This is a genomic window from Variovorax sp. 01N429 (assembly GCF_056399425.1).
Window position 1 is genome coordinate 1 of the sequence record NZ_JBFTRG010000015.1, and the last position, 56,738, is coordinate 56,738.

52 protein-coding genes (1 of these 52 running past the window's edge) are annotated in these 56,738 nt (G+C 64.9%); 27 read left to right on the forward strand and 25 right to left on the reverse strand.

Features of this window, described 5'->3' with window-relative positions:
* Positions 1–200 precede the first annotated feature (200 nt).
* Positions 201–2,360, reverse strand: a complete 2,160-nt coding sequence (gene glgB / locus AC1DSF_RS22830; RefSeq protein WP_478128582.1) for a 1,4-alpha-glucan branching protein GlgB — start codon at positions 2,358–2,360, stop codon at positions 201–203.
* Between the two features lie 111 nt (positions 2,361–2,471).
* Here glgB and leuS point away from each other — a divergent pair, with 111 nt between their 5' ends.
* From leuS to gshB, 8 genes are all read left to right on the forward strand, one after another.
* Positions 2,472–5,120, forward strand: a complete 2,649-nt coding sequence (leuS, locus tag AC1DSF_RS22835; RefSeq protein WP_478128583.1) for a leucine--tRNA ligase — start codon at positions 2,472–2,474, stop codon at positions 5,118–5,120.
* A 5-nt stretch (positions 5,121–5,125) separates the two neighbouring features.
* The gene (locus tag AC1DSF_RS22840) at positions 5,126–5,638 is read left to right on the forward strand and encodes an LPS-assembly lipoprotein LptE (RefSeq protein WP_478128584.1); all 513 of its coding nucleotides are present in this window, start codon (positions 5,126–5,128) and stop codon (positions 5,636–5,638) included.
* Positions 5,639–5,762: 124 nt separating this feature from the next.
* Complete coding sequence (gene holA / locus AC1DSF_RS22845; protein ID WP_478128585.1) at positions 5,763–6,815, forward strand: DNA polymerase III subunit delta; 1,053 nt, start codon at positions 5,763–5,765, stop codon at positions 6,813–6,815.
* A gap of 69 nt (positions 6,816–6,884) precedes the next feature.
* Entirely contained in the window at positions 6,885–8,174 is a 1,290-nt protein-coding gene (locus AC1DSF_RS22850; RefSeq protein WP_478128586.1) for a glutamate-5-semialdehyde dehydrogenase, read from the forward strand.
* A gap of 142 nt (positions 8,175–8,316) precedes the next feature.
* Positions 8,317–9,612, forward strand: a complete 1,296-nt coding sequence (gene gshA / locus AC1DSF_RS22855; RefSeq protein WP_478128587.1) for a glutamate--cysteine ligase — start codon at positions 8,317–8,319, stop codon at positions 9,610–9,612.
* A 145-nt stretch (positions 9,613–9,757) separates the two neighbouring features.
* Entirely contained in the window at positions 9,758–11,626 is a 1,869-nt protein-coding gene (locus AC1DSF_RS22860; protein ID WP_478128588.1) for a potassium transporter Kup, read from the forward strand.
* Positions 11,627–11,762: 136 nt separating this feature from the next.
* A complete protein-coding gene (locus AC1DSF_RS22865; RefSeq protein ID WP_478183478.1) occupies positions 11,763–12,995 on the forward strand; it encodes a benzoate/H(+) symporter BenE family transporter in 1,233 nt (410 codons plus the stop codon).
* A gap of 115 nt (positions 12,996–13,110) precedes the next feature.
* Positions 13,111–14,061 carry a glutathione synthase gene (gene gshB / locus AC1DSF_RS22870; RefSeq protein WP_478183479.1) on the forward strand — a complete coding sequence of 317 codons (951 nt, stop codon included), beginning with the start codon at positions 13,111–13,113 and terminating at the stop codon, positions 14,059–14,061.
* On the opposite strand, the gene AC1DSF_RS22875 is transcribed toward gshB, so the two are convergent.
* The 4 genes from AC1DSF_RS22875 to AC1DSF_RS22890 form a co-directional block, all read right to left on the reverse strand.
* The gene (locus AC1DSF_RS22875; RefSeq protein ID WP_478145895.1) at positions 14,024–15,364 is read right to left on the reverse strand and encodes a PepSY-associated TM helix domain-containing protein; all 1,341 of its coding nucleotides are present in this window, start codon (positions 15,362–15,364) and stop codon (positions 14,024–14,026) included. The genes gshB and AC1DSF_RS22875 overlap by 38 nt on opposite strands.
* Positions 15,365–15,383: 19 nt before the next feature.
* A complete protein-coding gene (locus AC1DSF_RS22880) occupies positions 15,384–17,603 on the reverse strand; it encodes a TonB-dependent receptor (RefSeq protein WP_478183480.1) in 2,220 nt (739 codons plus the stop codon).
* 142 nt (positions 17,604–17,745) lie between these two features.
* Entirely contained in the window at positions 17,746–18,510 is a 765-nt protein-coding gene (locus AC1DSF_RS22885) for a class II glutamine amidotransferase (RefSeq protein ID WP_478128593.1), read from the reverse strand.
* Positions 18,511–18,541: 31 nt separating this feature from the next.
* Positions 18,542–20,014 carry a DHA2 family efflux MFS transporter permease subunit gene (locus AC1DSF_RS22890; RefSeq protein WP_478128594.1) on the reverse strand — a complete coding sequence of 491 codons (1,473 nt, stop codon included), beginning with the start codon at positions 20,012–20,014 and terminating at the stop codon, positions 18,542–18,544.
* 89 nt (positions 20,015–20,103) lie between these two features.
* On the opposite strand from AC1DSF_RS22890, the gene AC1DSF_RS22895 reads away from it, so the two are divergent.
* Entirely contained in the window at positions 20,104–21,375 is a 1,272-nt protein-coding gene (locus tag AC1DSF_RS22895; RefSeq protein ID WP_478128595.1) for a zinc-binding metallopeptidase family protein, read from the forward strand.
* On the opposite strand, the gene AC1DSF_RS22900 is transcribed toward AC1DSF_RS22895, so the two are convergent.
* The 6 genes from AC1DSF_RS22900 to AC1DSF_RS22925 all read right to left on the reverse strand — a co-directional run bounded on the left by AC1DSF_RS22900 (position 21,366) and on the right by AC1DSF_RS22925 (position 26,440).
* The gene (locus tag AC1DSF_RS22900) at positions 21,366–21,587 is read right to left on the reverse strand and encodes a cysteine-rich CWC family protein (protein ID WP_478128641.1); all 222 of its coding nucleotides are present in this window, start codon (positions 21,585–21,587) and stop codon (positions 21,366–21,368) included. The genes AC1DSF_RS22895 and AC1DSF_RS22900 overlap by 10 nt on opposite strands.
* A complete protein-coding gene (locus tag AC1DSF_RS22905; RefSeq protein ID WP_478183481.1) occupies positions 21,587–22,843 on the reverse strand; it encodes a 6-phosphofructokinase in 1,257 nt (418 codons plus the stop codon). The genes AC1DSF_RS22900 and AC1DSF_RS22905 overlap by 1 nt, the downstream gene beginning before the upstream one ends.
* A 43-nt stretch (positions 22,844–22,886) precedes the next feature.
* Positions 22,887–24,050 carry an acyl-CoA dehydrogenase family protein gene (locus tag AC1DSF_RS22910; RefSeq protein ID WP_478128597.1) on the reverse strand — a complete coding sequence of 388 codons (1,164 nt, stop codon included), beginning with the start codon at positions 24,048–24,050 and terminating at the stop codon, positions 22,887–22,889.
* 17 nt (positions 24,051–24,067) lie between these two features.
* Positions 24,068–24,862, reverse strand: a complete 795-nt coding sequence (locus tag AC1DSF_RS22915; RefSeq protein WP_478183482.1) for an enoyl-CoA hydratase-related protein — start codon at positions 24,860–24,862, stop codon at positions 24,068–24,070.
* Between the two features lies 1 nt (position 24,863).
* Positions 24,864–26,042, reverse strand: coding sequence for an acetyl-CoA C-acetyltransferase (locus AC1DSF_RS22920; protein WP_478128599.1), 1,179 nt, complete (start codon positions 26,040–26,042; stop codon positions 24,864–24,866).
* A gap of 86 nt (positions 26,043–26,128) precedes the next feature.
* The gene (locus AC1DSF_RS22925) at positions 26,129–26,440 is read right to left on the reverse strand and encodes a DUF2917 domain-containing protein (protein WP_478128600.1); all 312 of its coding nucleotides are present in this window, start codon (positions 26,438–26,440) and stop codon (positions 26,129–26,131) included.
* 81 nt (positions 26,441–26,521) lie between these two features.
* On the opposite strand from AC1DSF_RS22925, the gene AC1DSF_RS22930 reads away from it, so the two are divergent.
* Positions 26,522–27,454 (forward strand): LysR substrate-binding domain-containing protein, encoded by a 933-nt coding sequence (locus AC1DSF_RS22930; protein ID WP_478128601.1) that lies wholly within the window; start codon positions 26,522–26,524, stop codon positions 27,452–27,454.
* A gap of 71 nt (positions 27,455–27,525) precedes the next feature.
* Positions 27,526–28,212 (forward strand): ProQ/FINO family protein, encoded by a 687-nt coding sequence (locus AC1DSF_RS22935; RefSeq protein ID WP_478128602.1) that lies wholly within the window; start codon positions 27,526–27,528, stop codon positions 28,210–28,212.
* Here the strand turns inward: AC1DSF_RS22935 and AC1DSF_RS22940 are convergent, their stop codons facing one another.
* On the reverse strand, positions 28,213–30,390 hold the full coding sequence (locus AC1DSF_RS22940; RefSeq protein ID WP_478128603.1) for a malate synthase G: 2,178 nt from the start codon (positions 30,388–30,390) through the stop codon (positions 28,213–28,215).
* 172 nt (positions 30,391–30,562) lie between these two features.
* Here AC1DSF_RS22940 and AC1DSF_RS22945 point away from each other — a divergent pair, with 172 nt between their 5' ends.
* Positions 30,563–31,531 carry a hydroxymethylglutaryl-CoA lyase gene (locus AC1DSF_RS22945; protein WP_478183483.1) on the forward strand — a complete coding sequence of 323 codons (969 nt, stop codon included), beginning with the start codon at positions 30,563–30,565 and terminating at the stop codon, positions 31,529–31,531.
* Positions 31,524–32,714, forward strand: coding sequence for a CaiB/BaiF CoA transferase family protein (locus AC1DSF_RS22950; RefSeq protein WP_478128605.1), 1,191 nt, complete (start codon positions 31,524–31,526; stop codon positions 32,712–32,714). The genes AC1DSF_RS22945 and AC1DSF_RS22950 overlap by 8 nt, the downstream gene beginning before the upstream one ends.
* A 17-nt stretch (positions 32,715–32,731) precedes the next feature.
* Here AC1DSF_RS22950 and AC1DSF_RS22955 read toward each other — a convergent pair whose 3' ends face one another.
* Together AC1DSF_RS22955 and chrA are read right to left on the reverse strand one after the other, a co-directional pair.
* On the reverse strand, positions 32,732–33,118 hold the full coding sequence (locus tag AC1DSF_RS22955) for a VOC family protein (protein WP_478128606.1): 387 nt from the start codon (positions 33,116–33,118) through the stop codon (positions 32,732–32,734).
* 96 nt (positions 33,119–33,214) lie between these two features.
* Positions 33,215–34,573 carry a chromate efflux transporter gene (chrA, locus tag AC1DSF_RS22960; protein ID WP_478183484.1) on the reverse strand — a complete coding sequence of 453 codons (1,359 nt, stop codon included), beginning with the start codon at positions 34,571–34,573 and terminating at the stop codon, positions 33,215–33,217.
* A gap of 60 nt (positions 34,574–34,633) precedes the next feature.
* Between chrA and AC1DSF_RS22965 the strand changes: the two genes are divergently transcribed.
* Together AC1DSF_RS22965 and AC1DSF_RS22970 are read left to right on the forward strand one after the other, a co-directional pair.
* Positions 34,634–35,593 carry a LysR family transcriptional regulator gene (locus tag AC1DSF_RS22965; protein ID WP_478128608.1) on the forward strand — a complete coding sequence of 320 codons (960 nt, stop codon included), beginning with the start codon at positions 34,634–34,636 and terminating at the stop codon, positions 35,591–35,593.
* Positions 35,590–36,048 carry a DUF2214 family protein gene (locus AC1DSF_RS22970; protein ID WP_478128609.1) on the forward strand — a complete coding sequence of 153 codons (459 nt, stop codon included), beginning with the start codon at positions 35,590–35,592 and terminating at the stop codon, positions 36,046–36,048. Before AC1DSF_RS22965 ends, AC1DSF_RS22970 begins: the two co-directional genes overlap by 4 nt.
* Before the next feature lie 125 nt (positions 36,049–36,173).
* Here AC1DSF_RS22970 and AC1DSF_RS22975 read toward each other — a convergent pair whose 3' ends face one another.
* On the reverse strand, positions 36,174–36,431 hold the full coding sequence (locus AC1DSF_RS22975; RefSeq protein WP_478128610.1) for a hypothetical protein: 258 nt from the start codon (positions 36,429–36,431) through the stop codon (positions 36,174–36,176).
* Between the two features lie 141 nt (positions 36,432–36,572).
* On the opposite strand from AC1DSF_RS22975, the gene argS reads away from it, so the two are divergent.
* From argS to AC1DSF_RS23005, 6 genes are all read left to right on the forward strand, one after another.
* Positions 36,573–38,246, forward strand: coding sequence for an arginine--tRNA ligase (argS, locus tag AC1DSF_RS22980; protein WP_478128611.1), 1,674 nt, complete (start codon positions 36,573–36,575; stop codon positions 38,244–38,246).
* A gap of 13 nt (positions 38,247–38,259) precedes the next feature.
* A complete protein-coding gene (locus AC1DSF_RS22985) occupies positions 38,260–38,988 on the forward strand; it encodes an SPOR domain-containing protein (RefSeq protein ID WP_478128612.1) in 729 nt (242 codons plus the stop codon).
* Between the two features lie 79 nt (positions 38,989–39,067).
* Positions 39,068–39,715 (forward strand): thiol:disulfide interchange protein DsbA/DsbL, encoded by a 648-nt coding sequence (locus tag AC1DSF_RS22990; RefSeq protein WP_478128613.1) that lies wholly within the window; start codon positions 39,068–39,070, stop codon positions 39,713–39,715.
* Positions 39,716–39,836: 121 nt separating this feature from the next.
* On the forward strand, positions 39,837–40,529 hold the full coding sequence (gene lptA / locus AC1DSF_RS22995; protein ID WP_478128614.1) for a lipopolysaccharide transport periplasmic protein LptA: 693 nt from the start codon (positions 39,837–39,839) through the stop codon (positions 40,527–40,529).
* A complete protein-coding gene (lptB, locus tag AC1DSF_RS23000; RefSeq protein WP_478183485.1) occupies positions 40,526–41,320 on the forward strand; it encodes an LPS export ABC transporter ATP-binding protein in 795 nt (264 codons plus the stop codon). Before lptA ends, lptB begins: the two co-directional genes overlap by 4 nt.
* A gap of 64 nt (positions 41,321–41,384) precedes the next feature.
* A complete protein-coding gene (locus AC1DSF_RS23005) occupies positions 41,385–42,977 on the forward strand; it encodes an RNA polymerase factor sigma-54 (RefSeq protein ID WP_478128616.1) in 1,593 nt (530 codons plus the stop codon).
* Here AC1DSF_RS23005 and AC1DSF_RS23010 read toward each other — a convergent pair.
* Complete coding sequence (locus AC1DSF_RS23010; RefSeq protein ID WP_478128617.1) at positions 42,974–44,749, reverse strand: sensor histidine kinase; 1,776 nt, start codon at positions 44,747–44,749, stop codon at positions 42,974–42,976. The two genes, AC1DSF_RS23005 and AC1DSF_RS23010, sit on opposite strands and share 4 nt — an antisense overlap.
* A 47-nt stretch (positions 44,750–44,796) precedes the next feature.
* On the opposite strand from AC1DSF_RS23010, the gene AC1DSF_RS23015 reads away from it, so the two are divergent.
* The 4 genes from AC1DSF_RS23015 (at position 44,797) to AC1DSF_RS23030 (ending at position 47,891) form a co-directional block, all read left to right on the forward strand.
* On the forward strand, positions 44,797–46,035 hold the full coding sequence (locus AC1DSF_RS23015) for a THUMP domain-containing class I SAM-dependent RNA methyltransferase (protein ID WP_478128618.1): 1,239 nt from the start codon (positions 44,797–44,799) through the stop codon (positions 46,033–46,035).
* Positions 46,036–46,096: 61 nt separating this feature from the next.
* Positions 46,097–46,801, forward strand: a complete 705-nt coding sequence (locus tag AC1DSF_RS23020; protein ID WP_478183486.1) for a glutathione S-transferase N-terminal domain-containing protein — start codon at positions 46,097–46,099, stop codon at positions 46,799–46,801.
* Between the two features lie 8 nt (positions 46,802–46,809).
* Positions 46,810–47,232: a putative toxin-antitoxin system toxin component, PIN family gene (locus AC1DSF_RS23025; protein WP_478128620.1), complete on the forward strand. Its 423-nt coding sequence runs from the start codon at positions 46,810–46,812 to the stop codon at positions 47,230–47,232.
* 131 nt (positions 47,233–47,363) lie between these two features.
* Complete coding sequence (locus AC1DSF_RS23030) at positions 47,364–47,891, forward strand: Dps family protein (RefSeq protein ID WP_478128621.1); 528 nt, start codon at positions 47,364–47,366, stop codon at positions 47,889–47,891.
* Between the two features lies 1 nt (position 47,892).
* On the opposite strand, the gene AC1DSF_RS23035 is transcribed toward AC1DSF_RS23030, so the two are convergent.
* Both AC1DSF_RS23035 and AC1DSF_RS23040 read right to left on the reverse strand, forming a co-directional pair.
* Positions 47,893–48,768: a BUD32 family EKC/KEOPS complex subunit gene (locus tag AC1DSF_RS23035; protein WP_478128622.1), complete on the reverse strand. Its 876-nt coding sequence runs from the start codon at positions 48,766–48,768 to the stop codon at positions 47,893–47,895.
* 20 nt (positions 48,769–48,788) lie between these two features.
* Complete coding sequence (locus AC1DSF_RS23040; RefSeq protein WP_478128642.1) at positions 48,789–50,483, reverse strand: FMN-binding glutamate synthase family protein; 1,695 nt, start codon at positions 50,481–50,483, stop codon at positions 48,789–48,791.
* 24 nt (positions 50,484–50,507) lie between these two features.
* On the opposite strand from AC1DSF_RS23040, the gene AC1DSF_RS23045 reads away from it, so the two are divergent.
* A complete protein-coding gene (locus tag AC1DSF_RS23045) occupies positions 50,508–51,290 on the forward strand; it encodes a UPF0149 family protein (RefSeq protein ID WP_478128623.1) in 783 nt (260 codons plus the stop codon).
* A gap of 4 nt (positions 51,291–51,294) precedes the next feature.
* Here the strand turns inward: AC1DSF_RS23045 and AC1DSF_RS23050 are convergent, their stop codons facing one another.
* The 7 genes from AC1DSF_RS23050 to AC1DSF_RS23080 are packed head-to-tail and all read right to left on the reverse strand — an operon-like array spanning position 51,295 to position 56,581.
* Positions 51,295–51,885: an NADPH-dependent FMN reductase gene (locus tag AC1DSF_RS23050; protein ID WP_478128624.1), complete on the reverse strand. Its 591-nt coding sequence runs from the start codon at positions 51,883–51,885 to the stop codon at positions 51,295–51,297.
* Between the two features lie 12 nt (positions 51,886–51,897).
* The gene (locus tag AC1DSF_RS23055; RefSeq protein ID WP_478128643.1) at positions 51,898–52,329 is read right to left on the reverse strand and encodes a GNAT family N-acetyltransferase; all 432 of its coding nucleotides are present in this window, start codon (positions 52,327–52,329) and stop codon (positions 51,898–51,900) included.
* Entirely contained in the window at positions 52,251–52,736 is a 486-nt protein-coding gene (locus tag AC1DSF_RS23060; RefSeq protein ID WP_478128625.1) for a nuclear transport factor 2 family protein, read from the reverse strand. The genes AC1DSF_RS23055 and AC1DSF_RS23060 overlap by 79 nt, the downstream gene beginning before the upstream one ends.
* Before the next feature lie 43 nt (positions 52,737–52,779).
* Positions 52,780–53,286: a CinA family protein gene (locus AC1DSF_RS23065; RefSeq protein WP_478128626.1), complete on the reverse strand. Its 507-nt coding sequence runs from the start codon at positions 53,284–53,286 to the stop codon at positions 52,780–52,782.
* 4 nt (positions 53,287–53,290) lie between these two features.
* Positions 53,291–53,851, reverse strand: a complete 561-nt coding sequence (locus AC1DSF_RS23070) for a phosphatidylglycerophosphatase A family protein (RefSeq protein ID WP_478128627.1) — start codon at positions 53,849–53,851, stop codon at positions 53,291–53,293.
* Between the two features lie 48 nt (positions 53,852–53,899).
* Positions 53,900–55,570 (reverse strand): FAD-dependent oxidoreductase, encoded by a 1,671-nt coding sequence (locus tag AC1DSF_RS23075; protein ID WP_478128628.1) that lies wholly within the window; start codon positions 55,568–55,570, stop codon positions 53,900–53,902.
* 15 nt (positions 55,571–55,585) lie between these two features.
* Positions 55,586–56,581 (reverse strand): Bug family tripartite tricarboxylate transporter substrate binding protein, encoded by a 996-nt coding sequence (locus AC1DSF_RS23080; RefSeq protein WP_478128629.1) that lies wholly within the window; start codon positions 56,579–56,581, stop codon positions 55,586–55,588.
* A 108-nt stretch (positions 56,582–56,689) separates the two neighbouring features.
* On the opposite strand from AC1DSF_RS23080, the gene AC1DSF_RS23085 reads away from it, so the two are divergent.
* Positions 56,690–56,738: the 5' end (the start) of a LysR family transcriptional regulator gene (locus tag AC1DSF_RS23085; protein ID WP_478128630.1), read on the forward strand. Its footprint extends 857 nt past the window's final position; the window shows 49 of its 906 coding nt (coding positions 1–49); it begins with the start codon at positions 56,690–56,692; its stop codon lies beyond the right edge, outside the window.

Consider the following 56,738-nt stretch of genomic DNA (forward strand, 5'->3'; position numbering starts at 1 on the left):
TTTCGCGCGGACCCCGCCTGAAGCGAGCACCGCAGGTTGCCCGAAGCGAAGCGGAAGCGAGCACCGCAGGTTGCCCGAAGCGAAGCGCAGGGACGCGCACAGTGGGGTCGCCTTTCTTTTGCTTACTTTTCTTTGGCGACCCAAAGAAAAGTAAGTCGCCCGCCGGGGCGAGTCCCGGCCAACCCCCTCACCAAACCCCCTCACCCCAACACCCACATCACAGTCCCCAGAGGAGGCAAAGTCAGAACAACAGACTCCCCCTGCCCATGCCACCCAACAGCTTCACTACTCACAACCCCATTCCCCACCCCACTCCCCCCATAAATCAAGTTATCGGTATTAATAATCTCCCGATAAACCCCAGCCAAAGGCACCCCCACCCGATACCCATACCGAACTTCCGGCGTGAAGTTGCAAACCACCACCACGAACCCCCCTTGCGCATCCCGCCGCAAAAACGCAAACACCGACTGCTCCACGTCGTCATGACAGAGCCACTCAAACCCCCGCGCCTCGCAGTCCAGCTCATGCAGCGCACCAAAGTGCCGGTACACGTTGTTCAGGTCCTTCACCAGCCTCCGAACCCCTTGATGAGAAGCCTGCTCCAGCAGGTGCCAATCCAGCCCGCGATCGGCATTCCACTCGGCCCATTGCGCAAACTCGCCCCCCATGAAGAGCAGTTTCTTCCCCGGATAAGCCCACAGGTAGCCGTACAGATTGCGCAGCCCAGCAAACTTCTGCCAGACATCGCCCGGCATGCGGCCGATCATCGAACCCTTGCCATGCACAACTTCGTCGTGCGACAGCGGCAAGACGAAGTTCTCCGAATGCGCATACATCAGCCCGAAGGTAATGAGCCGATGGTGGAACTTACGAAAGACAGGGTCAGTCCCGGCATAGGCGAGCGTGTCGTTCATCCACCCCATATTCCACTTGTAGTGAAAACCAAGGCCGCCACTCTCGGGAGGACGCGTCACGCCCGGGAAGCTGGTCGATTCCTCGGCAATGGTCGCGGTGCCGGGCCGCTCGACGCCCACGACATGGTTCATGCGGCGCAGGAAGTCGATGGCTTCGAGGTTCTCGCGGCCGCCCTGTGCGTTGGGCACCCATTCGCCGGGTTCGCGGCTGTAGTCGCGGTAGAGCATCGAAGCCACTGCATCCACACGCAAGCCGTCCACGCCATAACGCTCCAGCCAATACAACGCGTTGCCGACAAGGTAGTTGCGCACCTCCGTTCGCGCGTAATTGAAGATGAGCGTCTGCCAATCGTTATGAAAGCCCTCGCGCGGATCGGCGTATTCGTACAGCGCGGTTCCGTCGAAGGTGCCGAGGCCGTGCGAGTCGGTCGGAAAATGCGCGGGCACCCAATCGAGGATCACGCCGAGTCCGGCCGCATGTGCCGCTTCGACGAAGGCGCGGAAATCACCGGGCGTCCCAAAGCGCGACGTCGGCGCGTACAAGCCGATCGGCTGATAGCCCCATGAACCGTCGAACGGATGCTCGCTGATCGGCAAGAGCTCGATGTGGGTAAAGCCCATGTCGTGTACGTAGGGCACCAGCGTTTCGGCCAGCTCGCGGTAGTCGAGCCATTCGTGGCCGTTCTTGCGCCGCCAGGAGCCCATGTGCACCTCGTAGATGCTGATGGGCGCGTTGCGCGCATTGGCCTGGGCGCGGACGGTCGGCACTTTGGCGGGCGGCGGCAGCGGCTGAACGACGCAGGCGGTGTCGGGGCGCAGGCGCGCGGAGAATGCAAAGGGATCGGCCTTGCGCAGCACATGGCCGTGGGCCGACAGGATTTCGAATTCGTAGCTGTCGCCCGGCGCGACATGGGGCGCGAAGATCTCCCATACGCCGCATTCGCGCCGGAACCGCATCATGTGGCGACGCCCATCCCATTGGTTGAAATCGCCCACCACCGAAACGCGGCGCGCGTTCGGCGCCCACACCGCGAAAGCGACGCCGCGCACGCCATCCATTTCGCGCAAATGGGCGCCGAGTTGCTCGAAAGGCCGCAAATGCGTGCCTTCCGCCAGCAGCCAGACGTCCGTTTCGCCCAGGACGGGCGGAAATCGATAGGGGTCTTCGAGCAGCGAGGTGTGCCCGCCCCAGTCGATGTGAAAGCGATAGCCGAGCCGGGCTTCCGATGCAGGAACGAGCCCGGCGAACAGATCGCTGCCGCCCTGCCGGACCAGTTCCGCCAGCGGCCAGCCTGAGCCCGACTGCATGACCGTCACGAACTTCGCGCCCGGCAACAGCGCGCGAATCTCGAGCCCCTCGTCCGTCTGGTGCGGACCGAGGACGGCGAAGGGGTCGCCATGCTCGGCACGCATCAACGCACCGACTTCGGCATCAGGTGTCATGGAGCGGCTCTCCGGTTCGTAAATCATTGTGGCACGCGAGAAGTGCGCCATGCCTCTAGCCGCGATAATCCGCCTTCCCCGGCCGCCTGGCGCCGGCCTTGCCCAAGCCCAATGAATCCCAGCTACAAACCCAGTGACGTCGAGTCCGCAGCCCAGGCCTACTGGACCGCTGCCGACGCCTATCGCGTGACCGAGGACGCGCGCAAAAAGAAGTACTACGCCTGCTCGATGCTGCCGTACCCCAGCGGCAAGCTGCACATGGGCCACGTGCGCAACTACACCATCAACGACATGCTCACGCGCTACCTGCGCATGAGCGGCTACAACGTCCTGATGCCGATGGGCTGGGACGCCTTCGGCCTGCCGGCCGAAAACGCTGCGCTCAAGAACGGCGTGCCGCCCGCGCAGTGGACGTACGAGAACATCGGCTACATGAAGACCCAGCTCCAGGCGATGGGCCTGGCGATCGACTGGAGCCGCGAGATCGCGACGTGCGATCCGAGCTACTACAAGTGGAACCAGTGGCTGTTCCTCAAGATGCTCGAAAAAGGCATCGCCTATCGCAAGACGCAAGTCGTCAATTGGGACCCGGTCGACCAGACGGTGCTTGCCAACGAACAGGTGATCGACGGCAAGGGCTGGCGCACCGGCGCCACGGTCGAGCGGCGCGAGATCCCGGGCTACTACCTCAAGATCAGCGACTACGCCGAGGAACTGCTGGAGCACACGCAGAACAAGCTCCCTGGCTGGCCGGAGCGCGTCAAGCTGATGCAGGAAAACTGGATCGGCAAGAGCGAAGGCGTGCGCTTCGCGTTCAAGCACAAGATCAAGGACGAGAAGGGCCAGTTGATCCAGGGCGGCCGCATGTACGTCTTCACGACGCGCGCCGACACCATCATGGGCGTCACTTTCTGCGCCGTCGCGCCGGAGCACCCGCTGGCGCTGCACGCCGCCAAGAACAATCCCGAGCTCGCCGCCTTCATCGAAGAGTGCAAGAGCGGCGGCACCACCGAGGCCGAACTCGCCACCCAGGAAAAAAAGGGCGTACCGACCGGCCTGACCGTCACGCACCCGCTCACCGATGAAGAGGTTCCGCTCTGGGTCGGCAACTATGTGCTGATCAGCTATGGCGACGGCGCGGTGATGGGCGTCCCCGCGCACGACGAGCGCGATTTCGCGTTCGCCAACAAATACGGCATCGAGATCATCCAGGTCGTCCTGGTCGACGACGAGCCGCATTTCGACTACCACCGATGGCAGGACTGGTACGCCGACAAGCAGCGCGGCGTCACCATCAATTCGGACAACTTCAGCGGCATGTCGCACATCGAGGCCGTCAAGGCCGTGGCGCACGCGCTCGAGCAGAAGGGACTGGGCGCCCTTCAAACCACCTGGCGACTGCGCGACTGGGGCGTGAGCCGCCAGCGCTACTGGGGCACGCCGATCCCGATCATCCATTGCGAAGAGCACGGCGCCGTGCCGGTGCCCGAGCAAGATCTGCCGGTGGTCTTGCCGACGGACTGCGTGCCGGACGGATCGGGCAATCCGCTCGCCAAGCACGAAGGCTTCCATGCCGGCGTCGTGTGTCCGGTCTGCGGCAAGGCCGCGCGGCGCGAAACCGACACGATGGACACCTTCGTCGACAGCTCGTGGTACTTCATGCGCTACTGCGATCCGAAGAACGACGACGCCATGGTGGCCGAGGGCGCGAAGTACTGGATGCCGATGGACCAGTACATCGGCGGCATCGAGCACGCGATCCTGCACCTGCTCTATGCGCGCTTCTGGACCAAGGTGATGCGCGACCTGGGGCTCGTCAAGGTCGACGAGCCTTTCAGCAAGCTGCTCACGCAGGGCATGGTGCTCAACCACATCTTTTATACGCGCGGCGAGAAGGGCGGCAAGGACTACTTCCCGCCTTCGGACGTGACGCCGGTGCTCGACGCGCAGGGCCGCATCACCGGCGGGACGCTGGCTGACGGCACGAAGCTGGAATACGGTGGCGTGGGCAAGATGGGCAAGACCGAGCGCAACGGCGTCGATCCTCAGGACCTGATCGAAAAATACGGCGCTGACACCGCGCGCCTGTACACGATGTTCACGGCGCCGCCCGAAGCGACGCTCGAATGGAACGACGCGGCGGTGGAGGGCAGCTATCGCTTCCTGCGGCGAGTCTGGAATTTTGGCGTGGCGCTTCAGGGCGCGGAGCCCGCCGCCGCGACCGGCAAAAAGGAAAAGGCGCCGGTCTTCGGCAAGGGTGCCAAGGAACTGCGACGCGAAGTGCACACGGTGCTGCGCCAGATCGATTACGACTACCAGCGCATGCAATACAACACGGTGGTGTCGGGCTCGATGAAGCTGCTCAACGCGCTCGAAGGGTTCAAGCCCGAGGCTGCGGACGCCGGCGACCGCGCGGCAGTGCGCGAAGGCATGGGCATCCTGTTGCGCTGCCTCTATCCGGCGACGCCGCACATCGCGCACCAGCTCTGGCACGAGCTTGGCTACGACAAGGACATGGGCGATCTTCTCGACGCGCCTTGGCCGGCGGTCGACGTCGTTGCGCTGGAGCAGGACGAAATCGAACTGATGCTGCAAATCAACGGAAAGCTCCGGGGATCGCTGCATGTTCCTGCAACGGCCACGAAGCCGGAAATCGAGAAGCTCGCGCTTGCCAGCGAGATCTTCGTCAAGCATGCGGAGGGCGCGCCTGCCAAGCGGGTCATCGTCGTGCCGGGGCGGCTCGTGAACGTGGTGATATGAGCGGCATGACCCCGCGACACGTTTTGCCGCGCCGCGGCTTCCTCGCGGCTGCTTCGGCCGTGTTCGTGCTGGCCGGATGCGGATTCGAGCTGCGCAAGGCGCCGACCTTTTCGTTCAAGACCATCGCCGTGGTGCCGAGCACCACGCCGTTTGCCAATTACGTGCGTCGCAATCTTCGAGCGACCGGAACCGTCGAGGTGCTGCCGGCCGACCAGGCAGAGAAAGCCGAGGCCGTGCTCGACATCCTGGCGGAGAACCGCGAGAACGTCGTGATCTCGACCAACTCGGCGGGCCAGGTGCGGGAGATGCAACTGGTCCTGAGGGTGCGCTTCAGGTTGCGCGGAAAGGGCGGCAAGGAATTGCTGCCACCGTCCGAGATCCAGCAGTCGCGCGACATCACCTACAACGAAACCGTGGCGCTGGCGAAAGAATCGGAAACCGAACTGCTGTACCGGGACATGCAGACGGATATTGCTCAGCAGCTTCTTCGGCGTCTCGCTGCAGCTAGACAGATATGACCCCCCAGGCTGCGCGCACTGCGTGTCGCTTCGCCTACCCCCCGCGGGGGGCAACACCAGCGGCCCGGCAAAGCCGGTTCCGCGGTGTTCTGCGGGATCGGCTCGCTTCACTTTGCTCTTGGATATGCAACTGACCAGCGCGCAGCTTTTGGGGCATCTGGCTCAGCGGGTGGCGCCGCTCTACGTCATTCATGGGGACGAGGCATTGCTGGCTCAGGAGGCTGCGGACGCCATTCGGGCGGCGGCTCGGGTGCGGGGATACACGGAGCGGAGCGCCTATACGGTGGCTGGGGCGCATTTCGATTGGAGCGCGGTGCTGGCGGCGGGAGGCTCGTTGAGCCTTTTTGCGGATCGGCAGATTGTCGAAATACGCATTCCTTCGGGGAAGCCGGGCAAGGACGGCAGTGCGGCCCTTCAGCAGATCGCGGAAGCAGCGCAAGGGAATGACAGCACTCTTACTTTGGTGATGCTGCCTCGTCTGGACAAGGCGACGCGGACGGGCGCCTGGTTCTCGGCTTTGGAGAACAACGGGGTCAGCCTGCAGATCGAGACGATCGAGCGGGCCGCTTTGCCGCAATGGATCGCGCAGCGGCTCGCGCAGCAGGGGCAGCGGGTCAAGAGCGGGGAAGAGGGTCAGCGGACGTTGCAGTTCTTTGCCGATCGGGTGGAAGGCAATCTGCTCGCGGCGCATCAGGAAATCCAGAAACTGGCGCTGCTCTACCCCGAGGGCGAATTGAGTTGGGAGCAGGTCGAAGGTGCGGTGAACAACGTCGCGCGCTATGACGTGTTCAAGCTGTCTGAAGCCGTGCTGGCCGGCAATCCGCAGCGCGTCGCGCGGATGCTCGAGGGATTGCAGGCCGAAGGCGAGGCCGAGGTGCTGGTCCACTACACGCTTGCAGAGGACATCCGCGCGCTGAAGCGGGTGAAAGACGCCATGGCCGCCGGACGGCCCTTGCCCATGGCGCTGCGCGAAAACCGGATCTGGGGTCCGCGCGAGCGAGCTTTCGAGCGCGTGTTGCCGCGGGTCGACGATCGCGCGCTGGCGCGCCTGCTGCGTGCAGCGCACGTGGTCGACGGCATCGTCAAGGGACTGAAGCAGCCTGACTGGTCCGCGGACGGCTGGCAAGCCCTCCAGCGGTTGGCGCTGATGCTTTGCCGCGCGTGCGCAAATCCATAAGCGCACAGGAATGGTGCGGACTCGCCCCTTCATGCCCATTGCTCTTCATGGGCGCGGCACAATCCGCAAATGAACATGCTGAATGTCCCCGACTACGTGCGGGCCCTGGGTGCGCAGGCCAAGCACGCCTCGACCCTGATGGCGCGCGCGGACGCCGCCACCAAGAACAAGGCTCTGAAGGCTTTGGCGCGCCGTTTGCGCGCTGCTGGCGGCGTGCTCGCCGAAGCCAATTCCAAGGATCTCTCCCGCGCCGAAGGCGCCGGCCTTTCTGCACCCATGGTTGACCGGCTCAAGCTGACGCCAAAGGTGATCGAGACCGTCGCCCTGGGCTGCGAGCAACTGGCAGCCATGCCCGACGTGATCGGCGAAGTGATCGGGATGAAGCAGCAGCCCAGCGGCATCCGCGTCGGCCAGATGCGCGTGCCGATCGGCGTGTTCGGCATGATCTACGAGAGCCGTCCGAACGTGACCATCGAGGCGGCGAGCCTGGCGATCAAGAGCGGCAACTCCGCGATCCTCCGGGGAGGTTCGGAGGCCATTGAATCGAACAAGGCGCTGGCTTTGCTCGTCGCCGATTCGCTTGCCGAGGCGGGCCTGCCTGCCGACGCCGTCCAGCTCGTGCAGACCACTGACCGCGAAGCCGTCGGCCAGTTGATCGCGATGCCCGAATTCGTCGACGTGATCATCCCGCGCGGCGGCAAGGGGCTGATCGAGCGCATCAGCCGCGATGCCAAGGTGCCGGTGATCAAGCATCTGGACGGCAATTGCCACGTCTACGTCGACGACACAGCCGAACTCGACATGGCCGTGAAGATCGTCGACAACGCCAAGACGCAGAAGTACAGCCCCTGCAATGCCGCTGAGGGCCTCCTGGTGGCCGCATCGATCGCCGACGCCTTCCTGCCCGAGATCGGCGCCATTTTCGCGGCCAAGGGCGTCGAGATGCGATGCGACCCTGCCGCCGCGCGGATCCTGCGAGAAAGCCTGGAGACGAGTGGGAAGGCCGTAGTGGATGCGGTCGAATCGGATTGGTCGGAGGAATACCTCGCCGCAGTGATCAGCATCAAGGTCGTCGAGGACGTCGACGAGGCGATTGCGCATATCAATCGCTATTCGAGCCATCACACCGACGCGATCGTCACGCGCGACCACATGAACGCACAGCGCTTCCTCCGCGAAGTGGATTCGGCCAGCGTGATGGTTAACGCCAGCACGCGATTCGCAGATGGTTTCGAGTTCGGACTCGGCGCTGAAATCGGCATCAGCACCGACAAGTTCCATGCTCGCGGGCCGGTAGGAATCGAGGGGCTGACGTCCCTCAAATACGTGGTGCTGGGCCAAGGCGAGACCAGAAGCTGACCCCCAGGCTCGCGCCCGGCAAAGCCGGTTCCGCGGTGTTTCTGGTCTGGTTCCCGGGGCGGGATGGGTTGTCATTGGGGCATTGGGCCCCAAATCTACAATTCGCTCTTAGCTCAAGCTGCAAATCAAAGAAGGCCGCCGCATGGTCCCCCATCTCGTCACCGCCCTGAACGGCCCGATCAACGAACTCGAGCAACGCATTCTCGATTCAACCCCGGCCATCGAGCGCTGGTTTCGACTCGAATGGATGGAGCACACGCCGCCGTTCTACAGCTCGGTGGACATTCGGAACGCCGGCTTCAAGCTGGCGCCGGTCGACACCAACCTGTTTCCGCGCGGCTGGAACAACCTGACGCAGGAGATGCTGCCGCTGGCCGTGCAGGCGGCGCAGGCAGCCATCGAGAAAATCTGCCCCGAAGCGCGCAACCTGCTCGTGATCCCCGAGAACCATTCGCGCAACACCTTCTACCTGGCGAATGTTGCTCAACTCGTACGCATCTTCCACATGGCTGGGCTCAATGTCCGGGTCGGCTCGATTGACCCAGCCATCAAGTCGCCCAAGAAGATCGAGCTTCCGAACGGGGAGACGGTGTGCCTGGAGCCGGTCGTTCGCAGCAAGCGCCGTCTCGGGCTCAAGCATTTCGATCCCTGCACGATCCTGCTCAACAACGACCTTATCGCCGGCACGCCGGGCATTCTCGAAGACCTGCACGAGCAGTACCTGTTGCCGCCGCTGCACGCCGGCTGGTCGGTGCGGCGCAAGAGCAATCATCTTCACAGCTATGAAGAAGTGTCCAAGCGCTTCGGCAAGTTGCTGGGCATCGATCCGTGGCTGATCAATCCGATGTTCGCCAAGGCGGGCGAAATCAATCTCTCGACCGGCCAGGGCGTTGACGTACTGACCAGCCACGCGGACGCGCTTCTGACCAAGATTCGCCGCAAGTACAAGGAATACGGCATCAACGAGAAGCCCTTCGTGATCGTCAAGTCCGACAACGGAAGAGACGGCTTGGGCGTCGTGACGGTGCGCGATGCCAAGGAAATCGAAGCGCTCGCCCGCAAGTCGCGCAGCAAGACCGGCTCGGCCAAGGAAGGGCAGGAGCCGAGCGAACTGATCGTGCAGGAAGGTGTGCTCACGAACGAACGCGTGCATGACGGCGTCGCCGAGCCGGTCGTCTACATGATGGACCGCTACGTGGTCGGCGGCTTCTACCGTGTTCATGCAGAGCGCAATCCCGACGAAAACCTCAAGCTGCCGGGCGCGAGCTTCGTGCCGCTTGCCTTTTCGGAGAGTGCGCACTTACCGCAACCGGGGGCAAAGCCCGGCGCCAGCGCACCCAACCGCTTCTACATGTACGGGGTGATCGGGCGCTTGGCGATGGTCGCGGCGAGCTACGAACTCGAGGCCACGAACCCCGACGCCGAAATATATGAATGATTTCGGAGTACATATTGCAGGCCCCTGCGGCGGCGGCAAAATAGCGACCCCATAGCAACGCAAAACGAGGGCGGAGGCGACCGGCGACCATCAACGTCGCTGGCGCGCACGGGTGCAGCACCCCAACGCCCTCTGCATCGACTTCGTGTCCGCCCCAAAATCCTCCTCCCTTGCGTTGATCCTCGCTGCGATCGGCGTCGTCTACGGCGATATCGGCACCAGCGTTCTCTATGCGGTCAAGGAGGTCTTCGGCCACGGCCACGTCCCTTTCACCATCGAGAACGTCTACGGCATCCTGTCGATGTTCTTCTGGACCCTGACCGTCATCGTCTCGATCAAGTACGTGGTCCTCGTGCTCAGGGCCGACAACGAAGGCGAAGGCGGGCTGGTCGCGATGCTGGCGCTGGCATCGCAGGCGGTGGTCGACAAACCGCGGCTGCGCAGCGTGCTGCTGGTGGTCGGCATCTTCGGCACTTCGCTCTTCTATGGCGATGGCGTCATCACCCCGGCCATCTCGGTGCTCTCGGCGGTCGAGGGCCTGGAGGTCGTGTCGCCCGAGTTCCGGCACTATGTGATCCCGATCACCCTCGTCGTGCTGTTCTGCCTGTTCGCGGTGCAGAAGCGCGGCACCGCAGGCATCGGCCGGTTTTTCGGGCCGATCACGTTGACGTGGTTCCTGGCGATCGCGCTGCTCGGCGTGTCGCAGATCGTGACCCACCCCGAGATCCTCAAGGCGATGAGCCCGCACTATGCGCTGCGCTTCATGTGGGGCAATCCGCTCACCAGCTTCATCATCCTGGGCGCCACGGTGCTCTGCGTGACCGGGGCCGAGGCGCTTTACGCCGATCTCGGGCACTTCGGCAAGCGGCCGATTCGCGTCGCATGGTTCTCGGTCGTGATGCCGGCGCTCACGCTCAATTACTTCGGACAGGGCGCCCTGCTGCTCGAGAACCCCGAAGCGGTGAAGAACCCCTTCTTCATGATGGCGCCCGAATGGGCGCTGTTGCCGCTGGTCTTTCTTGCAACGGCGGCCACGGTGATTGCATCGCAAGCGCTCATCACGGGCGCCTTCAGCGTCACTCGCCAAGTGATCCAGCTTGGCTATCTGCCGCGCCTGAACATCGAGCACACCAGCGTGCGCACCACCGGGCAGATCTACATGCCCTTCGTCAACTGGGGCCTGTTCGTCGCCATCGTGCTGGCGGTGCTGATGTTCCGCTCGTCCAGCAACCTGGCGGCTGCATACGGCATCGCCGTGACGACCGACATGCTGATCACGACGGTGCTGACCTTCTTCGTTATCCGGTATGCATGGAAGTACCCGCTGATCCTGTGCATCGGCGCGACCGGGGCCTTCTTCGTGGTCGATTTCATGTTCTTCGCGTCGAACCTGCTCAAGCTCTTCGAGGGCGGCTGGTTCCCGCTGCTGATCGGTGGGTCGATCTTCATGCTGATGTTGACCTGGAAAGAAGGCCGGCGGCTGATGGGTCAGCTGCAGTTGGCCGAAGCCATCGACCTGCGCAGCTTTCTCGACTCGGTGTTTGTCAGTCCGCCGGCGCGCGTCGATGGCACGGCGGTGTTCCTGACGGCGGAGCCGGGCGTCGTGCCGAATGCGCTGCTGCACAACCTGAAGCACAACAAGGTGATGCACGACCAGAACCTGTTCGTCACCGTGCGCAACCACGAGGTGCCCTGGATTCCCATGGACAAGCGCATCGAGATGGAACCGCTCGGGCATCACTGTTGGCAGATCATCGTCCACTATGGTTTCAAGAACGACGTCGACCTGCCGCGCGCGCTGGAACATGCGCGCTTGCGCGGATGCCAGCTGGAGGCGATGACGACCAGCTACTTCCTGTCGCGCGACGTGGTGATCCCCACGCTGGGCAGCGGCATGGCCCCATGGCGCGAGAAGCTCTTTGCGCAGATGCATCACAGCGCCAGCGGCGCTGCGGACTTCCTTGGGTTGCCTAACAACGCTGTGGTGGAGCTGGGCTCGAAAATCGAGATCTGACTCGCCCCCAGGCTACGCGCACTTCGTGTCGCTTCGCCTACCCCCTGACCGGGGGCAACACCAGCTGCTTGGCAAAGCCAGTTCCGCGGTGTTCTTGGGATGAGCGGGGTGGGGGCTGGGGCGGCACAATCCCGGCATGCGATTTTTCAAGGACCTTAGTCTTTCGGCTTTTACTGCGGGGTTTGTTGCGGTGCTCGTGGGGTTCACGAGTTCGGTGGCGATCGTGTTTCAGGCTGCGCAGGCGTTTGGGGCTACGCCGGAGATGATTTCTTCATGGATGTGGGCGCTGGGGCTTGGGATGGGGTTGGCTTCGGCGGCGCCTTCGCTTTGGTGGCGGAAGCCGGTAATGATTGCCTGGAGCACGCCAGGGGCGGCCGTGCTGGCGGTGGCAGGGGCGGGGTACTCGATGAATGAGGCGGTGGGGGCGTTCATCGTTTGTGCAGTGCTGATGACGGCTGCGGGCGCCACCGGATGGTTCGAGCGGGTGATGAACAAGATTCCGATGGCGCTGGCTTCTGCCTTGCTGGCGGGGGTGCTGGCGCGGTTTGGGCTGCAGGCCTTTGTGGCAGCGCAGACGGCTTTGCCGCTGGTGCTGCTGATGCTGGGCACTTATCTGGTGGGCAAGCGGGTGCTTCCGCGCTATGCGGTTCCTCTCACGTTGTTGGTGGCGATTGTTTTCGTTGCCGCGCGCGGCGAGCTTGCCTGGGGCGCGGTGCATTTCAGCGTGGCGATGCCGGTGTTCACGACGCCGGTGTTCAGTTGGCAGGCTGTGGTCAGCCTCGCGCTGCCGCTGTTCGTGGTGACGATGGCATCTCAGAATCTCCCGGGCGTTGCTGCCATTCGGGCGGCCGGCTACGAAATGCCAGTGTCCAAGCTCATCACGATCAGTGGACTGACGACGCTGGTTCTGGCGCCTTTCGGTGCGTTTGCGCTCAATCTCAGCGCCATCACGGCGGCGATCTGCATGGGGCGCGAGGCGCACGAAGATCCGGCACGCCGCTACACAGCGGCGGTGAGTTGCGGCGCGATCTATGTGGTGATCGGCTTTTTTGGCGCGGCGGTCACGGGGCTGCTGACGGCGTTTCCGAAAGAACTCGTCGCCGCGATCGCCGGCCTGGCGCTCCTCGGCACCATCGGCGGCGGGCTTGCTGCCGCTGTGAAGGACGAATCGCATCGCGAGGCGGCGCTGATCACCTTTCTCGTCACGCTCTCGGGTGTGACGTTGCTTGGCATCGGCTCGGCCTTCTGGGGCGTGGTAGCCGGGGCGATCGCACTGGGCATTCAGCAATTCGGGCGCAGACCTTTCGCGGGCAAGGACATCGCCGCTGCCCGCAAGATCGAGCCCGACAACGTTCGAAAGACTTCCTGAATGCCAGCACTTTCCCAGATTCGTCCACTTCGTCGGGTCGCCACCTTCTCTTCAAAGACAGCCGCTGCGGCGCGGCAAGGCCAATTCGGGCGCGTCGCGCAGTGGAGCAACTGACATGCACATTCTTTTCGTCGCCGATCCGCTCTCCCAGTTCAAGATCTACAAGGACTCGACCTTTTCGATGATGCGGGAAGCGCAGCGCCGCGGCCATGCCATCTCGGTCTGCGAACCGCGCGACTTGGGCTGGCAGCGCGGCCGGCCGGTGACTGCCAAGGCGCGTGCGATCACACTGACCGGCTCGCCGGACGACTGGTACCGCGAAGAATCCGTTGAAGAGCGCCCGCTGCACGGCTTCGACGTCGTTCTGATGCGCAAGGACCCGCCCTTCGACGCCGAATACATCTACGCGACGCACCTGCTCGAGCAGGCCGAGCGAGAGGGCGCCCTCGTCGTCAACAAGCCGCGCGCATTGCGCGATCACCCGGAAAAGCTCGCGATCATGGAGTTCGCAGAGTTCACCACGCCCACGCTGGTGACCCGCGATGCAGCCGCGGTGCGTGCATTTCATGCTGAGCACAAGGACATCATCCTGAAGCCGCTCGACGGCATGGGCGGGATGGGCATCTTCCGCGTCACGTCAGACGCGCTCAACCTCGGATCGATCATCGAGACGCTCAACAAGGACGGCGCGCAGACCATCATGGTGCAGCGCTTCGTGCCCGAAATCTCACAAGGCGACAAGCGCGTGCTGGTGATCGGCGGGCAGGCGGTACCCTACAGCCTCGCGCGCATTCCTCAGGGCACCGAAGTGCGAGGCAATCTGGCCGCGGGTGGCAAGGGTGTGGCGCAGCCGCTGACGGATCAGGACCGCCGGATCGCCGAGGCCATCGGACCGGTGCTGAGCGCGCGCGGACTGCTGCTGATCGGCCTGGACGTGATCGGCGGCTCGCTGACCGAGATCAACGTGACGAGCCCCACGTGCTTTCAGGAGATCACGGAACAGACGGGCTTCGACGTGCCGGCGATGTTCATCGACGCGCTCGAAGCGGAGCTGAAGAAGGCTTGACCGAGTCGGCGGCCCCGGCGGCCTTGGTCGCCGCACGCCGTGCGCCCGGCCTTCCATGCCCAAGCTGCGCCTGGAGCAGGCGGGCCCGGCGTTTGCGCGCCCAGATGACGATGCCCGTGACCGACAGCATCGCCACCATCACGCCCATGAACGACATGAGAATGCGCCCGGGCAGCCCAAGGATGCGTCCCGAGTGCAGCGGGAACTGCAACTGCACGAAGATATCGGCCGCAGTTCCTTCCCATGGACGGTTCTGGCTCAGCACGCGGCCGTCCTGCGCGTCGATGTAGAGATTGCTCAGGCCCATGCCGGCCTCGCCGTGGTCATCGTCGGCTTGAAAGAACGACACGTTATAGAAGCCGCTGCGCTTCTCGTAGTAGATGCCGCCGAGCGGCGTCGTCCATCCGCGTGCCCTTGCCTCCGCGTCGGCGATGCGAACCACCTCGGCAAAGCCGAGCTTCGGCGTCACTTCCTGGCCCAGTGGCACCATCGCGCGCGTCTCGTAAGGGCCGGGTGTGGTCTTGGACACCAGCGACAGCACGGGATAAAAAACTTCGCGGTAGAGGTTGAGCGAAAAAGAAGTGAAGGCGATGACGATGATCGCCAGCCAGATCCACAGCCCGCCCGCTCGGTGCAGATCGAAATTGAGCTTGTAGCCGCCGGCGCGCCAGCGCATCAGCCAAGAGGGCTTCCATCGCGCCCACCAGGTCGCTGCGTCGCGATGGTGCGGTGCACGGGAGCCCGCCGGAACACGCCGGCGTCGCGGCATGGTCAGGTAGAGCGCCACGAAGCTGTCGAGCAGCCACACGAGCGCGACGGTGCCCATGATCCAGTAGCCGATGCGGTCCGTGCCCCACATCGCCGGAATGTGCAGGCTGTAGTGCACGGTGCGAAGGAAGGGCATCAGGTTCTCGCGCGAGAGCGAGACAGCGTGCGTGTCGCGCCGCCCCTTGATCTCACCCGTCACGGGATCGACGTGGACCTTGTCGTAGCCGAGCAAGTAGGGCTGGCCCGTGGCCGGGTCCATGCGCGGCTCGACAAAGTAGCCTGCGGTATGGCCTTTCTCGAAGCCGAGCGAAATGTAGGAGACCTTGGCGCGCGGATCCGATGCCTCGACGGCGGCGGCAAGCGCCATCGGATCGCGGAACGGTCCCTGGCTGTCGGTCAGATACAGATCGCTGTTGAGCCACTCGTCCAGCTCGTGGTCCCACGAGGTGACCGCGCCGGTGAGGCCGGCGACGATCAGGAAGAGCGCGACCGCCAGTCCCAGCCAGCGATGGACCACCGTCCAGAGTGCGCGCATGGCCGTGTTCCTTCGCTGATCAGAACTCGACGGAAGCGGTCAGGCTGAAGGTGCGCGGGTTGCCCAGCACCAGGTAGCCGGCGCCTGGGTAGCCGCCGACGGACGCCCAGTAGTCGCGATTGGCGACGTTGTTGACGCGCGCGCGCAGCGTCACGAGTTTGCCGGCGACGCCCGTGACATAGCGGGCACCCAGGTCCAGGCGGCCCCAGCCGGGCACGCGCAGCGTGTTCAGATCGTTCGCATAACTGCCGCCGGTGGCGATCACGCGGCCGTCCAGCGTCAGGCCGGGCACGCCCGGCACGTCCCATTCGAGCCCGATGGTGCCCTGCTGGTCCGGCACGCCGATGACCTTGTTGCCGTTGGTCGCGATGTCGCCGGTGTTTCGCTGCACGGCGTCGAGGAAGGTCACCCCGCCAAGGACGCGAAAGCCCTTGACCGGTTCGCCAAACACCGTGAATTCGAGACCTTGGTGGCGGTCCTGGCCCTCCGCTACGAACAGGCCGGCCGAATTGCGCAATGCGCGGGGCTTTTCGATGGAGAACAGCGCTGCCGTGGCGCCGAGGCCGGCGCCTTCGTACTTGACGCCGATCTCCTGCTGCTTCGCGACGTAGGGGTCCAGCGTCTGGCCCACGTTGAACACGGGAAGCCCGCCGATCTGCGCGGGCGCCGTTTCGCCCGGAGCGAGGCTTTCGACGTAGTTCGCGTAGGCGGACACTTCTTTGCTGAACTTGAAGACGACGCCAGCGGCAGGGCTGGTATGGCTTTGGTCGCTGCCGCCTGCCGCGGCGCCGGTGTCGTATGCGAAGTTGTCGACGTTGATCGTCTGGCGGCGTGCGCCCAGGGTGAACAGCAGCGTGTCATCCATGAAGGACATGGTGTCGCCGAGAACATAGCTCGTCAGCCGCTTTTCTTGCGTGAGCGCGGGAGAAGCCAGGTTGTTGCCGCCAAGCGAGAGAGGGCCGAAGGCCGGCAGCGGCGAATAGACAGGGTTGTAGAGATTGGTCGCCTGCGTGTTGAGGAAGTCGAAGCGATAGGCGTTCTTTCGCTCCGAGTTGAAGTAGTCGTACGACGCGACCAGCGCGTGCTTGACCGGGCCCGTCTTGACGGTGCCGCGAATGCCGACCTGGCCCGCCTTCACGTCTTCTTCGCCCGTATTGTCGAAACGGTACGTGGTTCCTGCGCCGGTGAATGCGTTGTCGACGGTGATGTTGGCGAGCGAATTGGCTTCGCTGCCGCTGCGCGCGCCGGCGGCGAACCAGCCAGTGACGTTGTCGCTGAAGTCGTACTCGCCGCGCACCGTGCCGAAGGTGTCGCGTTCGTTCGAATAGGTCCAGGGCTGTGCCCAGTTGGTCTTGGCGTCCGGCGGTGACGGCACGCGGGTGAGGCCGCTTGCCAGCGTGACATTGGTGCGGGTCTGGCTCAGGCGGTGGTCCTGATAGCCGACGTCGGCGGAAAGGCGCGCATTGCGGCTGCGCCAGTCGAGACCGACGGATGCGACGTCGAGGTTCACGCCTTCGTTGTCGACGCCCGTGCCGCCCTCGCGATGCGCGGCGTTGACCCGGATGCCCGTGCTGTCGTCAGGTCCGAAGCGGCGCGAAATGTCCGCCGCGCCATAGAACTCCGAGCCCGTGGCGCCTCCCAGCGTGATCTGCGTGAGAGGTTCGTTGCCCGCTCGCTTGGGCGACAGGTTGACCGAGCCGCCGATGCCGTCTCCACCGGGCGCCGAGCCGTTCAGGAAGGCGCTGGGGCCGCGCAGCACTTCGACACGCTCGAAGAGCTCGGACGAGATGTATTGGCGCGGCAACAGGCTGTAGATGCCGTTGTACGCGATGCTGTCGGAGCCCAGGAGGAAGCCGCGGATGAAGTACGTCTCCTGGAAATTGCCGAAGCCGCGCGCAACGCGCACCGAAGGGTCGTTCAACAGCACGTCGCCCACGCTGCGTGCTTGCTGGTTCTGGATCAGCTCGTTCGTATAGCTCGTCGCGCTGAAGGGCGAATCCATGTTGTCCAGCGTGCCCAGAACCCCGAAGCGTCCACCGCGCGCGACCTGCCCGCCGGCGAACGGCTTGGCCAGGCCGGCAGCCGATGCGTCTGCGCTGGCTTCGACCGTCACCGTGGCCAAAGTCCCGCCCGATTCGGCCGGTGCGGCTGGCGTCGTTTGCGCGGTTGCGATCAGCGCCTGCAGGGCGAGAGTGGTGGCAAGAGCGGCGGGACGGAGGGGAAACCTGACTGGAAGCATGAGGGGGCTCGTTTTTGGCTACGGAAATGAGAATGATTATTATCTCCGCCGACTTGCGGACGAAGAATCCCACCCGCCCCAAAAGAGCCGGACACGTTGTTTTCATGTCAAAAAGAGTTCGGCGCAGCCGCGGACGCCGACCTCAGCCGTTGCGGCGGCCGTCCACGAACACCGCCAGCTCCTGCGGCGCAAAAGCCGTCCACGCCTCGTTGGTCGTCAGCGGCGCCGTCACTACGACCGCGACGCGATCGTTCGGGGTCGTGTGCTCGGCGAAGTCGATGCTCAGATCTTCGTCCGACAGCTCTGCCGTCACGAACGGATGCTTGCGCTCCACATACCAGAGATGCGTGGACGCATGCGCCCACAGCGCCTGTCCGTTCGAGAGCATGAAATTGAAGGTGCCATGGGCCGCAAGGCGCGGCGCCAGTTCGCGCAGCGTGAGCGTGAGTTCGCTGACGCTCGGAACGCCAGCATGGGACTTCGCAAGCTCTTGCATGATCCAGCAGAAGGCGTGTTCGCTGTCGGTGCTGCCAACGGGATGGAAGTTGCCGTGCAGGCGGGGCCTGAAATCCTTCAGGTCGCCGTTGTGAGCGAAGACCCAGTAGCGGCCCCACAGCTCCCGCACGAAGGGATGGCAGTTCTGCAGGTTGACCGCGCCCTGCGTCGCCTTGCGGATGTGCGCGATGACATTGCGGCTCTTGATGGGATAGCGCCGGATCAGTTCGGCCACGGGTGACGCGCAGGCCGGCTGGTGATCGACGAAGTGCCTCAGCCCGCGATCCTCGAAAAAGGCAATGCCCCAGCCGTCCGCGTGATGGTCGGTTCGCCCGCCGCGCTGCGCGAAGCCCGTGAAGCTGAAGGTCACGTCGGTGGGCGTGTTGCAGTTCATTCCCAGGAGCTGGCACATGGGGTCTAGCTTACCCGCGCGGCCATGCGATTTACTGCACCGGCTGCTCGCTCAGCGCCTTGGGAGCTTTTTCGCGCAATTGCAGCGCGGCGCAGATGGCCAATGCGCAAAGTGCGGCCAACATGGCGAATACCTCGTCGAAGGCGGCCAGGCGGGCGGCGCTGCTCACCGGATTGCTGAGCGAATCGCCATGAGCGGCCAAGCGCCACTCGAGAACGATCGCGCAAAGGCTGACGCCGGCGGCGCCGCCCAGCATGCGCAGAAAGTTGATGGCGCTGGCGCCTTGCGGGATCAGCGGCTTTGCGAGCGGGCGCATCGATCCGAGATTGAGCGACGGAAGGATGAACCCCAACCCGAGGCGGCCCACGATGGCAAAGGCGACCAGCAGCCAGATCCCGCTGTCGAGATGCAGCACCATCATCAGCGCGAACGACGCGGCCAGAAGCACCAGGCCGATGCTGACCAGCAGATAGGTCGGATGCCGGTCGGCGAGCCGGCCTACGCCGGCAATCGTCAGGGCGAGCACGATGCCGGCGGGCAAGAGGATGGTGCCGACGTGCGATGCGGAAAGCTGCAATCCGACCTGCATATAGACGGGCAGCAGGTAGGTCGATCCGAACAGCGCAGTGCCGTAGATGAAGGCGACGATGCTTCCCATGGCGAACTGCCGGTACTTGAACAGCGCCAGGTTCATCAGTGGCGCCCCGCCGTTCGCCCCCAGCCGGGCCTGCCAGGCCAGGAACGCCGCGAACGACACGGCAGCGGCCACCAGCAGCGCGGCCGCTTGCAGTGGGGCGTCGCCGCGCAGTTCAACCAAGCCGTTCAGCAGGCACAGCGTGCCGACGGTGCCGAGCGTCAGGCCTCGCCAGTCCAGCCCGCTGCCGCGCTCCGCGGCCACCCCGCCCGGCGCCGTGGTCGGCACGAACTTGAAGGCCAGCCAGATCGAGGCGATACAGAACGGCACCACCATGAAAAAGATCGAGCGCCATCCAAAGAGGTCCACCAGCACGCCGCCGATGCTCGGCCCGATCGCCGGCGCCAGCACCACGCCCATGCCGAAGATGCCGCTCGCACGGCCTTGCTCATGCGGCTCGAACGCGCGCAGGATGATGATGGCCGGGATCGGTTGCACGACGCCCGCAGCCAGCCCTTCCGCGACGCGTGCGAGCAGGACGAGCGAAAAGCTGCTCGCCAGCCCGCCCGTCAATCCGCCCGCCAGCAACAGCACCATCGTGCCGACATAGGTTCGGCGGTAGCCATAGCGGGACAGCAGCCACGGCGTCGTCAGCATCGAGACCGTCATCGCCACCATGAAGCCGGAGCTGACCCACTGCGCGCGCTCCTGCCCGAGCGCAAAGTGGTGGCTCATGCCCGGAATGGCCACGTTCACGATGGTGGACGACATGATCGAGGCCATCACCCCCACCATGACAGAGATCAGCAACAGCCAGCGATATCGCTTGCCGTAGCGGATGCTGAGGGCGTGGGGAGGTGGGGAGGTCATCAAGCTCAAGCGGGGCGATTCAGGCGTCCTACAAGGATATCGGCGTTTTGGGTGCCGATACGCTTCCGACGCCCCGGCCACAATGGGCCATGCAAACCCAAGACCAGCAAGACCAGCAAGGTCGGCTTCAGGTTCAGGCAGGCCAGGCGCTGGAACTCCATGCCCCCACGCTCACCCGCGCCTATCAGTGCCAGTGCGGCCGACCGGTCTTCCTGCGCAACAGCGAGTGCCTCGCGTGCCACACGCCCCTGGGCTATGTGATCGAACGGCTCGGCGTGGTCCCACTGGCGCCGTCCACGCACGAAGGCGCCGAGCCGGACACCTTCACCGTCTTCGGAGACCCCGAGGGCAAGGCATACCGCCGCTGCGCCAACCTCTTGACCCCGGCAGCCTGCAACTGGATGGTGCCCGCGCCGCGCGAAGGCGACGATCCCGCTTTCAACGTCGAGGGCCTCGCGCCGGGCTTCTGCCTGTCGTGCAGCGTCACGCGCACCATCCCGGATCTTTCGGTCGAGAACAACGGCAATCTGTGGCGAAACCTCGAACTGGCCAAACGCCGGCTGATCTCGCAACTGCTCGCGCTGCGACTGCCGGTGGTCACGCGCTTGAGCGACCCGGTGCATGGCCTCGCGTTCGACTTTCTCAGCAACACGCCCGGCGGGCCGCACGTATTGACCGGGCATGACACAGGGGTCATCACGCTGAACGCCGAAGAGGCTGAGGACTCCGTTCGCGAGCGCATCCGAGCCGAGATGCGAGAGCCCTATCGCACATTGCTGGGGCACTTCAGGCACGAGATCGGCCACTATTACTGGGACCTGCTGGTCGCGCCGACGCCGTGGATCGACAGCTTTCGACAGCTGTTCGGCGATGAGCGCGCAGACTACGCTGCGGCGCTGCGCAACCACTACGACAACGGTCCGCCGCCGGATTGGGCCGTTCGTTTCGTGACCAGCTATGCGAGCTCTCACCCATGGGAAGACTGGGCCGAAACCTGGGCGCACTATCTTCACATGGCCGACACGGCCGACACGGCCATGAGCTTCGGCATCGATGCGCACAACGTCGAACTCGCCAGTGACCTCTTCGAGCCCGCGGACCTTTGGGAGCCCGATCATCCGGACGCTGCCAAATTCCTGGATTTCCTCAACGGCTGGGTGCGGCTCACGAATGTGCTCAACGAGCTCTCGCGCAGCATGGGGCAGCCCGACTACTACCCGTTCGTGCTGCCGCGCGCCGCCGTCGGCAAGCTCCAGTTCATTCACCGGGTGATCACCGAACAGCGTGAGCGCGGCGACCAGCCGCCGAAGGCGCCAGCACCCGCACCGTCAGCGGCGACACAGGCCGCCCCTCAGTCCTGAACGATGGCGAGCGCAGCGCAGCTTGCGCAAATGCAAGCCAGCCCGCGCCTTTCCAAAGGCACCTTGTCGAGAAGCTCGGCGCTGAAGTCGGCCTGCATGCACCAGCACGAAGCCTGCTTGCGGCCGGTTTCGCGTTCGATTTCCAGCGCGCAGCGGTTCGCTTGCCCGCAAAGCGGACAGCGCGAGGGATCGATTGGCGCGGTCTCGCCCATCACGCGATCTCGAAAGCCTGGAGCTTCTTCGGCACAGCGTGGTTTTGCAGCGTCACGTACACCGGAAGGCCATCGCGGTAGGCCGGATAGTCCTCCCCCTGAATCAGTGGCAGCAGATACCGGCGACATTTTTCAGTGATGCCGTAACCGTCTTCCGAGATGAAGTCGCGCGGCATGAACTTTTCGGCATTGGCGACCGCATCGAGCGGCGCCGTGCCGATGCGGTACGAGTAGGGCACGTCGGAGAGGCGTTCGATCGTGGGCATGACCGAGTTCTTTCCTTCGATGGCGAGCTCGACCGCCCGCTGCCCGAGTTCATAGGCCTGCTTCACGTCCGTCGCCGATGCGATGTGTCGTGCAGCGCGCTGCAGGTAATCTGCAACAGCCCAATGGAACTTGTGCCCGAGGGCTTCCTTGACCATTTGCGCCACCACAGGCGCAGCGCCGCCGAGCTGTGCGTGCCCGAAGGCGTCCTTGGAGCCCTGCTCGGCGAGGAAGGTGCCGTCCGGGTGATGACAGCCTTCGGACACCACGACCGTGCAGTAGCCGTGGAACTTCACGAGCGCATCGACGCGGGCCAGGAAAGCCGGCTGATCGAACGGGATTTCGGGAAAGAGGATCACGACTGGAATGCCCTGATCGGCCACCAGCCCGCCCGCCGCAGCGATCCAACCCGCATGGCGACCCATGACCTCGATCACGAAGACCTTGGTGGAAGTTGCCGCCATCGAGCGCACGTCCATCGAGGCTTCCAGCGTCGACACCGCCACGTATTTCGCGACGGACCCAAAGCCAGGGCAGCAGTCGGTGATCGGCAGGTCGTTGTCGATGGTCTTGGGCACGTGAATGGCCTGCAGCGGATAGCCCATCGATTGCGACAGTTGGCTCACCTTGAAGCAGGTGTCGGCCGAGTCCCCGCCGCCGTTGTAGAAAAAATAGCCGATGCCGTGCGCCTTGAAGACCTCGATCAACCGCTCGTACTCGCGACGGTTCTTTTCGAGCGACTTGAGCTTGTAGCGGCACGAGCCGAAGGCGCCGGACGGCGTGGAGCGCAGCGCCGCGATCGCCTCCGCCGACTCGCGGCTGGTGTCGATCAGGTCTTCGGCCAGTGCGCCGAGGATGCCATTGCGGCCCGCGTAAACGGTGCCGATGCGGTCGGGATGGCGGCGCGCGGTCTCGATCACGCCGCAGGCGGAGGCGTTGATGACCGATGTGACGCCGCCGGACTGGGCGTAGAAGGCGTTGAGAGCGGGCATTGCGGCATTCTCCTGCAGCACCCGCCAGCGCGCCAGTGGCCCGTCAGCGTCCGGGCAGTCCCATCGATCGCGTGATCACCTCTTTCATGATCTCGTTCGTGCCGCCGTAAATGCGTTGCACCCGCGCATCGGCGTAGGCGCGCGTGACCGCGTATTCCCACATGAAGCCATAGCCGCCATGCAACTGCACGCATTCATCGGCGACCTTGCATTGAAGATCGCTGGTCCAGTACTTGGCCATGCTCGCGGTCGCGGTGTCGAGCTTTTCCTGCATGAGCAATTCGATGCACTTGTCGACGAAGACTTGTGCGACCTGCACTTCGGTTTGCAATTCCGCCAGCGTGTAGCGCGTGTTCTGGTAGGCGCCCACCGGCTGGCCGAAGACCTTGCGTTCCTTCACGTAGGCCACCGTCTGATCAATGACCGATTGCGACGCTGCCACTGCGCTGATGGCGATCTGAAGCCGTTCCCACGGCAACTGCTCCATCAGGCAGACGAAACCGCGGTTCTCCTGGGCGACCCCGCCGAGCAGCGCATCGGCCGGCAAGCGCACGTCGTTGAAGAACAGCTCGGACGTGTCCTGCGCTTTCAGGCCGAGCTTCTTCAGCCGCTTGCCTTTCTCGAAGCCGGGCGTGCCGCGCTCCACCAGGAAGAGGCTCGTGCCCTTGGCGCCGCCGGCCGGATCGGTCTTGGCGACGACGATCACCACGTCGGCGTGCCATCCGTTGGTGATGAAGGTCTTGCTGCCGTTGAGCAGATAGCTGCCGTCCGGCTGCTTCAGCGCGGTCGAGCGCACGGCCTGCAGGTCGCTGCCGGCGGCCGGTTCGCTCATCGCAATCGCGCCGATCATCTCGCCGCTCGCGAGCTTGGGCAGATAGTGCTGCTTCTGCACTTGCGTGCCGTAGCGAAGGATGTAAGGCGCGACGATCTCGCTGTGCAGCCCGTAGCCGATCCCGGTGTAGCCCCGCGCCCAGAGTTCCTCGAACTGGATCACCGAATAGAGCAAGTCGGCGCCCGAGCCGCCGTATTCCTCCGGGAGTGACATGCAGAGAAAGCCGTTGTCGCCGGCCTTGTTCCACACTTGGCGGTCGACGTAGCCCTGCTCTTCCCAGGCTTCGTGAAAAGGAGCGATCTCCTTGTCCATGAAACGGCGAAAGCTGTCGCGGAAAGCCTCGTGGTCGGGCGTGAAGAGTGTGCGTTCGATCATTGCCGTCACTCCTTCTGTCAGCGCTTCTGAAACACCGGTGCGCGCTTCTGCAGGAAAGCCGTCACGCCTTCAGCGAAGCTCGGCTGCCCGATCAGCTCACGCTGGCGCTCGCTCTCGTACTGGAGTTGGTCCGGCAGCGAATGGCGCTCCGACGCCTCGAAAGCCTTGCGTGCTTCGATCACAGCGTGCGCTGGCAAGCGTGCAAGCCGCTGCGCGATCTTCTGGGCTTCGAGCAGCAGCAGGTCGTCTTCGACGCTCGCCCAGATGAGGCCCCATTGCGTGGCAGTCTCGGCGCTCAGCTTTTCGTCCAGCAGTGCCATGCCCATCGCCCGCGCGGGCCCGACGCGCCGAGGGATGAACCACGTGCAGCCCAGGTCCGGCACGATGCCCAGCTTGGGCAAGAACGGCAGGTAGAAATACGCACCGCGCGCTGCGATGACGATGTCGCAAGCAAGCGCCAGCCCCACGCCGGCGCCAGCCGCCGGGCCGTTCACCGCGCAGACCACCGGCACCGGAAGCGAACGCAGTTCCTCGATCAGCGGATTGCTCATCGACTGCATCCATTCGGCGGTCTGGTCGCCGAGCGTCTGCCCATCGGCGGGCGGCCGCATCGTGCTCAGGTCTGCGCCCACGCAGAAAGCCTTGCCCGCGCCGGTCAGCACCACGGCGCGCACCTCGCGGTCATCCCGAACGCGTGCCAGCGAATCCCAAAGCTCGCGTTGCAGCTCGATGGCGACAGGATTCAGCTTGGCCGGAAGGTTGAGCGTGAGCGTGGCGACGCCGTCTTCGACTTCGTAGAGGACGACGCTCATGTCAGAGGCGCTCGACGATGGTGACGTTGGCCATGCCGCCGCCTTCGCACATGGTCTGCAGGCCATAGCGCTTGCCCCGCTGGCCGAGCGCATTCACGAGCGTCGTCATCAGCTTGGTGCCCGATGCGCCCAGCGGATGGCCGAGCGCAATGGCGCCGCCGTTCACGTTCAGCCGTGCCGGGTCAGCGCCCAGCTTCTGCAGCCACGCCAGCGGCACTGGCGCAAATGCTTCGTTGACTTCGAAGAGATCGATATCGTCGATCTTCATGCCGGCCTTGGCGAGCGCTCGCTCGGTCGCGGGAATCGGCGCCTCCAGCATGATGACGGGGTCGTGCCCCATCACGCTCAGGTGATGGATGCGGGCGAGCGGCTTCACGCCCAGTGCCTTCAGGCCTCGCTCGTTGACCACGAGCACGCCGCTTGCGCCGTCGCAGATCTGGCTTGCCGTCGCGGCCGTGCAGCGCCCGCCTTCGGCGATGAGCTTGACGCCGGCGATGCCCTCCAGCGTGGCATCGAAGCGGATGCCTTCGTCGATCGTGTGCATCTCGCCGCTGGTCGAGCCGTCCGCGAGGCGGATCTCGATCGGCACGATCTCGTCCTTGAACACGCCTTCACGCGTGGCCGCAATGGCGCGCTGGTGGCTTTCGAAGGCATAGCGGTCGAGCGCTTCCTTCGAGATGCCGTAGTTCTTCGCGATCATCTCGGCGCCGGTGAACTGGCTGAACTCGATGCCGGGGTAGCGCCGTTGCATCGCCGGGCTCATGTAGGTGCCAAGACCCGCCTTCGCGGGCAGCGCATTGGGCGTGAACATCGGCACGCGCGTCATGCTCTCGACTCCGGCGGCGATCACCGCGTCCATGGTGCCGGACATCACGGCCTGCGCCGCGAAATGCAGCGCTTGCTGCGACGAGCCGCACTGGCGGTCGACGGAAGTGCCCGGCACGGATTCGGGTAGCTTCGATGCCAGCACGACGTTTCGCGCAACATTGGTAGCCTGTTCGCCCACCTGGCTCACGCACCCGAGGATGACGTCCTCCACGGCTGCCGGGTCGATGCCGCTCCTTGCCACCAGTGCGTCGATGACCTGTGCCGCCAGATCGACGGGATGCCAGCCCGCGAGTTTGCCGCCGCGACGGCCACCCGCTGTGCGCGCGGTGGCAACGATGTATGCCTCTGCCATGGAAAGTCCTTCGTCCGAAATGAGAAGGGCCGGCTCAGTATGTCCATGGCCCCGGACGTCGATGGTTCAACGCCGGGTACTTTCGGTCAAGCCGGGGACATCCCGTGTGACCACAGTCGCCAAGGCGACGACGAATGCTGCGAACGCTCCGGGGTCGCGGCGATGGAAAGGCCTTCGGCGCTGAAGCGCACGCACGACGGCTCCAGCGCGGCGACCAGCGCGCGCCGATGCGCATCGCTGCGAAAGCGCTGGCCGCGTTCCAGCACGATGTCGCGCCGGTCGTGGTCGAGCGTGATCCACACCGTGCCGCTCTGGCATTCGATGTCGACGTCGTGCGAGTCGGGCAGGGTGAAGATGGCTCTCTTCGGCAGGCTGAGGCTCAGGCGTTGCGTTGTCATGGGAGCTCCTTGGCATTCGTTGTACGAATGAATATAGTCACCGGCAATACCTCTGTCATACGGTCATTCGGAACTCGTTGCATGCGTCTGGAGAATGCGAAACCACTGTCGGCCGCCGCTGACCTGCCGCCCCTCGAATTGCTCAGGAGCTTCGAGGCGGCGGCGCGCACGCTGAGCTTCACGCAAGCAGCGGGCGAGTTGTTCCTCACGCAGTCGGCCGTCAGCCGACAGATCCAGCAACTCGAAAGCAGCCTCGGCGTGATGCTTTTCGAGCGTCGCCATCGGGCGCTGGCCCTGACCGAGTCGGGCCACGTCTTCCAGCGTGCGGTGGTCGAGAGCCTGGAAAGGCTGCGGGATGCCGCAGCGAGAGTGCGCGAGGTGTCGGTGCTGCGCCAGGTGGCGCTCACCACCACGCCGGGCTTTGCGTCTCTGTGGCTCATTCCGCGTCTCGCGCGCTTCACGGCCGACCATCCACTGGTCGACGTGCGGGTGTCAGCCACGCTCGACGTGCTGGATCTGGAGCGCAGCCGCCTGGACGTCGCTGTGCGCTTCGTCCCGGTCGGGCGCGGCACCGGCCCGACGCTTTTTGAGGAGTCTGTCATGCCCGTGTGTGCGCCGCGCATTGCGGCAGCATTGCGTGCGCCTGGCGATCTCATCGCGCAGACCCTGCTCACCGTCGACCTGCCCAACCATGCCGAGGCGCCCACGGCAGACTGGGAACCCTGGCTCGAAGTGATGGGCCTCACCGATCTGCGCATGAAAAACGCCATGCGCTTCACGCAATACGCCGACGCAGTGGCCGCCGCCGTTGCCGGACAAGGCGTCGTGATCGGCCGCCTCCCATTGCTTCGCGAACTGGTGCGGACGGGGCAGCTGGTAGCCCCTTTCGGCGAGAGTGCCGCGTCGCGCCGGGGCTATTTCATCGAGACTTCGCGCCGAGCGGCTGCCAATCCCGATGCGCAGGACTTTGTACGTTGGCTGCGGGCGGAAGCCGAAGCCGCGCAACGAAGCTGAAGGCCCCGGGGCATTAAAGTCGGGGGCAACGCACCTCCGACGTGCACCGATTCCGTAGACAAGAAATTCCGATGACCTCGACGACCGAAAACGCCCCCGCGCCCACCGCTGCCAAGAGGGGCGGCCGCGAACGGCAGAACACCAACCCCAAGGGATCCCAGCGTCCGCGCAAAGTCAACCCGGTGCTCGAAAAGCTCTTCGAGCTGTATCCAAAGATGTTCGGCGCGCGCTTCCTGCCGCTCAAGCTCGGCGTGTACCAGGATCTGCTGACCCTGCATCCGGACGAGTTCAAGAAGGAAGACCTCAAGATCGCGCTCGGCCTGCACGCACGTTCCACGCGCTATCTGGAGGCGGTAGCCGCCGGCGAGAAGCGGCACGACCTCAACGGCGTGCCGGTGGAGCCCGTTGCCCCGGAGCACGTGCACCACGCGATCCTCGAAGTCTTCAAGCGCCGGCAGGCGCGCACCGAAGAAGACCTGCGCCCCAAGCTGCGCGCCCGCCTGATCGATGCCATCGAATCGTCGGGCCTGACGCGCGAGGAATACATGCTGGTCGTCCGCTCCAACGACGAAACATCGAACGCGGTGCTCGACGAAGCGTTTGCCGAAGTCGGCGCACGAACAGCCAAGCGCGAAGCCCTGCTCCGCGCTTTCGAGGCCAGTGGCCGCACGGTCGCCGAGTTCGCCGAAATGTACGGCATGGATCCGGCCGAGGTCGACCGGACCCTGGCGCGCGCGCGGGCTGGTCGGCCAGCCTGATCAGGCTGCGGCGGCTTTCACCTTCAGGCGCCATGCGTGCAGCAGCGGCTCGGTGTAGCCGCTGGGCTGCTCGATGCCCTTGAACACCAGATCCTGCGCCGCCTTGTAGGCAAACGAGGTGTCGAAGTTGCCGGCCATGTTCTTGTAGAAGGGATCGCCGGCGTTCTGCTGGTCGACCACCGCGGCCATGCGCTGGAAGGTGGCGTCGACCTGCTCGCGCGTCACCACGCCGTGCAGCAGCCAGTTGGCGATGTGCTGGCTTGAAATGCGCAGCGTGGCGCGGTCTTCCATCAGCCCGACGTTGTGGATGTCTGGCACCTTGGAGCAGCCTACGCCCTGATCGATCCAGCGCACGACATAGCCCAGGATGCCCTGCACGTTGTTGTCGAGCTCCTGCTGACGCTCGGCGTCGGTCCAGTTCACCGACGGGGCGACCGGCACCTTCAGCAGGTCATTGAGGATGTTGTCGCGCTCGGCATTAGCGTCGCTCTGTTCCAACTGCTTCTGCACGTCGGCAACGTTGACCTGGTGGTAGTGCAGCGCATGCAGCGTCGCAGCCGTCGGCGAGGGCACCCAGGCGGTGTTGGCGCCGGCCTTGGGATGGCCGATCTTCTGCTCGAGCATCGCGGCCATCAAGTCAGGCATGGCCCACATGCCCTTGCCGATCTGCGCCTTGCCGCGCAGACCGCAGGACAGGCCCACCAGCACGTTGTTCTTTTCGTAAGCCTGGATCCACGGCGTGGATTTCATGTCGCCCTTGCGCAGCATCGGGCCCGCCTGCATGGCCGTATGCATCTCGTCGCCTGTGCGATCGAGGAAGCCGGTGTTGATGAAGGCCACCCGCGAGGCCGCTTCGGCGATGCACGCCTTGAGATTCACGCTGGTGCGGCGCTCCTCGTCCATGATGCCGAGCTTGACCGTGTTGGCCGGCAGGCCGAGCAGTTCTTCGACGCGGCCGAACAACGCGCTCGCGAAAGCCACTTCGGCGGGGCCGTGCATCTTCGGCTTGACGATATAGACGCTGCCCGCGCGCGAATTGCCCTTGCGCTTGAGGTCGACGGTGGCGATGGTCGTGGTGATCACCGCGTCCATGATCCCTTCCGGGATCTCCTTGTCGCCCGCGTACAGGATGGCCGAGTTGGTCATCAGGTGGCCGACATTGCGCACGAACATCAGCGAGCGGCCGTGCAACTTGACCGGCTTGCCGTCGGCGCCCGTGTATTCGCGATCGGGATTGAGGCCGCGCGTGAAGGTCTTTCCGCCCTTGGCAACCTCTTCGGTCAGCGTGCCCTGCAGGATGCCGAGCCAGTTCGAATAGGCGAGCACCTTGTCCTGGGCGTCGACCACGGCGACCGAGTCCTCGAGGTCGAGGATGGTCGAGAGCGCGGCTTCGAGCACCACATCGCTGACACCCGCGGCATCGCTCTTGCCGATGGGCGTGCTGCGATCGATCTGGATGTCCAGGTGAATGCCGTTGTGCTTGAGCAGCACCGAAGTCGGCGCGGCCGCATCGCCCTGGTAGCCGATGAACTGCGACGGGTCCTTGAGGCCGGTGCTGCTGCTCTGCAGCGCGATCACCAGCTTGCCGTGCTCGACCTTGTAGCCGGTTGCGTTCTTGTGCGAGCCGTTTTCGAGCGGCACTGCCTGGTCGAGCACGTTGCGCGCGAATTCGATGACCTTCGCGCCGCGCGTCGGGTTGTAGCCCTTGCCCTTCTCGGCACCACCCGTTTCGGGAATGGCATCGGTGCCGTAGAGCGCGTCGTACAGCGAACCCCAGCGAGCATTTGCCGCGTTGAGCGCATACCGCGCATTCAAAATCGGCACCACGAGCTGCGGGCCGGCCTGCAGCGCGAGTTCGGCGTCGACGTTGGTCGTCGTCGCCTTCACGTCCTTCGGTTGCGGCAGCAGGTAGCCGATCGATTCGAGGAAAGCGCGATAGGCGGGCATGTCCGTGATCGGGCCGGGATGCGCCTTGTGCCACTTGTCCATTTCAGCTTGCAGGCGATCGCGCTCGGCCAGCAGCGCCAGGTTCTTGGGCGCGAATTCGCTGACGATGGCGTCGAAGCCCTTCCAGAAGACGTCGCTCGCCACGCCGGTGGCGGGCAGGACCTTTTCTTCGATGAAGCGATGAAGTTCACTGGCGACCTGAAGGCCGTGGACGTTGGTGCGGGCGGTCATGTTCGTTTCTCCTTGGATGCAGGTGCAGCCGGTGACTTTATTCGATACCTGGTTAGCGAGTAATGACGAAAATCGAGTTTTATCAATGACCAAAATGGAGGTAATCGCCGCAGCGCTGCGACGATCCGGCCTTTGAGAAGTGTCAAACTTCCCATTCATGGAGACAAGAAACGTGACAGTGCCCGATGTGCTCATCAGCGAGGTAGGCCCGCGCGACGGCCTGCAGTCGGTCAAGGCGACCATGCCGACGGCCGACAAGCTGCGCTGGATCGACGCGCTCTATGACGCCGGCTTGCGCGAGATCGAAGTGGCCTCCTTCGTGCCCGCGCGCCTTTTGCCGCAGATGGCCGACGCCGGCGAGGTGGTCCGGCACGCCATCACCTTGCCGGGACTGACGGTGATGGCCCTGGTGCCCAACCGCAGGGGCGCCGAAGCCGCGATCGCTGCCGGGGTGCACAAGCTGACGATGCCTGTTTCGGCCAGCGCCGCGCATTCGCTTGCGAACGTGCGCAAGACGCGCGAGGAGATGGTCGAGGAGGTTCGCGCCATCGCGGACCTGCGCCGCCAGATCGCGCCGCACGTCAAGCTCGAAGCCGGCATATCCACCGCCTTCGGCTGCACGCTGCAGGGCAACGTGCCCGAGGACGAGGTCATCCGCCTCGCGCTCCAGTGCGTCGCCGCGGGCGCCGACGAGTCCGGCCTCTCGGACACCGTGGGTTACGCCAATCCGGCGCAGGTGAGGCGCTTGTTTCGACGATTGCGTGCGGAGCTTGGCGACAAGGCCGGCGCCGCTCACATGCACAACACGCGGGGCCTGGGTCTCGCCAATTGCCTCGCCGCCTACGAAGAGGGCGTTCGCACGTTCGACGCATCGCTCGGAGGCCTCGGCGGATGTCCGTACGCGCCGGGCGCATCGGGTAACGTCGTGACCGAAGACCTCGTCTTCATGTTCGAGGCCATGGGCGTGCGCACCGGCATCGACATCGACAAACTCATCGCGGCGCGCGCGCCGCTCATCGCCGGCCTGCCGGGCGAACCGGTCTACGGCATGACGCCCGAGGCAGGTCTGCCCAAGGGATTCGCGCAACGAAAGCAACGAAAGCAAGGAATGCAAGGAATGCAAGGAACCGCTCATGACTGAATCCACCCCGCTGCCCTACGCCGGCATCCGCGTCGTCGAGTTCACCCACATGGTGATGGGGCCGACTTGCGGAATGCTGCTTGGCGACCTGGGCGCCGAGGTCATCAAGGTCGAGCCGGTCGAGGGCGACAACACGCGGCGGCTGCTGGGCTCCGGCGCGGGCTTCTTTCCGACCTTCAATCGCAACAAGAAGAGCATCGCGCTCGACCTCAAGAAGCCGGAAGGGGTGGAAGCCGCCCTGCGTCTCATCGCGACGGCCGATATCGTCAGCGAGAACTTCAAGCCCGGCACGATGAAGAAGCTGGGGCTGGACTACGAGAGCGTTCGCAAGCTCAACCCGCGCCTCATCTACGTGAGCCACAAGGGCTTCCTGCCCGGCCCGTACGACCATCGGACTGCCCTGGACGAAGTCGTGCAGATGATGGGCGGGCTCGCCTACATGACGGGCCGTTCGGGTGACCCGCTGCGTGCCGGCACGAGCGTGAACGACATCATGGGCGGCATGTTCGGCGCCATCGGCGCGATGGCGGCCTTGCGTCAGCGAGAGCGCACCGGCGAAGGCTCCGAAGTGCAGTCGGCATTGTTCGAGAACAACATCTTCCTCGTCGCGCAGCACATGATGCAGTTCGCCGCCACGGGCAAGGCCGCCGACCCGATGCCGAGCCGCATCTCTGCCTGGGGCGTGTACGACGTCTTCACCGTGAAGGACGGCGAGCAGATCTTTCTCGCGGCAGTGAGCGACAAGCAATGGGCGATCTTCTGCAAGGCCTTCGGGCTCGACGAGATGCTGGCCGATCCGCGCCTGAAGACCAACAACGACCGCGTGCTGGCGCGTGAATGGATGATGCCGATCCTGCGCTCGCACCTGGCCAATCACAGCGCGGCCGAGCTGAGCGCCGTGTTCGAGAAGAACGAACTGCCCTTTGCGCCGATCACGAAGCCGCAAGAGCTCTTCGACGATCCGCACCTCAACGCAACCGGCGGCCTCGCGCCGGTCCGCATGAACGACGGCAGCGAGTCGAAGGTGCCGCTGATGCCCTTCACGCTAGGCGGCGAACGTCCGGGAATTCGCCTGCAGCCCCCGCTGCTCGGCGAGCACACGAGCGCGTTGCTCAAGGAAGTGGGTTACAGCGACGCGCAGATCGCCGGGCTCAAGGCGCAGAACATCGCCGCCGGAGACTGAACCGTCAGGCGAGGTCTTTATTCGATGTCTTCATGGAGACAAAGGATGTTGCCTTCAGGGTCCTCGAACCACGCCGCCTTTTCGGAACCGAGCACGCAGACATGCTCGACTGTCTTGAGCCCCGGCAGGTCGTAGTCGGCAAAGCGAACGCCGCGCTCCTTCAGTGCGGCGACGGATTCGCCGATGTGGGTCACCCGAAAGCTCAACGCGGTGTGCTCGGCCTTGGTGCCCTCTGGCTTCGGAAAAAGTGCCAGTTCAGTCCCGCCGCACAGGTAGATGAACTTGCCGTCGGGTTTCGCGCCGAGCGGCTCCAGGCCTAGAGCGTCTTCGTAAAAACGTCGCGCCCGAGCGAGGTCCTTCACGGGCAGCATGCAAGTGACGTGGCTGGAGGCAAGTGGGCTCATGGTGAACGCTCCGCACAGTTCTCGACCCTCGTTGTAGGCCCTTCGCGCCGGCTTCGCCATGCGAAAGAAGGCCTAGGCCCATCGGTCGATGCTTTCTCACCGGGAGCCGGGGACCAGCAGAGTCAGCGCCAACCCTGCAAGCGCGCAGATGCCGAGCAGCGGCATCACGCCGAGCTTGAGCCGGAAGAGTGCAACGAGCGCCAAGGCTGCAATCACGGCCGAGGACACATCGAAGCTCCCGCCAAAGCCTCTGGGCCAAAACACGTGGTACGCGAAGAACAGCGCCAGATTCAGGATCACGCCCACCACCGCCGCTGTGATCGCCGACAGCGGTGCGGTAAAGCCGAGCTTTCCATGGGTGGCCTCGACCAGCGGCCCGCCGACGAGGATGAAGATGAACGACGGAAGAAAGGTAAAGAAGGTCACCACGGTCGCGGCCAACGCGCCGCCCAGGAACACAGCATCCGGGCCCAGCACGCGATGCGTCCAACCGCCCACGAATCCGACGAACGCCACCACCATGATCAGAGGTCCGGGCGTTGTTTCGCCCAGCGCGAGCCCGTCGATCATCTGCGTCCCGGAGAGCCAGTGATGCTGTTCGACTGCGCCCTGGTAGACGTAGGGCAGCACGGCGTAGGCACCTCCGAAGGTCAGCAGGGCCGCCTTGGTGAAGAACCATGCCAGCTGAGTGAGCGTCGCTTGCACGCCCTGTGCGGCGATGAGTGCGCCCATCGCCGCGAGCCAAAGTCCGATGCCCGCAGTCAGCAGCCTTGCCAGGTGGCGGCGCGAGAACCGCGCATGCGCAGGCGGCGGCGTGTCGTCGTCGATCAGCGCGCGGCCATAGCTCTTCTGTTCGCTCCCATGGCCGCCGCCGAGCGCAAACACCCCCGGCGCCCGGCGTGCGCCGAAGTGGCCGATCAACCCGGCCGCGGCGACGATGGCCGGGAAAGGTGTGTCGAAGACAAAGATCGCGATGAAAGCCGCCGCTGCGATGCCCCACATCCACGCGTTCTTCAGCGCCCGGGTACCGATGCGGTGCGCAGCATGAAGAACGATGGCTGTCACCGCCGGCTTGATCCCGTAGAAGATGCCCGCCACGATCGGCACGTTGCCGAATCGAAGGTAGATCCACGACAGCCCGATCAGGATAAACAGCGACGGCAGGACGAACAGGGCGCCAGCGACGATGCCGCCCCAGGTGCGATGCATCAGCCAGCCGATGTACGTCGCCAATTGCTGGGCCTCGGGGCCGGGAAGCAGCATGCAGTAGTTGAGCGCATGCAGAAAGCGCTTCTCGCTGATCCAGCGCCTGCGCTCCACCAACTCGGTGTGCATGATGGCTATTTGCCCGGCCGGTCCGCCAAAGCTGATGAATCCGAGCTTGAGCCAGAACCTGAAAGCCTCCGCGAAGCTGACGGGGGCTGGCGCATCGCGCGTCGAGGAAAGAGGCTGCATGCGCCGAGCCTAAGCGACATAGCTGACGGCAAGGCATTGAAGGCATCATTGGCGCCTGCCATGGACCGACTCAAGCAACTCGAATCCTTCGTCTCGATCGCAACGCGCGGAAGCCTCACGGCAGCGGCCAAGGCGGAGGGGGTCGCGCCAGCCATCATCGGTCGCCGCCTCGATGCGCTCGAAGAGCGCCTGGGCGTGAAGCTGCTGGTGCGCACCACTCGGCGCATCTCGCTCACTCACGAGGGGAGCGCCTTCCTGGAAGACTGCCAGCGCCTGCTGGTCGAACTCGCGAACGCGGAGGCCAGCGTCAGTGCGGGCGGCGTGAAGGCCAGCGGCCATCTGCGGGTGACTGCGCCTGCGGGCTTCGGGCGGCGGCACGTGGCGCCGCTGGTGCCGCGATTTCATGAACTGCATCCGGAAGTGACCATCTCGCTGAACCTGAGCGACCGCGTGGTCGACATGGCCGGGGAGAGCTTCGACTGTGCGGTGCGCGTCGGCGATCTCCCCGATTCATCGCTGGTCAGCCTGCGCCTTGCCGACAATCGTCGCCGCTGCGTCGCGACGCCAGAATTCGTGCGCCGGCATGGCGCGCCTCGCCATCCTGGCGAACTGGTGCGCTTTGCGTGCCTCAGCCTGTCGAGCGACGCATCGCAGACTCGCGGGTGGGCGTTTCGCGTACCGACCGACGGCGGGGAGCACGAGGTGATCCACCTCAAGCCAACCGGGCCGCTCGATTGCTCCGACGGTCAGGTACTTCATGACTGGTGCCTGGCCGGCCACGGCATTGCGTGGCGCAGCACCTGGGAAGTCGAGGCGGAAATAGATGCTGGACTGCTCGTGCCGCTGCTCGACGAATATGCCGCTCCGCCGAATGGCATCTATGCGGTCTTTCCGCAGCGCAAGCATCTGCCGTTGCGGGTTCGGCTCTGGCTCGATTTTTTGAAGGCGCAATATGCGCGGCCGGAGTTCTGGGGCGGCACAATCGCACCGCCGTCGACAACCGAGGAACCCCACCGATGACGCTTGAAGCGATCCTTGCATACCTGCATCTCCTGGCCATTCTCACGATGGTCGTTTTCATCGCGAGCGAGGCTGCGCTCTGCCGCGTGGAGTGGCTCAACGCCGCTGTCGTGGAGCGACTCGCCAAGGTCGACATGATCTATGGCATTGCCGCCATCAGCGTGCTCGCCACCGGCGTCGCGCGCACCTTGTGGGGCATCAAGGGCACCGCGTGGTACTGGACCAATCCGCTCCTGCACGTGAAGCTCGCGCTCTTCATCATCGTGGGCGCAATCTCCATCTTCCCGACCCTCACCTACTTCCGCTGGCGCAAAACCCTGCGCTCCAGCGGCTCGCTACCCGCAGAGGCCGACATCCGCAAGACTCGCAAACTCGTGATGATCCAGGCGCACATCATCGCCGTCATCCCCCTCGTCGCAGTCTTCTTCGCCCGCGGCTTCGCCGCAAGATCCTAGGCTCGCACAGGCCGTCCGCCGCTGAGCCCAATCCGTGGAACACCGCGGAACCGGCTTCGCCGGGCCGCCGGTGTTGCCCCCAGCAGGGGGGTGGAGAGCGACACGAAGTGCGCGAGCCTGGGGGGTTAAGTGTTTTCACACTTTTTCATGAAGCTGTTCTTGGCCGCCCCAGCCAGCGCCTTGCCATTCTTGTCGATCGCCTTCGCCGCGCAACTCGACTCCACGGCTGCCTTCGCGTCTTTTTGGCACTTCTTGACGAAACTCGTCTTGGCGGCGCCGTTCAGCTTCTTGTCCGCAGCCTGAGCATCACAAGTGGATTGCGCATGCGCGGCGCCGAAGGACAGCGATGCGCCCAGAGCCAGCAGGGAAAGGAGTTTTTTCATGGTGTTTGGAATCCTTGACGACAGGTTGTGACTGGTTCCCCCACCCCGGGGCTGTCCACTCTAACGGGCGACCTTCACGGTTGGATGACCTTCATTGACGAACGTGACGTATCCCGGTTTTGCCCCCGGTAAAATCCCGCGATGCTATTGGTCAAACAGGAGCTGCTCGCGGCGCTCGCGAACACGCTCGAATCCCTCTCGCCCGGCGCCGGCAACAAAGCCGCGTTCGAGTCACCCAAGGTCGCCGCACATGGCGATTTCGCCAGCACAGCCGCCATGCAGCTCGCCAAGCCGCTCCAGCGCAAGCCGCGCGAGCTGGCCGAAGAACTCAGCGCCGCATTGCTGGCGACGCCGGCCTTCACCCAGTGGGTGGAGTCGATCGAAATCGCCGGCCCTGGTTTCCTCAACATCCGCCTCAAGACGGCCGCCAAGCAACAGGTGGTGCGCGAAGTACTGAATTCGGGCGATGCTTTCGGTAGCCAGCCCGCTGGTGGAGAACGCGTCCTCGTCGAATTCGTTTCGGCAAACCCGACCGGCCCTCTGCATGTGGGCCATGGGCGCCAGGCCGCACTGGGGGACGCCATCTGCAACCTGCTTGCAACGCAGGGCCAGAGCGTCTATCGCGAGTTCTATTACAACGATGCCGGCGTGCAGATCCAGACGCTTGCGACCAGCACGCAATTGCGCGCCAAGGGGCTCAAGCCGGGCGAACCGGGATGGCCCGAGCAGGCCTACAACGGCGAATACATCGCCGATATCGCCGAGGATTTCAAGGCGAAGAAAACGGTCCGCTCGGACGACCGCGAATACACCGCCAGCGGCGACGTCGAAGACATCGACTCGATCCGCCAGTTTGCCGTTGCCTACCTGCGCCATGAACAGGACTTGGACCTGAAGGCTTTCCAGGTGAAGTTCGACAACTACTACCTGGAGTCCAGCCTCTACACGAGCGGGCGCGTCGAGGCGACGGTAAAGAAGCTCATCGAAGCCGGCAAGACCTACGAGCAGGACGGCGCGTTGTGGCTCAAGTCGACCGACTACGGCGACGACAAGGACCGCGTCATGCGCAAGGGCGACGGCACCTACACCTACTTCGTGCCCGACGTGGCCTATCACATCGCCAAGTGGGAGCGCGGCTTCCACAAGGTCGTCAACATCCAGGGCACCGACCACCACGGCACGATCGCGCGCGTGCGCGCCGGCCTGCAAGCAGCGGGCGTCGGTATCCCGGCCGGCTACCCGGACTACGTCCTGCACACCATGGTGCGCGTGATGCGGGGCGGCGAAGAGGTCAAGATCAGCAAACGGGCGGGCAGCTACGTCACGCTGCGCGACCTGATCGAATGGACCAGCACCGACGCCGTGCGCTTCTTCCTTCTGAGCCGCAAGCCCGATACCGAATACACCTTCGACATCGATCTCGCGCTGGCGCAGAACAACGACAACCCCGTCTACTACGTGCAGTACGCGCATGCGCGCATCTGCTCGGTGCTGGCGGGCTGGGGCGGTGACGTCGGCACACTGAACGACGTCGACCTCTCGCCGTTGCAGAGCGCTGCCTCGCAGGCGCTGCTGCTGCAGATCGCCAAATATCCAACCATGCTCACGGCAGCGGCCAAGGATTTTGCGCCGCACGACGTGACCTTCTATCTGCGCGAACTGGCCGCGACCTATCACAGCTATTACGACGCCGAGCGCATTCTGGTCGACGAAGAGCCCGTGAAGCTGGCGCGCCTGGCCCTCGTCGCCGCGACCGCACAGGTGCTGCACAATGGCCTCGCTGTTCTCGGCGTGAGCGCGCCGAGGAAGATGTGATTTGACTTCCACCATGAATAAAAGACAAAGCGGCAATATCGTCATCGGCCTGATCATCGGCCTCGTGCTCGGGCTCGGTGTGGCGCTGGGCATCGCGGTCTATGTGACCAAGGTGCCGATTCCGTTCATGACGAAAACCCAGCGCAGCGGCCCCGAGCAGGACGAGGCCGAGGCGCGCAAGAACCGCGATTGGGATCCGAATGCGCCGCTGGCAGGCAAGTCGGCGCCGGCCGCCCGTCCACCGGCCGCGCCAGCCAATGCCGCCGCGACGCCATCCCAGCCGGCCACCGTCGGCCCGTTGAATCCGCCGAGCTCGGCGCCCGTTCCCGTGGTGGTGGCGCCGGCAACGCCGGCGCGTCCCCCGCGCACCGCACCCGTGCCAGCCGAGGCGAATGCAACGCCGTCCAGCGACCCCCTCGGTGATCTGGCCCGCGCCCGATCGGGCATCGGGGCATCGAGCACCACTGCGAGCGCTAGCGCGAATTCGTCGGGCGCCAGCGCCGATCCCTTTGTCTATTTCGTCCAGGCCGGCGCCTACCGCACGCCGGAAGATGCCGAAGCCCAACGCGCCAAACTGTCGCTGATGGGTGTCGAGGCCCGCGTGACCGAGCGCGAGCAAGCGGGGCGCACCGTTTACCGTGTGCGTGCGGGTCCATTCAACAAGAAAGACGACGCCGATCGGCTCAAGGAGCGGCTGGACAGCGGCGGTCTCGAGTCCGCCCTGGTTCGCGTCCAACGTTGAGCTTTGCCAACCTTCACTTCGCGCTCCGGGAACTCCACCCGGAGGCCGGGCTCTTTCAGCCGCATAGGAGAATTCATATATGAAACGTCGTGACTTTTCGCTGGCCGCAGCTTCGCTGGGTCTTCTTCCGCTGGCCGCACCTTCGCACGCTCAGCAGCAACCTCCCAAAGCTGGCAAGGACTACATTGTCCTGGGCAAGCCTGCGCCGGTCGACACGCCGGCTGGCAAGGTCGAAGTGATCGAATTCTTCTCGTACAACTGCCCGCATTGCGCAGCGTTCGAGCCCCAACTGGAAGCATGGGCCAAGAAGCTGCCCGCGAACGTTGCTTTCAAGCGCGTGCCCGTGCCTTTCGTCGGCAACGACACCGAAGCCAAGCAGCGCCTGTACTACACGCTGGAAGCCATGGGCAAGGTGGACGAATTCCAGCCGGTGCTCTTCGATGCCATCCACAAGCAGCGGCAGCCGATCTTCGGCGATGCGGCCATCCTCGCTTGGGCAGAAAAGCAGCAAGGCCTGGATGCCAAGAAGTTCGCCGAACTGTTCAAGTCTTTCTCGGTGGTCGGCAAAGCCAAGCGCGCCGCCCAACTCACGAACGACTATCAGGTGGCCGGAGTACCCGCATTCGGCGTGGCCGGGCGCTGGTATGTTGACGGTGAAACAGCCGGTTCGATGGAGCGCGCACTGCAGGTCGTGGATTCGCTGGTTGCCGAAGCCCGCAAGGGCTGACAAGGTCGGGCCGGCCCGACTTCCTTCCCCCGAAAGGCCCGCTTTGGCGGGCTTTTTCGCTAGGCCTGCACGGCCGCGCCAACCCGGGGGCATACAATCACAGAGCAAGTTTCGTGCCTCTATGCAATCCCCCCTTACCTTCATCCCTATTCGTCGTTCAGGTCGCGCGCTGTTGCTGGCGCTGGTCTTCACCGGCATCGCATCGTTTGCGCAAGCCGAGCAGGCCGACCGCGCCAAGCCCATGAACATCGAGGCCGACTCGATGCGCTATGACGATCTCAAGCAGACCAGCGTGTTCACAGGCAACGTGGTGGTCACCAAGGGCACTATCCTCATCCGCGGCGACCGCATCGACGTCCGCCAGGACCCGGAAGGCTACCAATATGGCGTGGTCACCGGCGCACCAGGAAAACTTGCGTACTACAAGCAAAAGCGCGATGCCGGTACGGACGAGTGGATCGAAGGCCAGGGCGAAACCATCGAATACGACAGCCGCGCCGACAACGTGAAGTTCATCCGCCAGGCCGTCATGCGCCGGCTGATCGGCGCGACCGTCAACGACGAAAGCAGCGGCCCGATGATCGTCTACGACCAGAGCAACGACACGTTCACCGTCAACGGATCATCCGTGCCTCCGAATGCCGGCGTGGCCACTCAGCCCGGCGGACGCGTCCGAGCCATCCTGACGCCCAAGGCCGCCGCGGCCCCAGCGCCTGCCGCTGGCGGCAAGCCGGCGCCCGCCGCGGCCGCCAAGCCCGCCGAGGGCAGGGGCCTGCGGTCCACCACCATCTTGGGCGGAGAGGCAAAGAAGTGATCGAGACCGCTGGCATGAGCACGGGCGCTGATATGGCGGGAAGCCGCCTGGAGGCGCGCGGCCTGCAAAAAAGCTACGGCAGCCGTACTGTCGTCAAGGACGTCTCGCTGGGCGTGCAAAAGGGCGAAGTCGTCGGCTTGCTTGGCCCCAACGGCGCCGGCAAGACGACGTCTTTCTACATGATCGTCGGCCTCGTTCGCGCAGATGCCGGCGAGATCACCATCGACGGCGAGCCCATCGCCCACATGCCCATCCACCGCCGCGCGCGCATGGGGCTCAGCTACCTGCCGCAGGAAGCATCGATCTTTCGCAAGCTCACGGTCGAGGAAAACGTCCGGGCCGTGCTCGAACTGCAGTACGAGCCCGATTCCCAGGGGCGGCTGGCGCCCCTGAGTAAGCAACGCATCGAGGAGCACCTGGCCGAACTGCTGGCCGATCTGCGCGTCGACCATCTGCGCGATTCGCCTGCGCTGGCCCTGTCCGGCGGTGAGCGCCGTCGCGTCGAGATCGCCCGCGCCCTGGCCACGCAGCCGCGCTTCATCCTGCTCGACGAACCGTTCGCGGGGATCGACCCCATCGCCGTGATCGAGATCCAGCGGATCATCAGTTTCCTGAAAGAGCGTGGCATCGGTGTGCTGATCACCGACCACAACGTCCGTGAAACGCTGGGCATCTGCGATCACGCTTTCATCATCAGCGATGGGCACGTGCTCGCCCAAGGCACGCCCTCGGAAATCGTCGACAACGCCGAGGTGCGGCGCGTCTACCTCGGTGAGCATTTCAGGATGTGACCATGTTGCTCCCCCTCTGGCTACGCACTTCGTGCTCCGTACAGGCGAGGGCTAACGGTTTCCTATGAAGCAGGGTCTCTCGCTGCGTGTTTCGCAGCACCTCGCGTTGACGCCCCAACTGCAGCAGTCGATCCGTCTGCTTCAGCTCTCCACGCTCGAGCTTTCGCAGGAAGTCGAGCAGATGCTGGACGACAACCCATTCCTGGAGCGCACCGCCGAGGAAGCTGCGCGCGAGGAATTCGGCCTGGATGCCGCTGACGCACCCGTTCGGGACGACGACCGGATGGCCGAGGGTGAGGGTGAAGGCGACTTCGTGGCGGGTCCATCCAGCTCGACGGCGGAATCTACAACCACGTCCAGCGCCGACACCGAGGCTGCCACCGGCGAAGGTACCGACAGCGAACCCGACTGGGAGGGCGACGGCACCACCGATCTCGCGCCGGACGACAGCGAATGGGGTGGCGATGCGCCGGCCCGTGCCAACAACCTCGGCGACGACGAGCGCACCGACGCGACCGAACTCGCGCGCAGCCAAGAGTCCCTCCAGTCGTTTCTGCATCGTCAGGCGCTGGGACTTCGGCTGACGGATACCGACCGTGCGGCGCTGCGCTTTCTGATCGAATCCCTCAACGACGACGGATACCTCGAAGACTCGCTCCCCGCGCTCGCGTCCGGCCTTGCCGGCGACGACAACGACCAGTTCGACGACCTCGTGCATCACTTCCAGGTCGCGCTCGGCCTGCTGCAGAGCCTGGAGCCGGTGGGCGTCGGCGCGCGCAGCCTTGGGGAGTGCCTCAGCATCCAGTTGCGCGCACTGGCGAGCGAGGACGAAAGCGAAGAAGAAGCGCAGATCCGCAAGACTGCCATCGCCGTCTGCAAGCAGCCGATGGAATTGCTGGCACGGCGTGACATCAAGCGCCTCGTCACGCTCACGCGAAGCAACGAGAACGAAGTCCGCGGCGCGCTGCAACTCATCGCCAAGCTCGAGCCCAAGCCCGGCCGCCGCTTCGTCGACGTGGAGCGCAACGTGGTCATTCCGGACGTGATCGTTTCGCGCGTCGGCAACGGCACGAACACCAAGTTCCGCGTGATGCTCAACCCCGAAGTCATGCCGCGCCTGCGCGTGCACGACATCTATGCCAGCGCGCTCAAGCAGCACAAGGGCGAAGGCAGCCAGGCCCTGTCGCAGCGCCTGCAGGAGGCGCGGTGGTTCATCAAGAACATCCAGCAGCGTTTCGACACCATCTTGCGCGTGTCCAATGCGATCGTCGAGCGGCAAAAAAGCTTCTTCGTCCATGGCGAACTCGCGATGCGTCCACTGGTGCTTCGCGAGATCGCCGACGAACTGGGCCTGCACGAATCAACCATCAGCCGCGTGACCACGGCCAAGTACATGGCCACGCCCTACGGCACCGTGGAGCTCAAGTATTTCTTCGGCTCGGCACTTGGTACTGAAACCGGCGGCAACGCCTCCAGCACGGCAGTTCGGGCGCTGATCAAACAGTTCGTGAGTGCGGAGGACCTCAAGAAGCCGCTGTCGGACAGCCAGATTTCCGAAATGCTCAAGGAGCAGGGCATCGAGTGCGCTCGCCGCACCGTCGCGAAGTATCGCGAGGCCCTGCGCATCGCGCCGGCCAATCTGCGCAAGGCGCTCTAGGGGACCGGATCGCGCTGCGCACGCAGCAGCAGCGTGCGCAGCGCTGAAGTCTGCACAGGCTTGCGCAGCGCCTGCCAACCGCGCTCGCGGGCCAGTTCAAGCGTGGCGTCGTCGATGTCTGCCGAAATCAATGCAATCGCGAGGCGCGGATTTCGCCGTTGCAGCTCCTGGGCGAGCGCGATGCCGTCGAGCTCGCCGGGCAACCGGATGTCGCACAGGGCGATTTCGAAATCGGGGAGGTAGGGCAGCGCCAATGCTTCCGCCGCGCAGGCGCAGACATATGGACGCGCACCCCATAGACGCAGCAGCGCCGCCACGCTGTCGGCCACCACGGCGTTGTCCTCGACCACGAGCACTGCGAGGCCCGGCCGCAGTGTGGCCGGGGTGGCGGCGGCATCGGCGGCCAGACCCATCGACGACGCCACTGGCGTGCCTTCTGGCGCGACCGGCAATTCGAAGCCGAACACGGATCCGCGCCCAGGCGCCGAACGCAGCGTGACCTGGACGCCCAGCCGATCGGCAAGCCGCCGCACGATGGCGAGCCCCAGACCATGGCCGCGCTGCAGGTTGCGCTCGATGTTGCCGACCTGTTCGAAATCACCGAACACGCGCTCCTGCGCTTCCGGCGCAATGCCGATTCCGGCGTCTCGCACCTCGATGCGCCACCCTCCAGGCCGCCGCCGGCAGGCCAGCAGCACGCGTCCTCTCGGCGTGAACTTCAGCGCGTTGTCGACCAGGTTTCCAAGGATGCGCCGCAGCGCCACGGCGTCGGTCCAGACCAGCACATTGGCGGGGCACCGCACACGAACGCGACCGCTGCCCGCTTGGCGTGCCAAGTCATTCAGCAGCGGCGCCAGCGCCACGGCAACCGGCGCGATCGGATCCACCGCGGCCTCGATGCGCCCGATCTCGAGCAACTGATTGGTCAAGCCTTCCAGCGCCTGCTGCGCCCGCGACAGCGCAGCGACGGTGTTCTGCACCGTCGATCGATCTTCGCCGACATCCAACTGGTGCCGGAGCACCTCGGCTTGGAGACCCATCGCCATGACCGGCTGGCGCAAATCATGATTGGCCGCCGAGAAGAAGCGCAAGCGCTCGGCCTGCGCCTGTTGAGATTCGCGCAGCCCCGCCAGTGCCTGCGCGCGCAGTGCGCTTTCGTTGTGGCGCAGGCCGATGTTTTCCTCGAGCTGCCGCGCACGCTCGGCCACCAGGCGCCAGACCATGGCGAGCAGGCCGATACCCAGCAGTGCCAGCACCATCATGGACGGCGCGCCGAATGCCAGGCCCATGACGATCACCGGCGCCAACAGCAAGGTGATCGCCAATTGCATGGCAGGCGTGTAGTACGAGACCGAAAACACCGACGACAGCGTCATCGCCATGACCACCAGACCGATCATCAGCTGCGAGGTGGCATCGGCACGATCGAAGAGCAGCACGCCCGCCGCGCCGTGGGCGCCCTCATGCACCGCGATGCGCAGGGTGTGCAGGCGCAAGGCCGGCCGGATGTTCTCCGGCGTGAGCGGATCCGGCAGCCGTTGCGGAAAGAAGCCGCGATACGCGGTGGTGGCCGCGATCATCGCGATCCAGATGGCCGCATGCTGCACCGAGTACTGCCATGCGAAAAGGGCTGCCACGCCGCAGTCGAGCAGAAACTGCACGAGCAGCACCGGCCCGCTCGGCTGGGTGCTGAGCCGCAGAACCTCGCAATGCACAGCGAACCGATCGGCTGTGGAAGCCTCTGCGACGGCTGTGGTGGGCAAGGAACTCATCGGCGGCCCACTATAGAGCAGCATCGAGACAAGGCGACAATCGGGCCGTGAATGATCTTTCGCTTTTTCTTCCCTGCGCCGCCGGCGTCGAGGATTTCCTTGCACAGGAAGTGCATGCGCTGACCGGCCGCGTCGGCCAGGACCTCCTGACGCTGCGCGGCGGCGTGCGGGTGCGAGCCGACTGGCGCGACGCCTTGAAGCTCAATCTCCACAGCCGTCTGGCGCAGCGCGTGCTGATCGAGCTGGCCCATGCGCCTTATCGCAGCGAGAACGACCTTTACGCCATCGCGAACGGCGTGGCTTGGGAAATCTGGTTCACCCCGAAGCAGACCTTCAAGATTGAGACCACGGCCCAGCACAGCCCGTTGCAGAGCCTGAACTTCGCCACCCTGCGCATCAAGGACGCCATTGCCGACCGCTTTCGGGCCAAGGCAGGCGGCGTGCGGCCGAGCATCGAAACCCAGTGGCCCGACAGCCGAGTGTTCGCGCACCTGACCACCGACGATTGCACCCTCTACATCGACACCTCCGGCGAGCCGCTCTTCAAACGCGGCTGGCGGCAGGACAAGGGCGATGCGCCTCTCAAGGAAACGCTTGCGGCAGCCATGCTGGCTGCCAGCGGCTGGTGGAACCCCGAAACCGGCGCGGTGTCGACCCAGCCCCTGTACGACCCCTGCTGCGGCAGCGGAACCATCGCTATCGAGGCGGCGCAGATTGCGTCCGGCATCGCCGCGGGCTCGCTGCGGCGGTTCGGCTTCGAAAAGCTGCTGCCTTTTCAGGCCCACGTCTGGGCCGCCCTCAAAGCCGAGGCGGCGCCGAAGGAGCCGAAGCAGGCGCCCGCCGTTTTTGGCTCCGACGTCTCGCACCGCATGGTGGACTTCGCCGAACGCAATGCCGAGCGTGCCGGCGTCGCGCAAGCCATTCAGTTCCGCGGCGGTGACGCTTTGCAGCGAATGCCGCCCGCCGAATCTGGCGTGATCGTGCTGAACCCGCCTTACGGTGAACGCATCGAAGTCGGCGGCGTATCGCGCGGCCGCGAACAGGCGCAGACCGAAGACGGCGGACAGTTCTTCAGTCAACTGGCCACCCACTGGAAAAAGAACTTCGCAGGCTGGACCGCCTGGGTGCTCACGCCCGATCTCCAATTGCCCAAGCGCATGCGGCTCAAGGAATCGCGCCGCGTGCCGATGTGGAACGGTCCCATCGAATGCCGTTTGTTCCGATTCGACATGGTTGCGGGCTCGGCCCGCGCACGGCCTGCGCCGGAGCCGCCTGCCAAGGATTAGCGGCTGGGACAGAATGGCGCCCACGTCATTCCGTCAACCAAGTCCCAAGTCACATCGCACCATGACAGACCTGTCCGCTTTCCCCATCACCAAGAAATGGCCCGCGCAGCATCCCGAGCGGCTTCAGCTCTATTCGCTGCCCACGCCCAACGGCGTGAAGGTGTCCATTGCGCTGGAAGAAACCGGCCTGCCGTATGAGCCCCATCTGGTCAGCTTCGAGAAGCAGGACCAGATGTCGCCGGAATTCCTCTCGCTCAATCCCAACAACAAGATCCCGGCCATCATCGATCCGAATGGCCCCGGTGGAAAGCCGCTCGCATTGTTCGAATCCGGCGCCATCCTCATCTACATCGCTGACAAGACCGGCAAGCTGCTCCCGAAGGACCCGGCTGCGCGCTATGAGGCCATCCAGTGGCTCATGTTCCAGATGGGCGGCATCGGTCCCATGTTCGGCCAGCTCGGCTTCTTCAACAAGTTTGCCGGCAAGGCCTATGAAGACAAGCGGCCGCGTGACCGCTATGTCGAAGAGTCCAAGCGCCTGCTGCGCGTGCTGAACCAGCGCCTGGAGGGCCGCGCCTGGCTCATGGGCGACGACTACACCATTGCCGACATCGCGACCTTCCCGTGGGTGCGCAATCTCGTCGGCTTTTATGAGGCAGGCGACCTCGTCGGGATCTCCGACTTCCCGCACGTGACGCGCGCGCTGGAGGCTTTCGTCGCCCGGCCGGCGGTCGTTGCCGGCCTGGGAATCCCGCGCCGCGATTGAGCCCGCTTGTGCCGCCTTCAGCGCCCATCGGCAGCGTCGTCCTCGACACCAACATCGTGTTGGACCTGCTGGTGTTCGATGATCCTGCACGCGCCCCGCTCGAAGCCGCGCTCCAGGCCGGAGGACTGTGCTGGCTTGCCACCGCAGACATGCGCGGCGAGCTCGCGCGAGTGCTCGGCTATCCGCTGATCGCGAACCGGCTGGCCTCGCAGGGTCGCGAAGCCTCGGAGGTGCTCGCCGCCTTCGATGCGCGTTGCCGAATGGTCGATGGCACGCCGACGCGGGCGCCATGTGTCTGCAGCGATCCGGACGACCAGATGTTCATCGACCTTGCTGTGGCGCATCGCGCACGGCTCTTGAGCAAGGACCGGGCGGTACTTTCAATGCGCAAGCGGCTGGCGGCTCTTGGCGTCGAGGTCGATCGGGCTTAACTTTCAGGTTTTGAATTTGTGTGCCGGAATGCGGCATCCGGTGGTACACCCCTTTCTTGCGCTCAACACGCAATGGCGTGCCGAGCGCGACAACCGGAAGCGAACCGTTCATCATCAAGGAGTCCATGACCATGGCAGATCTGAAAAACGCGAAGGATGCAAAGAAGCGGCGGCTGGCGCCCCTGAAGACACCGAGTCCCTTGGGCGCCGAGGCAGTCCGCGACATCTCGGCGGAGCTCAATGTGCTTCTTGCCGATACCTTCGCGCTGTATTTGAAGACCAAGAACTTCCACTGGCACATGTCCGGTCCGTACTTCCGCGACTACCACCTGCTGCTGGACGATCAGGCCGATCAGATCTACGCCACCATCGACCCCATCGCCGAACGCGTGCGCAAGCTCGGCGGCACTACGCTGCGCTCCACAGGGCAGATCACGCGCCTGCAACGCATCGCCGACAACGATGCCGACTTCGTGACGCCGGCCGACATGCTGGCCGAACTGCGCGAGGACAACCAGCGCGTGGCCGCCTTCATGCGCGAGACCCATTCGCTTTGCGACGAATACGGCGACGTCGCCACGGCCAGCCTGCTGGAAATGTGGATCGACGACGCTGAGCGGCGGACCTGGTTTCTCTTCGAATCAGGGCGCCAGACCTGAGCTAGGCGCCGTACCAGCGGGCCATCAGGCTCGCCACGGCACGCACTCGCTGCGTGTCGCGCCCCCAGCGGCGGCCGGATGGCAGGTGCCGGAGCCAGCGGGTGCGCCGCGCAGCCAGGGCGAGCCGTGCCCGCACTTCGTCGCTCGCATCGGCCAGCGTCCTGTGCCAGTGCGCTCCGGCGGCGTGCGGTGACGCTGCATCGACCAGCATCGCGGTCGAGTGCAGGTAGCTGAGCCAGTCCCGGGCCTGGCATTCGGCCAGCGGCAGCGTTTCGCCCGGGTCGTCCTCGAAATCGATATAGCCGATGGTGCCGTCGGGGCACTGCACCAGATTGCGATCGAAGGCCTGGCTCAGATAAGCATCGCGGGAATGGACCAGCGCGATGGCCGCAAGGCCCTCGCTCCATACCGCGAGCAGCGATGCGGGGCCCGCCGCTGCTGCATGGTCGAGCTTTTCCTGCAGCACGACGGCCGGCCGGCCGCTTTCGCCCAGGTCGGAAATCATCAGTCCGTCAGGCTGCTGTGCCAGCACCGTCGGAACACGCAGGCCCGCCAGTGCGAGCTGCTCGAGCCTGCGCGCCTCGATCACCAGCGCTGCCTCGCCGCCCGGGTTGGGCACGGGCGCCAGCACATCGAGCCGCAGGATGGCCGAGATCGCCGCTTGCAGGCGGTAGCGCATCATCCCGTGGCGCGGCCCGGCCTTCTTGATCCACACGCGCTCCGTGCCGAAGCGATGGCTGGCCACCGCTTTGGTCTGCTGCGGCAGCATGGCCCGCAGAAACTCGGCGTAGTCGTCGGCCTGGTGTGGCACCGCGGCCGCTTCGAGCGGCGCCGGCGCCGAGGCAAACCCCTTGCGCATCTGTACGCGGGTCGACATCCCGCCCCTTCTCACAGGATTCATACGGCCAAGGCCAAAGGCTGGAAGCTGCGCGCGCTGGCGAGCGGCCAGTAGTTGCGAAACACGGTGTGCAAGCCGTCCAGCGGCCCCAGCAGCGCGCCCGGCTGCACCTGCATCACCAGATTGCTCAGCAGGCGAACCTCCGTGTCGGAGATGCGGCGCACGATGTGGTGCGCGGTGATTTGCTGGGGATGGTCGAGCCCGGCGGCCTGCACCAGTTCCTTCAGTGCATGCAGCGTGCTGCGATGAAAGTTGTGCACGCGGTCGGCCTTTGTCGGCACCACCAGGGCTTTCTGCCGCACCGGGTCCTGCGTCGTCACGCCCGTCGGGCAGAAGCCGGTGTGGCAGGCCTGCGCCTGGATGCAGCCCAGCGACATCATGAAACCCCGCGCCGCATTGCACCAGTCAGCGCCCAGCGCCATCATCCGCGCCACGTCGAAGGCGGTGATCACCTTGCCGGCACAGCCGATCTTGATTCGATCGCGCAGGCCGACGCCGATCAGCGTGTTGTGCACCAGCAGGAGCCCTTCCTGGAGCGGCGCGCCCACGTGATCGCTGAATTCGACCGGCGCCGCACCCGTGCCGCCTTCCGCGCCGTCGACCACGATGAAGTCCGGCGTCAGGCCCGTCTCCTGCATGGCCTTGACGATCGCGAACCATTCCCAGGGATGCCCCAGGCAGAACTTGAAGCCGCAGGGCTTGCCGCCGGAAAGCACACGCAGCCGGGCGATGAAATGCATCATCTCCACGGGTGTCGAGAAGGCGCTGTGCGACGAGGGCGAAACGCATTCGACGCCCACCGGCACACCCCGGGCGGCGGCGATTTCAGGCGTGACCTTCGGCGCGGGCAGGACGCCCCCGTGCCCCGGCTTGGCGCCCTGGCTCAGCTTGAGCTCGATCATCTTGACCTGCGGGTCGCGCGCGTTGGCGATGAAGCGCTCTTCGCTGAAGCTGCCGTCGTCGTTGCGGCAGCCGAAGTAGCCCGAGCCGATCTCCCAGATCAAATCGCCGCCGTGGACGCGATGGTGCGACGAGATCGAACCTTCGCCCGTGTCATGCGCAAAGCCGCCCAGGCTTGCGCCGCGGTTCAGCGCCATGATCGCGTTGGCGGACAGCGCGCCGAAGCTCATCGCCGAAATATTGAACACGCTCGCGCTGTAGGGCTGGGTGCAGACCTCGCCGGCGGCGGACGCAGGATTGGGCGTGCCGCCGATCACGATTCGGAAATCATGGTCGTCCAGGCGGGTGGGCTGCATCGAATGATTGATCCACTCATAGCCGGAGATCGTGACGTCGAGCTGCGTCCCGAAAGGCCGGTTGTCGGGCTCGCCCTTGCTGCGTTGGTAGACCAGCGAGCGCTGTGCGCGCGAAAAAGGCGCCGCTTCGGAATCGCTTTCGATGAAGTACTGCCGCATCTCGGGCCGGATGTATTCCAGCAGGAAACGCAGGTGGCCGATCACGGGATAGTTGCGCAAGATGGCGTGCGGCGTCTGTCGCAGGTCGTGCACGCCGGTGCCGCTGAGCACCGCGAAAACCACGAAAGCGACCCAACCCGTCCACAGGGTCGGCATGAGCAGTACAGCGGCCAGACTGGCAAATAAGCCAGCCACGCACAGCACAAAGGCCGTGTAACGCGTTGGAAACGGCGGAATCAGCGGTGTAGGAATAAGGAGTCTCCGGGAACCTTGCTGCATCATAGAGGGCTCCCTGTGCCAGACATGACTACCCTTTCAGACCCCCAGAACCCCTCTCAGCCCGACAACGCACCGCTCGGGCCCGACGATTTCGACGCGCAGGACCAGGCGCTCGATGCAATGCGCGAGCAGGACGAAGAGATCCCCCAGTGGGAATTCTGCGAAGGCTTCATGGCCGCGCTGGTCTGCACGCGCCGGCCGATCGAGCCGGCCGAGTACTGGCCTGTGCTGCTCGGCGACACATTCGCACCGGCGCAGCACATGGAATTCGTCTGGCGGTGGAAACGCCGCTGGCGCGAGATCGAGACCGGCCTCGACGCCGATGTGCAATCGCTGGACGACGAACGCACCTGGCAGCCCGAAGTGCTCGACACGCGCGGCGCCATCGCCGCGCTGCCGGAAGAAGAGCGCGCCGAAATGGCGGGCGAAGCCATCCCGTCTTTCGCCCAAGTGTGGGCGCTCGGCTTCATGTATGCGGTCGAGAACTGGCCCGATGAATGGACCCCGCCGCGCGACAAGGAAGGCGCGCAGATGCTCGACGAAGCGCTTGACGCCATCGTCACGCTGACCGAGGACGACAAGGGCACACCGACGGCTTCGATGTACAGCGAAGACGGCCCGCCGAGCGTGAGCCAGGAACGCATCGACGATTTCGGCGCGGCGATCTGGGCCGTGTACGACCTGCGCCAGCTATGGCGCAGCATGGGCCCGCGCGTGGAGACCATCCGCAAGGAGGCGACGCCCGGGCGCAACGATCCTTGCCCTTGCGGGAGTGGCAAGAAGTACAAGAAGTGCCACGGCGCCTGACGGCTCAGTACGGCGGCGCCTTGCGCGCCCGCTGTTCACGGGCAGCCTCGGTCCACCAGGCAAGATCGTCCGCGAAACGTCCGAACGAACGCACCAGCGCATCGCCAGCGCTTCCGGTGGGTTTGGCATCCGCGTCCAGCGTCTGGGAAATCGGCCCGACCGCCAGCGTGCTCGAAACCACCACCATGCCCATCTCCGACAGGATCGAATGCCAGATCGTGCCCGACCGGACGCCTGAAAAGCGGCCCGCCGAATAGCTCGCAACGGCAGCGGGGCGCCAGAACCACTCCTCCAGAAAGTGGTCGGTGAGGTTCTTCAGACCGGGTTGCGGTCCCCAGTTGTATTCGCCCGTCACGAATACGAAGGCATCGGCCTTGCGGATCTTGTCGGCCAGCGCTTCCATCGCCGCCGGCGCGGTGCCTTTCGGGTACTCCTTGTACATCCGGTCCAGCATGGGCAGGCCCACGGCCTGGGCGTCGATCAGTTCGGGCTCCGCACCGCGCGCTGCGAGACCCCTGACGACGTAGTCCGCGAGGCGAATGCCCATCCGGTCGGACCGGTAGGAGCCGTAGAAGACCAGGACCTTGTCGGCCATGCTCGCTCCCGTTCAGATCTTGAAGGCGCGCTGGATGTCAGGCCGGACCAGGTCGGCATAGTCGCGGTGCTTGCGGATCCAGCCTGCGATGAACTGGCATACCGGAATGACGTGCTTGCCCTCGGACCGCGCCTCGTCGAGCACGTGCTTCGCAATGGCCGAGCCCACGCCCTTGCCTTCGAATGCCGGCAGCACTTCGGTGTGCGTGAACATGATCGCTTCGCTCAGCAGGTTGTATTCGCAGTAGCCGGCAAGCTCGCCACCAATGGTGGCTTCGTAGCGATGCGCGGCGGGATTGTTGGTGATGGTGATATCGGTCATTTGCGGTGTCCAGTGCCCGGTGTCCGGTGTTGGTGTTTCAGGGTCTATGACGTGCGCGCCAGAAAGGTCGCCAGATTGGCAGCGGCAGTCGCGCGCACCTTCTTCTTGAGCATCGGCGACCAGCCGAGCAACAGGCCCGGCGCGCCGAGCGCCTGCCGAGCCCAGCGCCAGAAATCGAATTCGTCGCGCTGCGTCGCGATCAGGCCCTGGGGCGTGAAGGTGAAGCGCGAATCGATGGCGTTGTCGACGATGCGCCCTGTCGCGCTGAAGAGGTAATGCGCATCCCAGTGCGCGCGGCCTGTGGTTGCATCGGCCTGAACATCGCCATAGCTCAGCTTCCAGACCGCCGCGCCCTTGGCCTTGGTTCCGCTGCAGAGCATCTTCCACATGCCGCCGATCTCGCGCGCGCCGCGCAGCGAAAACGCTTCGTCATCGAAGGTGGCGTCGGGTGCGTAGCAGGCGGCCATGGTCTCGGCGTCAAGCTGCGCAAACGCGTCGTAGAAGCGGCGGATGGTTTGTTCGTTGCGCATCGCGGCATCGTAGCCCAGCGATCGCGCATTTGGCGCTAATCGCCTAGCTGTCGATGGTCGTCGCGAGCACCTGCAGCGCGTAACGGACGGTGGCGGCGCGCACCTCGGCGCGGTCGCCGTCGAAACGGCGGCGTTCGGTGCGCACGTGGCCGTCCACCGACCAGCCGAACCACACGGTGCCGACTGGCTTTTCGGGCGATCCGCCCGTGGGCCCGGCAACACCCGTGACCGCCACCGAGACTTGCGCCTTCGAGTGCGCGACGGCGCCTTCCGCCATGGCGCGCGCGACTTCCTCGCTGACCGCGCCATGCGCCGCAATCAACGCCGCATCGACCCCGAGCATTTCGGTCTTCGCCTCGTTCGAATAAGTGACGAAGCCGCGCTCGAACCAGTTGCTCGAACCCGAGACATCGGTGCATGCGCCCGCGATCAGGCCTCCGGTGCAGCTTTCCGCGGTCGCCATCATCCAGCGCTTGCGCTGCAGCAACTCTGCGAGCAGCGTGACGAGGGCGGGCGTGTCGAGTTCGGAAGGAGAAGTTGTCGGGTTCATCGTTTCACCATGCACGCAACGCGGCGATCACCAGAAGGGTGCAGAACGCCGCCACCAGATCATCGAACAGGATGCCGAAGCCCGCAGCGCTCCAGCGCATGGTCTCGGGCGTGGCGCCGCGTTGCTTGAAGAGCCGATCAGCCCAGCCGACGGGGCCGATCTTCACCGCGTCGAAGAAGCGAAAGAGCGCAAAGGCGACGACCTGGCCGAAGAGCCCCGCGGGCATCACGATCCAGAGAATGATCCAGAAGGCGACCACTTCGTCCCAGACGATGGACCCCGGGTCGGCGATGTTCATGTTTCGCGCAGTGACCGTGCAGGCCCACCAGCCGACCGGCAGCGACGCCAGGATCACCCATCCGATGGTCGGGGCCGAGAGCCAGTGGCTCATCAGAAGGTAAGCGGCCCAGGCCCAGAGCGTGCCGACGGTTCCGGGCGCGTGTCGCGGCAGCCCTGAGCCGAAGCCCAGCGCAATGACGTGCGCCGGGTGCGTGAGCATGAAGCGCAACGTGGCGCGGCGCGGCGAATAATCCGGCGCGGCGCCGGAGGGAGAAGCAACTGGCATGGGCCGACAGTGTCGCGCATCTCCGGCGATGCCCGTCGCGCGAAAACGTCAGGCGGTGGCTGTGTCTTGCACCGGCTCGCCCCGCAGCCGAGCCAGGAGCTCATCCACGTTGGGCGGAAGGCGGTCGCCGCGCCAAGCCACGTGTTGGTCCGCGCGACAGAGCAGCAGCCGATGCCGGTAAGCGGGCGGGATTTCCGCAGCGTCGACGTCCACCAGAGCCAGCGGCATGCCCGACGACTTCGCGGCTTGCACGAGCGCCGAGACATCCGCGCCATGATCAAAACGCAGCAGTGTGTAGCCGGGCCCGAAAGCGTCGTACAGCGAACGGCCGTCCGCGAGCCAGAAATGCGGTGCGCGGCAGCCGGGCACTGTCGAAGGCGTGAAGTTGCCCATCGAGTAGGTCGGCGGTTCCTCGCCATCGGTCGCGATGATCGGCGAGCCGGTATAGAAATAGCCGAAGTTGAGCCCGGCGCAGCAGAACTGCTGCACGTTCAATTCATAAGCCTCGCGTCCGACCTCTTGGCGCAGGGTATCCCCTTCAGGGCCTGGCGCTTCGATGTTGGCGGGCACGGCGCGCCGGGCGCGGATCATCTTCTGCGCGTGGTCCATCGCAAAGTGCGACACCTGTTCGGTGATCGGCTGCCGCTCGGCCTCGTAGGCGTCGAGGATGCTTTCGTCAGCCCACCCCTGCACGCGCGCCGCGAGCAGCCATGAAAGGTTGATCGCATCCGCGATGCCGGCGTTCATCCCGTAGCCGGCGTAGGGCACCCACAGGTGCGCCGCATCACCCGCGATGAACACCCGCCGGTCCCGAAAGCGGTTGGACAGAAGGCGCCGGCCTACCCAGTCTTCCTTGCTGATCACCTCGTAGCTGAATTCAGGACCCACGCCGAGGATGTCCCGGATCGACTGGTCGCGATCGACCGAATCGAACTCCGGCTCTTCGGCGTTGAGGTGGTTGTGTACCAGCCAGGTTTCGTGTCCGTCGATGGCAAACATGGTGCCGCAGCGGCGCGGGTTGACGGAATAGTACGACCAGGCAGGCTTGCCGGGGATCATCGCGCGCAGCCCAGGGGCACGAATGAAGGTCGACTGCACGCGCTGGATCACGGCAGTGCCTTCCAGCTTGGCGCCGATCGCCTTCCGAACGCCGGAGCCACCGCCGTCGCAGCCCACCATGTAGCGGCAGCGAATGGTGCGCGTCGTGCCTTGGTCGAGATCCGACGCGGTGGCGCGCACGCCCTCAGCGTCCTGCTCGAAGTCCGTCACCTGCGTGCGGTTGAGCAGCGTCACGTTCGGCAACGCGGCCGCGTGCTCCAGCAGGATCGGCTCCAAAAAAATCTGGTTGATGCGATGCGGAGGCTCCGGCGTCGGCCACCATGCGTCGGGGCCTTCGGACTCTGTGTAGCGGTCGCGGCGGCAGGGAATCGGAATGCGCGTGAGTTCGGTGCCCGTCACGCTCGTGCGAAACACCACGTCGTTCGGATAGTCGGCGGGCAGACCGGCGTCGCGCAGCTTCTGCGCCACGCCCAGGCGGCGGAACACCTCCATGGTGCGTGCCGATACATGGTTGCACTTCACGTTCGGCGGTTCGGCATACCGGCGGATTTCCGCGATCGCGACTTTCACGCCGCGGGAGGCCAGATCCATCGCCAGCGTCAAGCCAACCGGGCCGGCGCCGACGATGAGGACGTCGGCCTGGAGTTCTTCTTTCGTCATTGCGCTCTCAACTTTTCAGTCCAGCTTGATGCCAGCGGTCTTGATGACCTTGGCCCACTTCTTCGTTTCCGAACGGATGTAGTTGTCGAAGTCCTTCGGCGTGCCCGGCGCCGGTTCCACGCCGAGGATGCGCATCGACTCCTTCACCTTCTCGTCGTTCAGCGCGGCCACGATCTCCGCGTTCATCCGCGCGACGATCGGCGCCGGCGTGTCGGCAGGCGCCACCACGCCGAACCAGCCCGTGGAGTCGTAGCCGGGCAATCCGGCCTCGGCCACTGTCGGCACATCGGGCAGCATCGGCAGGCGCTGCGGACTGGTCACGGCATAAGCGATCAGCTTGCCCGCCTTGATCTGCTGCAGCGCAGAAGGCAGGTCGACCACCGCGAGCGGAATCTGTCCGCCCAGCGCGTCGAGCGCCGCCGGGCCCGATCCGCGGTAAGGCACTTCAACCAGCTTCACGTCGGCCATCTGGCTGAACAGCGCAGCCGACAGATGCATGGCCGTGCCGTTGCCGCCATGGCCGATCGACAGCTTGCCGGGCTGGGCCTTTGCCAATGCGATCAGTTCCTTCAGCGTCTTCGCGGGGACCGACGGGTGGCCCACGATCACGAACGGAATCGCAGCCAGCATGCCGACCGGCTTGAAGTCCTTCAAGGGATCGAATGGCATGTTGGGATAGAGGCTCACGTTGGCCGACAGCGCGCCGGCTGCGCCGACGCCCATCGTGTAGCCGTCGCCCGGCGCCTTCGCCACGGCGGTGAGGCCGACGTTGCCTCCGGCGCCCGGCCGGTTGTCGACGATCACGGGCTGGCCGAGCTTTTCGTTGAGCCTCGGCACGAGCATGCGGACGATCGCATCGGCGCTTCCTCCGGGCGGGAAGGTGACGATCATGCGGATCGGCTTGTTCGGAAAGTCGCTGCTGTTGCTGCTGGCCGCCTGGCCGTGCGCTGCGCCAGCAAGAAACGCGCAGGATGCGCCGAGCAGCGCCGCGGCGCGGACTAGTTTCTTCATGGATCGATGCCTCTGTTGGGGTCGGATTGCCTTGTCTCCGGCGCCATTTGACGCCAGGGATATTCATTCGTAAATCAATAAATTCCGAATGAAATATGATGTTTTCTGATGAATCAGAAGTTCAGCCCCACCATCCGGCAGTTGCGCGCGTTCCTGG

Coding starts and splice junctions, on each gene's coding strand:
- glgB (WP_478128582.1), bottom strand. CDS start 2,360: ATGACACCTGATGCCGAAGTCGGTGCGTTGATGCGTGCCGAGCATGGC.
- leuS (WP_478128583.1), top strand. CDS start 2,472: ATGAATCCCAGCTACAAACCCAGTGACGTCGAGTCCGCAGCCCAGGCC.
- AC1DSF_RS22840 (WP_478128584.1), top strand. CDS start 5,126: ATGACCCCGCGACACGTTTTGCCGCGCCGCGGCTTCCTCGCGGCTGCT.
- holA (WP_478128585.1), top strand. CDS start 5,763: ATGCAACTGACCAGCGCGCAGCTTTTGGGGCATCTGGCTCAGCGGGTG.
- AC1DSF_RS22850 (WP_478128586.1), top strand. CDS start 6,885: ATGAACATGCTGAATGTCCCCGACTACGTGCGGGCCCTGGGTGCGCAG.
- gshA (WP_478128587.1), top strand. CDS start 8,317: ATGGTCCCCCATCTCGTCACCGCCCTGAACGGCCCGATCAACGAACTC.
- AC1DSF_RS22865 (WP_478183478.1), top strand. CDS start 11,763: ATGCGATTTTTCAAGGACCTTAGTCTTTCGGCTTTTACTGCGGGGTTT.
- gshB (WP_478183479.1), top strand. CDS start 13,111: ATGCACATTCTTTTCGTCGCCGATCCGCTCTCCCAGTTCAAGATCTAC.
- AC1DSF_RS22875 (WP_478145895.1), bottom strand. CDS start 15,364: ATGCGCGCACTCTGGACGGTGGTCCATCGCTGGCTGGGACTGGCGGTC.
- AC1DSF_RS22880 (WP_478183480.1), bottom strand. CDS start 17,603: ATGCTTCCAGTCAGGTTTCCCCTCCGTCCCGCCGCTCTTGCCACCACT.
- AC1DSF_RS22885 (WP_478128593.1), bottom strand. CDS start 18,510: ATGTGCCAGCTCCTGGGAATGAACTGCAACACGCCCACCGACGTGACC.
- AC1DSF_RS22890 (WP_478128594.1), bottom strand. CDS start 20,014: ATGACCTCCCCACCTCCCCACGCCCTCAGCATCCGCTACGGCAAGCGA.
- AC1DSF_RS22895 (WP_478128595.1), top strand. CDS start 20,104: ATGCAAACCCAAGACCAGCAAGACCAGCAAGGTCGGCTTCAGGTTCAG.
- AC1DSF_RS22900 (WP_478128641.1), bottom strand. CDS start 21,587: ATGGGCGAGACCGCGCCAATCGATCCCTCGCGCTGTCCGCTTTGCGGG.
- AC1DSF_RS22905 (WP_478183481.1), bottom strand. CDS start 22,843: ATGCCCGCTCTCAACGCCTTCTACGCCCAGTCCGGCGGCGTCACATCG.
- AC1DSF_RS22910 (WP_478128597.1), bottom strand. CDS start 24,050: ATGATCGAACGCACACTCTTCACGCCCGACCACGAGGCTTTCCGCGAC.
- AC1DSF_RS22915 (WP_478183482.1), bottom strand. CDS start 24,862: ATGAGCGTCGTCCTCTACGAAGTCGAAGACGGCGTCGCCACGCTCACG.
- AC1DSF_RS22920 (WP_478128599.1), bottom strand. CDS start 26,042: ATGGCAGAGGCATACATCGTTGCCACCGCGCGCACAGCGGGTGGCCGT.
- AC1DSF_RS22925 (WP_478128600.1), bottom strand. CDS start 26,440: ATGACAACGCAACGCCTGAGCCTCAGCCTGCCGAAGAGAGCCATCTTC.
- AC1DSF_RS22930 (WP_478128601.1), top strand. CDS start 26,522: ATGCGTCTGGAGAATGCGAAACCACTGTCGGCCGCCGCTGACCTGCCG.
- AC1DSF_RS22935 (WP_478128602.1), top strand. CDS start 27,526: ATGACCTCGACGACCGAAAACGCCCCCGCGCCCACCGCTGCCAAGAGG.
- AC1DSF_RS22940 (WP_478128603.1), bottom strand. CDS start 30,390: ATGACCGCCCGCACCAACGTCCACGGCCTTCAGGTCGCCAGTGAACTT.
- AC1DSF_RS22950 (WP_478128605.1), top strand. CDS start 31,524: ATGACTGAATCCACCCCGCTGCCCTACGCCGGCATCCGCGTCGTCGAG.
- AC1DSF_RS22955 (WP_478128606.1), bottom strand. CDS start 33,118: ATGAGCCCACTTGCCTCCAGCCACGTCACTTGCATGCTGCCCGTGAAG.
- chrA (WP_478183484.1), bottom strand. CDS start 34,573: ATGCAGCCTCTTTCCTCGACGCGCGATGCGCCAGCCCCCGTCAGCTTC.
- AC1DSF_RS22965 (WP_478128608.1), top strand. CDS start 34,634: ATGGACCGACTCAAGCAACTCGAATCCTTCGTCTCGATCGCAACGCGC.
- AC1DSF_RS22970 (WP_478128609.1), top strand. CDS start 35,590: ATGACGCTTGAAGCGATCCTTGCATACCTGCATCTCCTGGCCATTCTC.
- AC1DSF_RS22975 (WP_478128610.1), bottom strand. CDS start 36,431: ATGAAAAAACTCCTTTCCCTGCTGGCTCTGGGCGCATCGCTGTCCTTC.
- argS (WP_478128611.1), top strand. CDS start 36,573: ATGCTATTGGTCAAACAGGAGCTGCTCGCGGCGCTCGCGAACACGCTC.
- AC1DSF_RS22985 (WP_478128612.1), top strand. CDS start 38,260: ATGAATAAAAGACAAAGCGGCAATATCGTCATCGGCCTGATCATCGGC.
- AC1DSF_RS22990 (WP_478128613.1), top strand. CDS start 39,068: ATGAAACGTCGTGACTTTTCGCTGGCCGCAGCTTCGCTGGGTCTTCTT.
- lptA (WP_478128614.1), top strand. CDS start 39,837: ATGCAATCCCCCCTTACCTTCATCCCTATTCGTCGTTCAGGTCGCGCG.
- AC1DSF_RS23005 (WP_478128616.1), top strand. CDS start 41,385: ATGAAGCAGGGTCTCTCGCTGCGTGTTTCGCAGCACCTCGCGTTGACG.
- AC1DSF_RS23010 (WP_478128617.1), bottom strand. CDS start 44,749: ATGAGTTCCTTGCCCACCACAGCCGTCGCAGAGGCTTCCACAGCCGAT.
- AC1DSF_RS23020 (WP_478183486.1), top strand. CDS start 46,097: ATGACAGACCTGTCCGCTTTCCCCATCACCAAGAAATGGCCCGCGCAG.
- AC1DSF_RS23030 (WP_478128621.1), top strand. CDS start 47,364: ATGGCAGATCTGAAAAACGCGAAGGATGCAAAGAAGCGGCGGCTGGCG.
- AC1DSF_RS23035 (WP_478128622.1), bottom strand. CDS start 48,768: ATGTCGACCCGCGTACAGATGCGCAAGGGGTTTGCCTCGGCGCCGGCG.
- AC1DSF_RS23040 (WP_478128642.1), bottom strand. CDS start 50,483: ATGCAGCAAGGTTCCCGGAGACTCCTTATTCCTACACCGCTGATTCCG.
- AC1DSF_RS23045 (WP_478128623.1), top strand. CDS start 50,508: ATGACTACCCTTTCAGACCCCCAGAACCCCTCTCAGCCCGACAACGCA.
- AC1DSF_RS23050 (WP_478128624.1), bottom strand. CDS start 51,885: ATGGCCGACAAGGTCCTGGTCTTCTACGGCTCCTACCGGTCCGACCGG.
- AC1DSF_RS23060 (WP_478128625.1), bottom strand. CDS start 52,736: ATGCGCAACGAACAAACCATCCGCCGCTTCTACGACGCGTTTGCGCAG.
- AC1DSF_RS23065 (WP_478128626.1), bottom strand. CDS start 53,286: ATGAACCCGACAACTTCTCCTTCCGAACTCGACACGCCCGCCCTCGTC.
- AC1DSF_RS23070 (WP_478128627.1), bottom strand. CDS start 53,851: ATGCCAGTTGCTTCTCCCTCCGGCGCCGCGCCGGATTATTCGCCGCGC.
- AC1DSF_RS23075 (WP_478128628.1), bottom strand. CDS start 55,570: ATGACGAAAGAAGAACTCCAGGCCGACGTCCTCATCGTCGGCGCCGGC.
- AC1DSF_RS23080 (WP_478128629.1), bottom strand. CDS start 56,581: ATGAAGAAACTAGTCCGCGCCGCGGCGCTGCTCGGCGCATCCTGCGCG.